Annotated in this window: 50 protein-coding genes and 2 pseudogenes (2 of these 52 running past the window's edge); 36 read left to right on the top strand and 16 right to left on the bottom strand. The window is 52.9% G+C overall.

Translation table 11 applies throughout. The annotated features are described in order from the left end of the window. The 6 genes from tssM to A6U95_RS16085 all read left to right on the top strand — a co-directional run. Positions 1 to 992 carry the 3' end of a type VI secretion system membrane subunit TssM gene (tssM, locus tag A6U95_RS16110; protein ID WP_065685185.1) on the top strand. The gene continues 2,542 nt to the left of window position 1, outside the view, so only the last 992 of its 3,534 coding nucleotides appear in the window; the start codon falls outside the window, past its left edge; its stop codon occupies positions 990 to 992. Between the two features lie 60 nt (positions 993 to 1,052). Continuing rightward, the gene (locus tag A6U95_RS16105; protein ID WP_065685184.1) at positions 1,053 to 2,441 is read left to right on the top strand and encodes a VasL domain-containing protein; all 1,389 of its coding nucleotides are present in this window, start codon (positions 1,053 to 1,055) and stop codon (positions 2,439 to 2,441) included. A 328-nt stretch (positions 2,442 to 2,769) separates the two neighbouring features. Then, positions 2,770 to 4,716: a type VI secretion system tip protein VgrG gene (locus A6U95_RS16100; protein WP_083196408.1), complete on the top strand. Its 1,947-nt coding sequence runs from the start codon at positions 2,770 to 2,772 to the stop codon at positions 4,714 to 4,716. 23 nt (positions 4,717 to 4,739) lie between these two features. Next, entirely contained in the window at positions 4,740 to 5,168 is a 429-nt protein-coding gene (locus tag A6U95_RS16095) for a DcrB-related protein (protein ID WP_065685183.1), read from the top strand. A 55-nt stretch (positions 5,169 to 5,223) separates the two neighbouring features. After that, positions 5,224 to 9,483: an RHS repeat-associated core domain-containing protein gene (locus tag A6U95_RS16090; RefSeq protein WP_065685182.1), complete on the top strand. Its 4,260-nt coding sequence runs from the start codon at positions 5,224 to 5,226 to the stop codon at positions 9,481 to 9,483. 28 nt (positions 9,484 to 9,511) lie between these two features. Next, positions 9,512 to 9,850 carry a hypothetical protein gene (locus A6U95_RS16085; RefSeq protein WP_065685181.1) on the top strand — a complete coding sequence of 113 codons (339 nt, stop codon included), beginning with the start codon at positions 9,512 to 9,514 and terminating at the stop codon, positions 9,848 to 9,850. Positions 9,851 to 9,906: 56 nt separating this feature from the next. On the opposite strand, the gene A6U95_RS16080 is transcribed toward A6U95_RS16085, so the two are convergent. Together A6U95_RS16080 and A6U95_RS16075 are read right to left on the bottom strand one after the other, a co-directional pair. Further along, positions 9,907 to 10,260: a SymE family type I addiction module toxin gene (locus A6U95_RS16080; RefSeq protein WP_065685180.1), complete on the bottom strand. Its 354-nt coding sequence runs from the start codon at positions 10,258 to 10,260 to the stop codon at positions 9,907 to 9,909. Continuing rightward, positions 10,257 to 10,481: a SymE family type I addiction module toxin gene (locus tag A6U95_RS16075; protein ID WP_065685179.1), complete on the bottom strand. Its 225-nt coding sequence runs from the start codon at positions 10,479 to 10,481 to the stop codon at positions 10,257 to 10,259. The genes A6U95_RS16080 and A6U95_RS16075 overlap by 4 nt, the downstream gene beginning before the upstream one ends. An 87-nt stretch (positions 10,482 to 10,568) precedes the next feature. Here A6U95_RS16075 and A6U95_RS29840 point away from each other — a divergent pair. After that, positions 10,569 to 10,772: pseudogene (locus A6U95_RS29840) on the top strand (HNH endonuclease); the annotation flags it as partial. 1 nt (position 10,773) lies between these two features. Beyond that, positions 10,774 to 11,259: an SMI1/KNR4 family protein gene (locus tag A6U95_RS16070; protein WP_065685178.1), complete on the top strand. Its 486-nt coding sequence runs from the start codon at positions 10,774 to 10,776 to the stop codon at positions 11,257 to 11,259. A 49-nt stretch (positions 11,260 to 11,308) separates the two neighbouring features. Here the strand turns inward: A6U95_RS16070 and A6U95_RS31235 are convergent, their stop codons facing one another. Beyond that, positions 11,309 to 11,452 carry a SymE family type I addiction module toxin gene (locus tag A6U95_RS31235; RefSeq protein ID WP_065685177.1) on the bottom strand — a complete coding sequence of 48 codons (144 nt, stop codon included), beginning with the start codon at positions 11,450 to 11,452 and terminating at the stop codon, positions 11,309 to 11,311. Between the two features lie 618 nt (positions 11,453 to 12,070). On the opposite strand from A6U95_RS31235, the gene A6U95_RS31505 reads away from it, so the two are divergent. The 7 genes from A6U95_RS31505 (at position 12,071) to A6U95_RS30695 (ending at position 15,860) form a co-directional block, all read left to right on the top strand. Further along, positions 12,071 to 12,523, top strand: coding sequence for a hypothetical protein (locus A6U95_RS31505; RefSeq protein ID WP_139102383.1), 453 nt, complete (start codon positions 12,071 to 12,073; stop codon positions 12,521 to 12,523). 2 nt (positions 12,524 to 12,525) lie between these two features. Beyond that, on the top strand, positions 12,526 to 12,738 hold the full coding sequence (locus A6U95_RS16060; RefSeq protein ID WP_065685176.1) for a hypothetical protein: 213 nt from the start codon (positions 12,526 to 12,528) through the stop codon (positions 12,736 to 12,738). Between the two features lie 38 nt (positions 12,739 to 12,776). Continuing rightward, positions 12,777 to 12,947: a hypothetical protein gene (locus tag A6U95_RS31040; RefSeq protein WP_158006216.1), complete on the top strand. Its 171-nt coding sequence runs from the start codon at positions 12,777 to 12,779 to the stop codon at positions 12,945 to 12,947. 353 nt (positions 12,948 to 13,300) lie between these two features. Continuing rightward, a complete protein-coding gene (locus A6U95_RS30355) occupies positions 13,301 to 14,047 on the top strand; it encodes an Appr-1-p processing protein (protein ID WP_083196386.1) in 747 nt (248 codons plus the stop codon). Positions 14,048 to 14,443: 396 nt separating this feature from the next. Further along, the gene (locus A6U95_RS31225; RefSeq protein WP_241810669.1) at positions 14,444 to 14,845 is read left to right on the top strand and encodes a hypothetical protein; all 402 of its coding nucleotides are present in this window, start codon (positions 14,444 to 14,446) and stop codon (positions 14,843 to 14,845) included. After that, complete coding sequence (locus A6U95_RS31500; protein ID WP_241810668.1) at positions 14,839 to 15,252, top strand: hypothetical protein; 414 nt, start codon at positions 14,839 to 14,841, stop codon at positions 15,250 to 15,252. Before A6U95_RS31225 ends, A6U95_RS31500 begins: the two co-directional genes overlap by 7 nt. 197 nt (positions 15,253 to 15,449) lie before the next feature. Continuing rightward, a complete protein-coding gene (locus A6U95_RS30695) occupies positions 15,450 to 15,860 on the top strand; it encodes a hypothetical protein (protein ID WP_139102382.1) in 411 nt (136 codons plus the stop codon). A 55-nt stretch (positions 15,861 to 15,915) separates the two neighbouring features. Here the strand turns inward: A6U95_RS30695 and A6U95_RS16035 are convergent, their stop codons facing one another. From A6U95_RS16035 to A6U95_RS16025, 3 genes are all read right to left on the bottom strand, one after another. Beyond that, positions 15,916 to 16,272: a SymE family type I addiction module toxin gene (locus A6U95_RS16035; protein ID WP_065685173.1), complete on the bottom strand. Its 357-nt coding sequence runs from the start codon at positions 16,270 to 16,272 to the stop codon at positions 15,916 to 15,918. After that, complete coding sequence (locus tag A6U95_RS16030) at positions 16,269 to 16,493, bottom strand: SymE family type I addiction module toxin (protein WP_065685172.1); 225 nt, start codon at positions 16,491 to 16,493, stop codon at positions 16,269 to 16,271. The genes A6U95_RS16035 and A6U95_RS16030 overlap by 4 nt, the downstream gene beginning before the upstream one ends. Positions 16,494 to 16,566: 73 nt before the next feature. Beyond that, the gene (locus A6U95_RS16025; protein ID WP_065685171.1) at positions 16,567 to 16,929 is read right to left on the bottom strand and encodes a helix-turn-helix transcriptional regulator; all 363 of its coding nucleotides are present in this window, start codon (positions 16,927 to 16,929) and stop codon (positions 16,567 to 16,569) included. 260 nt (positions 16,930 to 17,189) lie between these two features. On the opposite strand from A6U95_RS16025, the gene A6U95_RS16020 reads away from it, so the two are divergent. After that, positions 17,190 to 17,468, top strand: a complete 279-nt coding sequence (locus A6U95_RS16020) for a type II toxin-antitoxin system ParD family antitoxin (protein ID WP_065685170.1) — start codon at positions 17,190 to 17,192, stop codon at positions 17,466 to 17,468. 48 nt (positions 17,469 to 17,516) lie between these two features. Here A6U95_RS16020 and A6U95_RS16015 read toward each other — a convergent pair whose 3' ends face one another. Continuing rightward, positions 17,517 to 19,265: a sigma 54-interacting transcriptional regulator gene (locus tag A6U95_RS16015; protein ID WP_065685411.1), complete on the bottom strand. Its 1,749-nt coding sequence runs from the start codon at positions 19,263 to 19,265 to the stop codon at positions 17,517 to 17,519. Positions 19,266 to 19,486: 221 nt separating this feature from the next. Between A6U95_RS16015 and A6U95_RS30690 the strand changes: the two genes are divergently transcribed. From A6U95_RS30690 to arcC, 6 genes are all read left to right on the top strand, one after another. Next, positions 19,487 to 19,762, top strand: coding sequence for a hypothetical protein (locus A6U95_RS30690; RefSeq protein ID WP_139102381.1), 276 nt, complete (start codon positions 19,487 to 19,489; stop codon positions 19,760 to 19,762). After that, positions 19,749 to 20,936, top strand: coding sequence for a knotted carbamoyltransferase YgeW (ygeW, locus tag A6U95_RS16010; RefSeq protein WP_024529727.1), 1,188 nt, complete (start codon positions 19,749 to 19,751; stop codon positions 20,934 to 20,936). The genes A6U95_RS30690 and ygeW overlap by 14 nt, the downstream gene beginning before the upstream one ends. A 73-nt stretch (positions 20,937 to 21,009) precedes the next feature. After that, positions 21,010 to 22,203, top strand: a complete 1,194-nt coding sequence (gene dpaL, locus A6U95_RS16005; protein WP_065685169.1) for a diaminopropionate ammonia-lyase — start codon at positions 21,010 to 21,012, stop codon at positions 22,201 to 22,203. A gap of 69 nt (positions 22,204 to 22,272) precedes the next feature. Continuing rightward, positions 22,273 to 23,490, top strand: a complete 1,218-nt coding sequence (locus A6U95_RS16000) for a YgeY family selenium metabolism-linked hydrolase (protein WP_024529729.1) — start codon at positions 22,273 to 22,275, stop codon at positions 23,488 to 23,490. Positions 23,491 to 23,851: 361 nt separating this feature from the next. Then, complete coding sequence (gene hydA / locus A6U95_RS15995) at positions 23,852 to 25,252, top strand: dihydropyrimidinase (RefSeq protein ID WP_065685168.1); 1,401 nt, start codon at positions 23,852 to 23,854, stop codon at positions 25,250 to 25,252. A gap of 26 nt (positions 25,253 to 25,278) precedes the next feature. Next, a complete protein-coding gene (gene arcC, locus A6U95_RS15990) occupies positions 25,279 to 26,211 on the top strand; it encodes a carbamate kinase (protein WP_024531380.1) in 933 nt (310 codons plus the stop codon). Here arcC and yqeB read toward each other — a convergent pair. Continuing rightward, a pseudogene (yqeB, locus tag A6U95_RS15985) lies at positions 26,201 to 27,874 on the bottom strand (selenium-dependent molybdenum cofactor biosynthesis protein YqeB). The gene arcC and the pseudogene yqeB sit on opposite strands and share 11 nt — an antisense overlap. Before the next feature lie 28 nt (positions 27,875 to 27,902). Further along, positions 27,903 to 28,679 carry a selenium cofactor biosynthesis protein YqeC gene (gene yqeC / locus A6U95_RS15980; protein ID WP_065685166.1) on the bottom strand — a complete coding sequence of 259 codons (777 nt, stop codon included), beginning with the start codon at positions 28,677 to 28,679 and terminating at the stop codon, positions 27,903 to 27,905. A gap of 719 nt (positions 28,680 to 29,398) precedes the next feature. Here yqeC and ygfK point away from each other — a divergent pair. The 8 genes from ygfK (at position 29,399) to A6U95_RS15940 (ending at position 42,588) form a co-directional block, all read left to right on the top strand. Then, positions 29,399 to 32,506: a putative selenate reductase subunit YgfK gene (gene ygfK / locus A6U95_RS15975; protein ID WP_065685165.1), complete on the top strand. Its 3,108-nt coding sequence runs from the start codon at positions 29,399 to 29,401 to the stop codon at positions 32,504 to 32,506. Between the two features lie 2 nt (positions 32,507 to 32,508). After that, entirely contained in the window at positions 32,509 to 33,837 is a 1,329-nt protein-coding gene (gene ssnA / locus A6U95_RS15970; RefSeq protein WP_065685164.1) for a putative aminohydrolase SsnA, read from the top strand. A 54-nt stretch (positions 33,838 to 33,891) separates the two neighbouring features. Next, positions 33,892 to 34,665 carry a molybdopterin-dependent oxidoreductase FAD-binding subunit gene (gene ygfM, locus A6U95_RS15965; RefSeq protein WP_065685163.1) on the top strand — a complete coding sequence of 258 codons (774 nt, stop codon included), beginning with the start codon at positions 33,892 to 33,894 and terminating at the stop codon, positions 34,663 to 34,665. Further along, entirely contained in the window at positions 34,665 to 37,544 is a 2,880-nt protein-coding gene (locus tag A6U95_RS15960; RefSeq protein WP_065685410.1) for a molybdopterin-dependent oxidoreductase Mo/Fe-S-binding subunit, read from the top strand. The genes ygfM and A6U95_RS15960 overlap by 1 nt, the downstream gene beginning before the upstream one ends. 237 nt (positions 37,545 to 37,781) lie before the next feature. Further along, positions 37,782 to 39,197 carry a nucleobase:cation symporter-2 family protein gene (locus A6U95_RS15955; RefSeq protein ID WP_024528460.1) on the top strand — a complete coding sequence of 472 codons (1,416 nt, stop codon included), beginning with the start codon at positions 37,782 to 37,784 and terminating at the stop codon, positions 39,195 to 39,197. 62 nt (positions 39,198 to 39,259) lie between these two features. Further along, positions 39,260 to 40,576: a guanine deaminase gene (gene guaD / locus A6U95_RS15950; RefSeq protein ID WP_024528461.1), complete on the top strand. Its 1,317-nt coding sequence runs from the start codon at positions 39,260 to 39,262 to the stop codon at positions 40,574 to 40,576. A gap of 123 nt (positions 40,577 to 40,699) precedes the next feature. Then, positions 40,700 to 42,064 (top strand): NCS2 family permease, encoded by a 1,365-nt coding sequence (locus A6U95_RS15945; protein ID WP_024528462.1) that lies wholly within the window; start codon positions 40,700 to 40,702, stop codon positions 42,062 to 42,064. 254 nt (positions 42,065 to 42,318) lie between these two features. After that, positions 42,319 to 42,588, top strand: coding sequence for an Rpn family recombination-promoting nuclease/putative transposase (locus A6U95_RS15940; RefSeq protein WP_065685162.1), 270 nt, complete (start codon positions 42,319 to 42,321; stop codon positions 42,586 to 42,588). Between the two features lie 16 nt (positions 42,589 to 42,604). On the opposite strand, the gene xdhC is transcribed toward A6U95_RS15940, so the two are convergent. The 3 genes from xdhC to xdhA are packed head-to-tail and all read right to left on the bottom strand — an operon-like array spanning position 42,605 to position 46,254. After that, positions 42,605 to 43,081 (bottom strand): xanthine dehydrogenase iron sulfur-binding subunit XdhC, encoded by a 477-nt coding sequence (xdhC, locus tag A6U95_RS15935; protein ID WP_241810667.1) that lies wholly within the window; start codon positions 43,079 to 43,081, stop codon positions 42,605 to 42,607. Further along, entirely contained in the window at positions 43,075 to 43,956 is an 882-nt protein-coding gene (gene xdhB / locus A6U95_RS15930; protein ID WP_065685160.1) for a xanthine dehydrogenase FAD-binding subunit XdhB, read from the bottom strand. The genes xdhC and xdhB overlap by 7 nt, the downstream gene beginning before the upstream one ends. Before the next feature lie 12 nt (positions 43,957 to 43,968). Next, a complete protein-coding gene (gene xdhA, locus A6U95_RS15925) occupies positions 43,969 to 46,254 on the bottom strand; it encodes a xanthine dehydrogenase molybdenum-binding subunit XdhA (protein ID WP_065685159.1) in 2,286 nt (761 codons plus the stop codon). 757 nt (positions 46,255 to 47,011) lie between these two features. Here xdhA and A6U95_RS30685 point away from each other — a divergent pair. After that, entirely contained in the window at positions 47,012 to 47,227 is a 216-nt protein-coding gene (locus tag A6U95_RS30685) for a hypothetical protein (RefSeq protein WP_139102380.1), read from the top strand. Positions 47,228 to 47,604: 377 nt separating this feature from the next. Here A6U95_RS30685 and A6U95_RS15910 read toward each other — a convergent pair whose 3' ends face one another. Then, on the bottom strand, positions 47,605 to 49,623 hold the full coding sequence (locus A6U95_RS15910; protein WP_065685156.1) for a heparinase II/III family protein: 2,019 nt from the start codon (positions 49,621 to 49,623) through the stop codon (positions 47,605 to 47,607). A gap of 26 nt (positions 49,624 to 49,649) precedes the next feature. Further along, positions 49,650 to 50,870 carry an alginate lyase family protein gene (locus A6U95_RS15905; protein WP_065685409.1) on the bottom strand — a complete coding sequence of 407 codons (1,221 nt, stop codon included), beginning with the start codon at positions 50,868 to 50,870 and terminating at the stop codon, positions 49,650 to 49,652. A gap of 522 nt (positions 50,871 to 51,392) precedes the next feature. On the opposite strand from A6U95_RS15905, the gene A6U95_RS15900 reads away from it, so the two are divergent. The 5 genes from A6U95_RS15900 to A6U95_RS15880 are packed head-to-tail and all read left to right on the top strand — an operon-like array spanning position 51,393 to position 56,725. After that, positions 51,393 to 52,685 (top strand): sugar ABC transporter substrate-binding protein, encoded by a 1,293-nt coding sequence (locus A6U95_RS15900; protein ID WP_065685155.1) that lies wholly within the window; start codon positions 51,393 to 51,395, stop codon positions 52,683 to 52,685. Between the two features lie 49 nt (positions 52,686 to 52,734). Beyond that, positions 52,735 to 53,622 carry a sugar ABC transporter permease gene (locus A6U95_RS15895; protein WP_065685154.1) on the top strand — a complete coding sequence of 296 codons (888 nt, stop codon included), beginning with the start codon at positions 52,735 to 52,737 and terminating at the stop codon, positions 53,620 to 53,622. A 9-nt stretch (positions 53,623 to 53,631) separates the two neighbouring features. Continuing rightward, positions 53,632 to 54,471, top strand: coding sequence for a carbohydrate ABC transporter permease (locus A6U95_RS15890; RefSeq protein ID WP_065685153.1), 840 nt, complete (start codon positions 53,632 to 53,634; stop codon positions 54,469 to 54,471). A 10-nt stretch (positions 54,472 to 54,481) separates the two neighbouring features. After that, positions 54,482 to 55,576: a sn-glycerol-3-phosphate ABC transporter ATP-binding protein UgpC gene (ugpC, locus tag A6U95_RS15885; protein ID WP_065685152.1), complete on the top strand. Its 1,095-nt coding sequence runs from the start codon at positions 54,482 to 54,484 to the stop codon at positions 55,574 to 55,576. A 12-nt stretch (positions 55,577 to 55,588) separates the two neighbouring features. Beyond that, the gene (locus A6U95_RS15880; RefSeq protein ID WP_065685151.1) at positions 55,589 to 56,725 is read left to right on the top strand and encodes an alginate lyase family protein; all 1,137 of its coding nucleotides are present in this window, start codon (positions 55,589 to 55,591) and stop codon (positions 56,723 to 56,725) included. A 371-nt stretch (positions 56,726 to 57,096) separates the two neighbouring features. Here the strand turns inward: A6U95_RS15880 and A6U95_RS30680 are convergent, their stop codons facing one another. Together A6U95_RS30680 and A6U95_RS15870 are read right to left on the bottom strand one after the other, a co-directional pair. Continuing rightward, positions 57,097 to 57,306, bottom strand: a complete 210-nt coding sequence (locus A6U95_RS30680; RefSeq protein ID WP_139102379.1) for a hypothetical protein — start codon at positions 57,304 to 57,306, stop codon at positions 57,097 to 57,099. 185 nt (positions 57,307 to 57,491) lie between these two features. Beyond that, positions 57,492 to 57,671: the 3' end of a hypothetical protein gene (locus A6U95_RS15870; protein WP_139102378.1), read on the bottom strand. The gene runs 267 nt beyond the window's last position; the window shows 180 of its 447 coding nt (coding positions 268-447); its start codon lies beyond the right edge, outside the window; the stop codon is at positions 57,492 to 57,494.

The following is a 57,671-nucleotide window of genomic DNA, read 5'->3' as shown; positions in this document are numbered from 1 at the left end:
GCGTCAACCGCGAGTTCGCGCCAGAAACCGGCGTGCTGGTGGAGAACGGTGACAAAGGCAGCGTGCTGCAAAGCGTCTACCAAAAACTGACCGAACTGCACCGTTACCTGCTGGCGATCCAAAACTCACCAGCACCGGGTAAAGCGGCCATGAAGGCGGTACAGCTGCGCCTGGATCAAAACAGCAGCGACCCGATCTTCGAAGTTCAGCAGTTGGCGAAAAACCTGCCGGAACCGCTGAACCGCTGGGTAGGGGATTTGGCCGAGCAAGCCTGGCGCGTAGTGATGATGGAAGCCATCCAATCGTTGGAAGTCGAGTGGAACGAAACGGTGGTGAAGCAGTATCACACCTACCTGGCTGGCCGTTATCCGTTCGATCCTAAATCTCAGCAGGACGTGCCGCTGAGCGAGTTTGAACGCTTCTTCGGCCCGAAAGGCACCCTGGACAGCTTCTACCAGCAGAACCTGAAGCCGTTCGTGGATAACAACCTGAGCAGCGGCAGCGACGGGCAACTGTTAATCCGCCCAGACGTGCTGCAACAGCTGGCGCAGGCGCAGAAGATCCGCGAAACCTTCTTCTCGGCACAAAACGGCCTTGGCACCCAGTTCGCTATCGAACCGGTGGTGCTGAGCGGCAACAAACGCCGCAGCGTGCTGAATCTGGATGGGCAGTTGCTGGATTACGCCCATGGCCGTAGCAACATGGTGCATCTGGTTTGGCCTAACTCCATGCGGGCCGGGGTAGAAAGCAAGGTAACGCTGGTCCCGGATGAAAACGGCAAGTCCCCGCGCAGCATCACCTTCAGCGGCCCTTGGGCACAGCTGCGGCTGATCAACGCCGGTGAGTTGACCAACGTCGGCACCAACTCGTTCGATGTCCGCTTCAAGGTGGACGGCGGCGAGATGACCTACCGCATCCATGTGGATGAGTCCGACAACCCGTTCGCTGGCGGTCTGTTCAGCAAGTTCACCCTGCCAGACACGCTGTATTAATCGTTGTTATCCCGTCTCTCTGCCGCGCTTGGCAGAGAGACGCTTTAAGGATGAGTCCGCATGAGCGAAGCCTCAGAAAATATCATCATTCAAACCGGCGGCGATCCGCGCCATTGGCCGGAGTTCAGCGCCATTCGTGAAGAGATCAACAAGATCAACCACCCGGCGCGGCCAGAGGTTAACTGGCGGCTGATTGAGTCGCTGGCGTTGACGCTGTTCCGTACCAACGGGGTCGATCTGCAAACCACGGTGTACTACGCCCTGGCGCGTACCCAAAAGCACGGGCTGGCCGGGTTTACCGAAAGCTGCGAGCTGTTGGCGGGCATGGTCGTTAGCCAATGGGAGCGACTGTGGCCAGAGCAGCCCCAGGCCCGCTCGGAAATACTGGAGTGGTTCAACGCCCGCGTCGGTAGCCAACTGCGCCAGCACGAGTTCGGCATTGACGACCTGCGCCTGGTGTATCGCGCCGAGCGGGCACTGCAACTGCTGTGCGACAAACTGCAGCAGGTCGAGCTAAAGCGCGTACCGCGCATTGAAAACCTGCTGTACCTGATGCAGAACACCGCCAAACGGCTGGAAGCCGCCCATGAAGCGGCCAAACAGCCGCCAGCGCAACCGCTGAAGATGCCCTCGATGGTGTATCTCTCGGTGCCCGAAGCGGAGCCGATCCGCACCCTGTTCTCAGGGGAAAAACCGGCCGCGAATGAACCGCCTCCGGCCTACGAAGAACCCGTGCCGCCGCCAAAAGAACAACCGCTGCCCAATGTGGAAGTGCGTTTTGCCGCGGCACCGCCGGTCGCCCCTGTGGCCACCAAACGTACGTCGGCGGCCTGGGGATTTGGTTGCGGTGTGCTGTGCAGCCTGGTGGTCGCCGGTGCGGCTTACCTGATGCAGGTCAAGCCGATGCAGGAACGATTAGCGGGGTTGTCCGCCACCCCAGAAGGATCGGTGCAGCTGTGGCTGGCCCAACCCACTCTGGATGGCTACGGCCAGCAATTGAACACCCTGGAAAATCTTTCTCCGTTGGCCGGGTTGCGTACCGCCGATGCCTCGGTGGCGCTGGCCAACCAGCTGTGGCCAACCGATCCGGATCAGATCGCTCAGAGCCAGCGCTGGCAACGGTTGCTACAGGCGCGGCTCGGCAGCGAGCGGGCCGACAGCAGCTATTTCCAGGTGCAGCAGCGCTTGCAGGCCCTGTCGGACAAGCTGCTTGAACAGGAAAAAATACGCGGCAGCCTGACGCTTTCCTATCTGAAAACGCAGGTTTATCAGATGCAAAGTGAACTGAACCGTGAAACGCCGCTGGAAGAGATGCTGCGGCAGTTGGCGGTTTCGGTGGAACAACAACAACCGGCTTCACCGGTGCTGCTCAAGCAGATAGACGAGCGCTGGAATGCACTGCTCAGTCGCTATCACCAACTCACGCAGCAGGCAGCATCTGCCCGCTAACCTCCAGGAAGGAAAAGATATGTTTGCTGATGACAAGAAAAATGCCCCCAAGGGGGGCGTGCAGCCGAAGAACATTGTGGCCACGGAGACGCCGTCAGTCAGTGGCGATCAGGTGGTCGATATGGTGGGAGCCGCGGCTGGCGCTGTCGGCGGCAAGGCGGGTAAGGTGGTATCGCAGGCGGCGGATATTGCCAAAAAGGCAGGTTCGATAGCCTCATCCGTAGGCATCAATCCGAAGAACATTGTCAGCGGGGGGAGCGCAGCGGGCATCGCCTCATCCGCAGGTGTGAAGCCGATGAACATTGTCAGCAGTGGTAGTGCCGCGGGCATGGCCTCATCTGCGGGCGTGAAGCCGATGAACTTTGCCAGCGGCGGTAGCGCCACTGCGATGGCGTCCTCGGCTGCCAGTGCCCTGATGGGCGGCGCGGAACCGAGCGGGTTGCAGTTTACGCTCTCCACGGCGAACCTGCCTCCGCAGACCTTTGTGGTGGTGGATTTCAGCCTGACCGAGATGCTCTCCTCACCGTTCGTGCTGAACGTAGGCCTGGCCAGTGCCGATCCGGCCATCGACTTTGCCGCGGTGCTGGATGAGGATGCGACGCTGGAGATCAAGCGTGAAGGGGTGTTGCAACGCAGCATCACCGGCATGGTGGCGAGCTTTGAACAGGGCGATACCGGCCTGCACCAGACTCGTTACAGCATGGTGATCCGCCCGGCACTGTGGCGCACCACGCTGCGGCGCAACTCGCGTATCTTCCAGCAGCAGAGCATTGAAAGCATCATCACCACCTTGCTGAAAGAGAACGGCATCACCGATTTTGCCTTTGGCTTGCGTAACCCCCATCCGGCACGTGAGTTCTGCGTGCAGTACCAGGAATCGGATTTTGACTTCATCCAGCGGCTGGCCGCCGAAGAGGGGATGTTCTACTACTTCGAATACCCCGAAGGTAAAAACATCGTGGTGTATACCGATGACGTAGGCACCCTGCCGCAGGGCGCTGTGCTGCCGTATAACCCGGGCGTAGCCTCACAGGCACTGGAGCTGTGCGTCACCACCTTCACCCGCAGCGCGCAGGTGCGCACCGCCGTGGTGGAGCTGAAGGATTACACCTTTAAAAACCCGCAGTGGTCGGCGGCCTTTAATGAACAGGCCAGCGAACTGCAAAACCAACGGCCAGACTACGAACACTTCGACTTCCCCGGGCGTTTCAAAGACGAACAGCACGGCAAGGCCTTTACCCATTACCGCCTGGAAGCCCTGCGCAACGATGCCAACCTGGGAAATGGGCAGAGTAACGATTTTACCCTGCAACCGGGCCTACTGTTTACGTTGACCAGCCACCCGCGTAGCGATTTGAACCACCAGTGGCAATTGCTGAGCATTCAGCACAGCGGCAGCCAGCCCCAGGCGTTGGAGCAGGAGTCTGGTGGGCAAGGCACCACGCTGAGCAACCAGTTCGTCTTCCTGCCGCACACCCAAACCTGGCGACCGACGCCGATGCCAAAACCGAGCATGGACGGCCCACAGATCGCGATGGTGGTGGGCCCAGCCGGGGAAGAAATCTACTGTGATGAGTTCGGCCGTATCCGCCTGCAATTCCTGTGGGACCGCTACGGTAAAAGCAACGACAACAGCTCATGCTGGATCCGCGTGACCCAGCCGTGGGCCGGGCAGGGTTGGGGGATGCTGGCCATCCCACGTATCGGCCAGGAAGTGGTGGTGGATTTCCTGCATGGGGATCCGGACCAACCGATCGTCACTGGGCGTACCTATCACGCCAACAATATCCCGCCGGGATCGCTGCCTGCCAGCAAGACCCAGATGGCTTTCCGCTCCAAGACCCATAAGGGCGAGGGCTTCAACGAATTACGGTTCGAGGATGCCAAGGGGGGGGAGGGGCTGTTTATGCATGCCCAGAAGGATATGAGTACGACGGTTAAAGATAACCAGACGAACATGGTTGAAAAGGGAAACAGAATACTCACGGTGGCGTTAGGTAATGAAGTCAAGAATATCAGCAAGGGTAGCCTGGTTGAGGATGTCAAATTGCTTCGCAGCACCACTGCTAATTTCGTTCAAGTCAAAGCCGAAGGCGATTCTCCGGGCACACAGCTCTATACGGCAACGCAACAGATTGAACTTGAGGTTGGAGCAGGGAATATCATCATGACCACAGAGTCGATAACGTTGAGTTTTGGCGCGTCGAGCGTTATTCAGTTAAATAAAGACGGAATACTGATCAAAGGTACCGTTGTTGATATCAACCCTGAGTGATCACGTAAAAGAGGCTCTAAAAAATGTATCAGATAAATGAGGGCAGATTTACTGTTCCCGCAGGTTTCGAAGATAAAAGTACCACGGTTTTACAAGGCGTTGGTGGTGATAAACAGCTTAGTTTGACAGTCATCCGTGATGTATTGGAAGAGAATGAAGGCATTAATGAGTATGTCGTGCGCCAACTAGGTGAGCTAAAAAAACGGCTGCCTGGATATAAAATGCTGGATAAGAAAACGGCGTTTTTGGGGGACGCTAAGACCGCCATAGAAGGGATTCAGATTGAAAGTCGCTACAAATACAACAAGTCCGAGGTTTTCCAACGTCAGGCCGGATTTATTGTTAACGATAAAAAAGTACTGGTATTGACGCTGACGCGAAGTTTGCCTTTCGAAGAGCAGGCTGAGCTGTGTTGGCAAGATTTGCTGTCAGGTTTTGAGTTGCGGACGTAAAGCGCACTCATGCAGGCAAGACAGGGAAAATTTAAAAATACTAAGGACAGATATCATGCTTGAAGCGGCACGTTTACATGATGATATTAAACATACTAGCGCATTGGCGGGATTTCTTGCCGGTGCGTTGCTCGGCTGCCTGGTTATCGTTGCGGCGGCCGTTATGCTTTCTGGGTGCGGTTTGGTGGTAGGGCTGGTGCTGGGCCTTCTGGTTATGCCTGCCGCAAAACAGACCGCTTGGGGGTTGGCGGAGCTAGGTAAATCGATAGGCAGCATGTTTTCCAGTGTGGAAGGGAAACTGGTAGAGGCCTCAAAAAATGTCAGGGTCAACAGCCTGGGTGCCGTAAGGGTCGAGTTGAGTACGGCAGCATGCAGCAAGCACTCACCTCAACCCCAGGTAGCGGAAGGCTCTGGCAGTGTGTTTATCAACAGTAAAGCAGCTGCGCGGGTTGACGATAAGCTAACTTGCGGAGCAGCCATTGCCACTGGCTCAACGAATGTTGCTATTGGTGGAGGAACTGTCCGTTATTTAGCTGTTCAGGATGAGGTATCACAAGAGTGGTATGATCGCGTTGGCACTGCGTTCGACGTGGCGGAATTTGTCGGTGGGTTGGCGGGGGCAATAAAACAGGGGTTGACGGCAGGAGCACGTTGCGCGATGAAGTTTGCTGCGGGCTTTGTGGCCGGGGAAGCGCTCAACCACTATGTTGTCGCGCCTGCCATTGATAGTCTGGGGAAAAGCATTGGCGGCTATTTTGGATATCCTGTCGATGTTATTACCGGGCAAAAGTTGTTGTTCGAAGGTGAGGATAACGACTTTATGCTGCCTGCTCATCTACCTCTTTCAGGACAGCGGTATTACCGCAGCGATTTACAGACTGAGGGACTGTTGGGCAAAGGCTGGCTTTCTGAATGGGAGCAACACCTGACGTTCAGCCAGGAGCATGTCATTTATCATGATGCTATGGGAAGAGAAGTGCCCTTTCCTCGCGTAGATGAAGCTGAAAAAATTTATAACTATGATGAAAAGAAATTCATCACTGGTTTACCTGATGGGCGGATTTGCATCTGTGGTTCGGATGACTTCTATTTGATATTTAGCCGTCCAGATGAGGAAGGTAAGGCCCGTTTAGAGAGAATAGAAAACCGCCAGGGACAATGGACGCAACTGATTTATCAGCAGGACAGATTGGTTGCGATAAAAGACAGCAGCCATAATACTTTGCGTTTTGTATATATTCCTTCCAAGCAAGGGATACGTCTGGGTTCAGTCTGGTTTATTGCCGATAGTGAGCCTGAAGAAGCCCACCCGTTAGTCAGCTATGTTTATACGGATGAAGGACAACTGGCCAGGGTATTGGATGGGCAACATCAGTTGCAGCGTGAGTTTGCATATCACGAACAACGGATGACAGAACAGCGTTTGAGAAGTGGTTTAAGAATTACCTATCAGTGGGCACTGATAGGCGAGACCTTCCGTATTATCGAGACCGAGACCAGCTTAGGCGACAAAAGCCGATTTGTTTACAATGATGCTGAAAAAATTACTACGGTATATAAAGAAAAGAACATCCAGGCGCAGTGGCAATATAATGACGCACAACAGGTGTTGGCCTATACCGATTTTGATGGTCGAGTATACCAGATGGAGTACAACGAACAGGCCGAGTTAACGGCAATGAAACTACCTGTCGGTGCGACCATTGGCTGGAAATATGATGAATTAGGGCGTGTCACGGCAGAGATTGACCCAACTGGCCAGCAAACACAGCGTTATTATCATCGTAACAGTTTTAATCTTATCCGTTATGAACTTCCTGATGGTTCTCACTGGAGTACCGATTATAACGAGAAAGGGCTGGCAAGCGTTTATCGTGATCCCCTGGGCAATGAAACCCATTATGACTATAACACTGCGGCCGAACTGACAACGATAACGGATGCCACTGGCGGCGTGGTCAAGTTAAGTTGGAATAAGCGGGGGCAATTACTGGATTATCTGGATTGTTCGGGCAATCTGACGGCGTATAGCTACACGGTATTAGGGCAACTGGACTCGGTCACCGATAGCCTTGGCCAATGCACCCGCTATCGATATGACCAGCAGGGCAACTTGATACAGGCTCTCTTCCCGGATAATACGCAGGAAGAATGGCGTTGGGATAGCCGAGGATTACTGACCCGCCATACGGATGCTGCGGGACAAGTTACACGGTGGGGATACGATACGCAGGGTTTATTGCATACCCACACTGACCGGATCGGGCGTCAGCTCATTTATCAATATGACCGCCATGGGTTGTTGACCAAACTGAATAATGCCAATGGGGGGCAGTACCAGTTCCGCTATGATGCGATAGGCCGCCTGTTAACCGAATTGCGTATTGACGGAACGTCCAAGCATTATCGTTATAATGAGCAAGGGCAACTGGCTCGGGTTATCCACCGTGGCGATAGTCAGGACAAGGGTGTACATCCAAAGTCTGAAACCCTGCTTGCCTACAACCAGACGGGGATGCTGTCAGAAAAAACCACCGCTACAGCGATAACGGCCTATCAATATAATAAAGTGAATGCTTTGATCACGGCTGAGGTTATCCCTACCTCAGCAGGTGTCTTATGTGGCGTCACGCCCCATATCGCCCAATTTACCTATGATGCGGCCGGTCAACTGCTAACAGAGCAGGGGGATGCGTCGTTACTGGAGTACAGTTACGATCCGCTCGGTAATCTGGACGCGTTGAAAATGCCTTATGGCGGCAGCCTTCAATGGTTGCGCTATGGTTCGGGGCATGTCAGTGCCATCAAATTCAATCGCCAGATGGTTACCGAGTTTTCCCGTAATGCGGTCTATCAGGAAGTCACTCGTACCCAAGGGGCATTGACACAATATAGCCGATATGATGAGCGGGGACGGTTGAGCTGGCGCTGTGCGCAGGCCGCACATCATCCCGAAGTGGCAGAATCGGGGCAGGGCAAGTTATGGCGGCGCTATGGTTACGGCCCAACGAGTAATGTTTTGTGGGCAGAGGATGGCCTGCGTGGTCGGGAAAGTTGGCAGTATGATGCAGAAGGCAGGCTAAAAGGCCACCAGGCGACACGCTACGGGATGTTGGTTGATGATGTCTTTACGATGGATGCCGCGGATAATCTGTTGAATAGCCACAGTAGTGGTCAGTACAGGGATAACCGTCTAACGCAACGTGAGGAGTTTAGCTGCAAGTACGATGCCTGGGGCAATATGGTAGAAAAGCGGCAAGGTAATGAACACCATTACTTTGCCTACGATGGCGAACATCGGCTGATTACGGCTCGTGGTGTAGGGCATCAAGGGCGCTATAAGGCCCACTATAGTTATGATGGCTTGGGCCGTCGTATTAAAAAAGAAGTGGAAACGCGAGCCAGTGCGCAGCACGAGCCCGTAACAGTGATCACAGATTTTATCTGGCAGGGATTAAGGCTGTTACAAGAGCGGCATCAGGATGAATGCCAAACTTACCTGTATGATCCGCTCTCTCCTTACACGCCAATAGCGTTGGCGCGACACTACGCAGACTCGGCAGAGGCAGCAAGGGCTGCGACACTTTATTACTACCATACAGAGCTGAACGGTGCGCCGCTGGATGTGACAAATGAAGCGGGGCAAACCGTCTGGTCAGGAGAATATCAGTCCTGGGGGGCGGTAAAACGGCAAACGTTGGCGTTTCTTATGGGTGTGAAGGGCAATGGTAGGATAAGACAACCGTTGCGTTATGCGGGGCAATACCATGATGAAGAAACGGGTTTACACTACAATACGTTTAGGTATTATGATCCAGAGATAGGCCGGTTTACGACGCAGGACCCGATAGGGCTGGCGGGGGGGCTGAACCTGTATGTGTATGCACCGAATCCACTGACTTGGATCGACCCTCTGGGCTTGGCTAATAGGCCTAATAATGGGATGTATAAAATATTCTTTGATCATTCAGTTAATGCATCCAATAGATATTCAAGTGATGCTGTTCAATTCAAAAGAGCAAATGATGCTTTGATTAAACGTCTAAATACAGACGCAGCATTCCGACGAGATATGTTCAACCGTCATCCTGAGTTAAGTAATTGGATGAAAAATGGTAGTAAGAGTAGTAGCCCGGCAGGCTTCACATGGCACCATCATGAGGATCTTAATAGATTGGTTTTGGTCGATAGACTTGATCATAAATCTAATCATGCTTTATATCATCCGGCAGGAAATGGTGGGCGAGATATTTGGGGTGGGGGTGATCCAGGACGGAAAGGAAAACTAGATGGAACTACAGGGAAAGCTTGTTAATTATTAGCATACTTTAAATAGGTGACATATGTTGAATAAAGATAATCAATATAGTTTAGTAGATATCATTTCTGCTATGAAAAAAGCAGACTCACGAGACGATAACTTTTGTTTGTATGGTGAGGTTGATGAACAGTTAAAAACAGACGGAAATTATTATGTGGCAGATTATCCTGATGTGGATGATGATGATAAAGAGATATATCCGCAAATAGTAATTTCAAAGAAATTAAATTATTTATATTCAGGTCAACAGTTTGCAGATGTTGTTGATTCAGTTCTTGAGCAAAAGCCATCAGCGTCACTTGATGATTTTGTGGAAGCACTAAATTATTACTCTGCGAATGATGATTTTCTTGATTTATAGTTATAACAAAGCCGGAAAGATCCTCTCTGGATCTTTCCGGCTATTAGTATCTGTCGTTACGCTAACATATTACCTTGTTGAAGCTGGATCACCACCTTGCCAGGTATTATACTGATCGCCAACGGTTGCCCAGTCAGGCCGCACTGTGTTAGCCAGTTTCCCGCCAGATACAGCTCGCCGTTATCCCGTACCCAGTCCACGCCGATATGGGGGTGAGCATCCACCTCCAATAATAACCGCTCAATCTCTCCCTCATTAGAAACCAACGTTATTACCAACCCATCCCGATACGGCTCTATCTTAAATACAGCCCTCGCCACAAACCCCGCCTTGATAATATCCTCGCCATCGATAATCAGCTCAGGAATAAACCCACCTGTAGTTGCTTGTATAATATGAGTCCCGTTCATACGCTTCCCTCCGCCTGAATAATCAATCTTCCCTGTTCAATATTTACCGTGACCGGCTGTCCGGTTAAAAACCCCAGTTCTTCCAGCCAATACCCCTTGATAAGCAGTTGTGGCGCGGGCTTCTTGATACCTCGGTTGGGCGAATAGCCCACTGTGTAATGACGTGTTGTCTTGGGTGCTTTATTTACGGGGGGGCCTGACTTAGAATCACGCTTAGCCATAATCAACTCCTGCTTAGTTGCTTGTGGTGAGCGGCGTTGGTGTGTTGGTAGCACATCAGCGCCGCGCTACAGATCGCTTATCTCTCTCCTGTAACTGGTAAAACAACCATGCAATTGGTGACAACATCAGCTCACGAGGCTACATTCCCTCATGCGGGTTCAGTTTCCCAATTTGAAAAGCACTTTAATTTACCTTCTCAGTCTTATGGCAGTGCAGATGCTGTTGCTATATCGCATTCGAAAGGTTGGTTAAAGGGCCGAATTCCTAAGGCGCTAAGGTCGGGGTGTTAAAATGAAAAATCCTTGTCAGAATTGTGAGAAGAATATTGATTTTTCAGATATTAAGTCTGTAGAGAAAAATTTAGGTTATTCTTTCCCTGAAGCGTTTGCATCACATTATTTATCTTTTAATGGTGGGGTGCCTTCGAGGGCGTGGTGGGCTTGTGATGATGGTCATGAACCCTTAGAAATAGCCGCTTTTAAACCATTTAAATATCATAAAATGACCAATAATAATCCTAATTCATTGATCGATGGTTGTTATAATGAAATGATTAGAAAAAATGCAATCCCCTCAAACATAATACCGTTTGGAAATGACTGGGGAGGGAATTTTTTCTGCTTAAATAAAGATGATGATAGTGTTGTTTTTTATGCAACAGACTCATTTGACCCGGAAGTATCTATGAGCAAGAATCATGAGGTATTGCAAAAGAAATTAAGTTCTTCCTTTGAAGAATTTATCAATGGATTAGTCGAAGAAGACGATTTAGAGTAAGGTATGTAAGCGTATGGGGAGGATCCCTGTTGGATCCTCCTTGGATATATTACAAAAGCATGTTCATTTTTTGAAGCTGAATAACCACCTTGCCGGGCATCACGCTGATCGCCAGCGGTTGCTTGGTCAGGCCGCACTGCGTCAGCCAGTCTCCCGCCAGATACAGCTCGCCATTATCTCGTATCCAGTCCATGCAAATATGCGGGTGAGTAACCACCTCCAATAATAACCGCTTAATATCAACCTCATTAGAGGCTAACGTTATTATCAGTCCATCCTGGTACGGTTATATTTTAAATACCGCACCTGGCATAAACCCCTCTTTAATAATATCCCTACTATCGATAATTAGCTCAGGAATAAATCCGCCTGTGGTTGCCTGTATAATATGAGTTCCGTTCATACGCTTCCCTCTGCTTGAATAATCAATCTTCCCTGTTCCCGGTCTGGCAGTTGAGCCTCATAGCGCTGTTCCGTCGCTTGCGGGTTCTATGCCACCCGCACCCGCAGTCCGGCCCCGTCACCCCGGCGGTGAGGCAGCCGGAGTGCCGTGGCCGGAGCCAGAAGGGCCAGCGTTACGCAGTAACGAAACGGTTAATGACGGCGGTCACAAAAGCAGGTGCAGGCAAAACAATGGGTTAACGGAGACCTGGGCTGGCGCTATACTGCGTTCAGGCGAAAAAACGCACGTCGGGGCTGATTGGTTACGAGGGTGTTAAAAGTGTGAATGCAGCTCTTTAAAAAGCGAGGAATAACGCGGGTTGCCGCGTGTTAAAAAGTACGATGACGTTGGGATCGTTCCTATGACCCGATAGGGCTGGCGGGGGGGATGAACCTGTATGCGTATGCACCGAATCCGTTAAGGTGGATAGATCCGCTTGGATTAGATTACACAACATGGGAAATTCACTCACCAGGTTACAATGATGTTGTTCAAAAAGGACTACATTTTTACGCCCCTGGAGGAGTTGAATTAGCTGTAAGGCCTGACCACAAAGGCGGTATAACCTTTACTAATGCTATTCCAAACGAAGCTGGAAGTTCAAAAGTAGCCAGAGCTATTGCTTTAGCCAAAGAGCGTTTTGGAAGTGATGCTAGATTTAGAAATGACATTTTGAATAAAGCTAATGAAGGTGTTCATTCTGTTTTAGGTCATGCTAAAACGGAAACTGGTTCTTTACGTGATTTAGCCAATGGTAGATCAAGGGAACTTAGAGATATAGGTCGAAATGTCGAAAGACATAATGCTGCGGTAGGATTCTAATCATGAATGATAAATGGACTCCATCAATTAATTTAGACTTAATGGATGTTATTAATACCCAAAGTATCAAAGGGGTACAAGTTGGTTCACCTGAAGCCTTTATTTTTGAAATAATGGGTGAGGCAGAGTTACCAGCAACAAAGCTAAGTAAAAAGTTAAAAAAATCAACCATCTATATGGTAATGTCAATTTTTTATCTGAAAATGGGTATGTAATCGCTATAAATATAGACTTTCATGGTAACAGAGAAAAAATGATAACCTTGGGAGATATAGGTGGCTGGGGGGTAAATGATTGGTTTGAATTATCGGAATTAAAAGGATGGAGTTTAAATAATCTAGATGGTGTAATACGTATTTTAGGCGGCGGGATAATCATTGAGTTATCCAAGGAAGGCGAGTTAAGTATGGTTTCTCTTCGATAATACTTACATAGGTATTTGAAAATAAAAATATATCAATGAAAGCCGGAAGACTCTCAAGCAGTTTCTCCGGTTTTTCGCCTGTTGTTATTCCTACATGTTACTGTAGAAAAACCTGAATTACTTCTCCAACCTTAAAGGGCATCACGTTGATCACCAGCGGTTGTCCGATCAAGTTGCACTGCGTCAGCCAGTCTCCCGCCAGATACAGCTCATCGTTATCCCGTATCACCAACTACGTTGAAATAGATGTAGGGAGGGGATGTTACTGAACCTAGATCCGGAACTTTTAGAGTGGATAATACTGGTGATTTAGATGTTTCTAATAGAGTTGTAAGTAGTGGGAGTAGTTGTTAATGGAAGAGAAAACATATTATCGCGCAAATACGGATTTCACTTCAGGTGAGGGTGTCGTTTATACTGAGTTTATTGGAAATATAGCGGTGCGACAGGTTAGTATTATTAATGATATTTACTATTCATCTTCGTGCATACAAGATTGGGATGAGAGAGTTGGATATTTACTATATGATGGAAAAAAAGACGAATTAGATCTTTCAGAGTCTGAATGTATCACTAGTGAGATATTTGAATCAGCTTGGAGGACAAGTATTTCAGAGGGTGATTTGAGTTCTTTAATAAGTTACCACATTGGTGATGCATCCATACCTATCCATAACTCAACAATAATTATACATATCGTAAATAATTGTGGGAAATGGGGGGAGGGTTTTGTTATCTCTTTGTCGAAGCGTTTCCCTATAACGAAAGACAGTTATTTAAGTTGGTTTAAATCAGGCTTTAATATGGGGGATGTACAGTTTTTGTCTGTAGATGATGAAAACAGGATCTTTGTGGCAAATATGCTGGCTCAAAATGGAATCAAGAAATCCGTCAAGGATAGTAAAAAATACATATGCTATGATAGTTTAGAAAATTGCCTTTCTGAAGTTTCTGATTTTGCTTTGAAAGAGAGACTAGTTGTTCAACTCCCTATGATTGGTTCGGGGTTAGGTGGTGGGGATTGGGATACCATATTGTTCATTATTATAAAAAAATTATCTTATAATAAAATCCGGTGCCATATATTTAAGCTGTCATAAATGGTACGGCCGGGAAAGTTTATATGAGGCTTTACCGGTTTTTATCTGTTACTTTGCCCATATATTCTCTTATAGCCATTTATTGCGTGACAGATATCACGCTGAACTTCAGTAATTGCGTAAGGACTTTGCGTCAGTCAACCCGCCGCCAGATGTAGGTCGTCGATATTCCGTATCCCGCCATCGCCGATATGGTTGATGTTCTTGTACTTCTGTCAGGGCGTACTCTCATTACCAATTGATTTAAAATAATTTTGTGCAAATAGAAACTATCACGGTATGGCTGTAGCGCATGAACTATGATGCAAAATCCTTGACCCATTACAACCCAAATAGGTAGTTCGACCCAGAGGTAGGCCGGTTTACGCAGCAGGACCCGATAGGGCTGGCGGGGGAATGAACCTGTATGCGTATGCACCAAATCCTATTACTTGGATCGATCCGTTAAGGCTAACTGGTAGTGGGCTTGTCAATGGTATTCCTATAAACCCAGGAATAGTACGCCGTTTTATGTCAAAAACTGAATATAAAGACTTCCTCAAAAATGGGTTTAAATTTGATCCTACAGATACTCGAGGTGGAATTAGCGTAACTTCTGTGAAAGTTGATCCTAAGAATCCAGACTCTATAAAGAGAAGCACAGGGGCATTAGGTGCTGATTACTATGTTGATATTGATACTAAAAATAAAAATGTAGAATTAAAAGGGAAAACAAAAGGCGGCGTAATGGATTGGAAAATAAAAGATGATGTCAGCCCTAGCGATGTGAAAAACAAAGGCGAGGTGAGCAAATGTTAAGCGAAACGTTACATGAGTTTGACCGGATTTATAATAAGCTGTGGGCAGAGATTAGAGATGAATCAGAAAGTGAAAATTTGATTTCACAAGGTTTTGATTCTGAAGTTTCTGTTATTTTAACTGATTTAATTAAACGGAGAATATTTCAATTAAACGCATTTGAAATTATGCTTCATTTAGAGCCTAATCAAGCTTTAGATACCTTGAAAAGTTGGTATCTTTCTTTGGATCTTTCTCATCATATTAAAGATCAAGTGTCAGATCTTGAAATTATGTTATCTGACATAAAAGATATTTTAGGTGAGGAAAAGCTTAGAGAGGTACTAAGCTGCTCTGAGTTCTTACCAGAAAATAAAAAAAATCAAAGAGTCAAGGATGCGATTGCTTTTGCATTAGATGAGGATTAAATAAAAGCCGGAAATATCTCTTGGATCTTGCCGGCTTTTTCTCCATTACTATGCTTGCATATTGCTTTGTTGTACCTGAATGATTACCTGACCGGGCATTACGCTGATCGCCAGCGGTTGTCTGGTCAGACCGCATTGCGTCAGTCAGTCCCCGCCAGATACAGTTCACCATTATCCCGTATCCAGTCCATGCTGATATGGGGATACTACTATGCTTCAATCAGTATGTATCTTCATTACCAATATTTGGAAAGGAATACAGTATTTCATATGGAAATAACTCTACCTTAGAAGCGTTGTTTGATAACTATGATAAACCTTGGTCTGAAATCCAAGTAAATGATCAAATCTTGATAAATAATGACTGCTTTATTCTTTGTGGTGAAGGAGAAATGGGGAATGAAGGGTTTATTGTAAAAACAGATATCAATAATAATATAACTTGGATGTTTTACTCAACTACATCTAATCCTTTCATAAATATAAAGACGATGGGTGATATTGTCTATGTTCAATCCTCAGCTAATTTTTATGTTGCGGTGAATCCTATAGATGATAGTGTTTCTATCGTAAATGAAAACATCCAGAATAGATTGAAACAGAGTTAGTAATACTAAAAGATCGGGATGATCCAGAAAATATCTTCCCGGTCTTTTTTATCCGTTACCACGCAATAGTATTACCTTGTTGTACTTGAATGATTACCTGGCCGGGCATTACGCTGATCGCCAGTGGTTGCCCGGTCAGGCCGCACGGCGTCAGCCAGTCCCCCGCCAGATACAGCTCACCGTTATCCCGTATCCAATCCATGCCGATATGGGACTGAGCATCCACCGCCAATAATAACCGCTCAATCTCTACCTCATCAGAAACTAACGTTATTACTAGCCCATCCTGGCATGGCTCTATTTTAAATACTTCGCCCGCCAAAAACCCCGCCTTGATAATATCCTCACCATCGATAATCAGCTCAGGAATATATCCACCAGTGGTTGCCTGTATACAATGAGTTCTGTTCATACATTGCCCTCCGCCTGAATAATCAATCTTCCCTGTTCAACATTTACCGTGACCGACTGGCCGGTTAAAAACCCCAGTTCCTCCAGCCAATAACCCTTGATAATCAGCTGAGGAGCGGGCTTCTTGATGCCCTGGTTGGGCGTATAGCCCACGGTGTAGTGGCGTGTTGTTTTGGGTGCTTTATTTACAGTGGTGCCTGACTTAGAATCGTGCTTAGCCATAATCAACTCCTTCTTAGTTGCTTGTGGTGAGCGGCGGTAGTGGGGTGCGAACCCATTGCCGCCGCGCTATTTACTATTCTTCCTGTGCTTGACCAATCACCATGTCTAACATCTCTGAAACAAATTTCTGCTTTGTTTTGGGTAACTGACTAATCGCTTCAATCTGCTGTTCTAGCCGCGAAGTTGGGCCACGTTTGCTGAACCGCTGCACGGTGGGTAAACCTAAAAGCTCGTCTAACGATAGTTTCAATATCTGAGACAACGGAGGTAACAGGGCTGCGGATACCTTGAGCCGCCCACCTTCGTAGTGAGCCATCGTCTGCTGTGCAATTCCCAGTTGCTCGGCCAGTTGCTGTTGCGTGAGTTGCTTCTCTTTACGTGCCATAGCAATTCGCGCTCCAAGATCTTTGAAAAACAGTTCGTCCTTTGTATTCATGGCTTCTTGCTGTAGTTGATTCAATGTAGCCTTAAGGATAACCCCTGTTTTTTATCTACCTGAAAACAATACTCCAATTTAGAGTTAATTGGGTGGGTTTTATTCTTTTTTACAAAGCATAGTACCTACAGATATGGCTGGTTAATCCAAAGTAAACTCTATAGTGGAGTACTCTTTAATGGAGTTATTCTTACTCTATACCTATTGACATGTTTTGAGAGTTCGATGAGTTTTTACTCAGAAAACAATGGAGTTGACCGTTGAGAACGAAACAGCAGATCAGCATCACCTTGCCGAACGAGATGGCCGCACAGCTCAAAGCCAAGGTGGCAAGTGGCGAATATGCCTCGGAAAGCGAGGTTATCCGCGAGGGTCTTCGGGCGCTGCTAGCGCGCGATCAGGCCGCAGAAAAATGGCTTCAAGAACAGGTTGTTCCTTCATGGAATGCGCTGGAAAATGGAGAATCTGAAGGCGTCAGTGGTAAAGAGATCAGAGCCAGATTGATAGCAGAACACAAGCGGGCTACCGGAACGTTCTAGGGCTAGCCAGCTAAATGCGCCAGCCCGGCACATAATTAATCTCCCCCCTCAATGAGAAGACAGCTCATACTTCTTTATCTTGCGATACAGCGTCGCGATACCAATCCCCAGCTTCTCCGCCACCACTTTCTTGTTAGCATGTTGGCTCAGCGCCTCCTCAATCATCAGCTTCTCCATACTCTCCAACCCCGCCATATCGTGGTTTTCGCAACTCTCTGTGGCCTTATACGTAGATACGCTGGCGCGAGCCTCCAGATGCTGCCCTCGGGTCAGATTAGGCGGCAGCAGATAGGTATCGATGATTTCACCGCTCGGCACCACGTTAACCAGATACTCCATCAAATTACTCAGTTCGCGCACGTTGCCTGGCCAGCGGTGTCGGCGTAACAGCTCGAGTACCTCTGCCGAGATGCCGGGGTAGATAATGCCGATCCTCTTGGTGTGCAAACTGAGGAAATAGTGCACCAGCAGTTCGATATCGCCTTCGCGCTCACGCAGCGGTGGCAGGGTGATGGGGATAACGTTCAGGCGGTAGTAGAGGTCTTCACGGAACTTGCCTTCGGCAATGTACTGTTCCAGGTTCTGGTTGGTGGCGGAGATAATGCGGATATCGACCGGGATCGGCTTGCTGGAACCGATCGGCAACACCTCACGGGATTCCACCGTGCGCAACAGCTTGGCTTGCAACATTAGCGGCATATCACCGATCTCATCCAGGAATAGCGTCCCCTGATTGGCCGCCTGGATCAGCCCCACCTTGCCATTGGCCGAAGCGCCGGTAAATGCGCCCTTCAGGTAACCAAACAGTTCACTCTCCAGCAGTTGATCCGGAATGGCGGCGCAGTTAATGGCGATAAAGGGTTTATCGCTGCGGTTGCTCAGCCGGTGGATCGCCCGCGCCACCACTTCTTTGCCGGTGCCGCTTTCCCCAACCACCAATACGCTGGAGGGGCTTGGGGCAATACGGGTAATTAAACTCTTCAGCAGGCGCATCGGCTTGCTTTCCCCCGCCAATTGCTCAATGCGCGGGTCTTGCAGGACTAGAGTTTCGTTAAATGAGGAATGTGACTGATGGAAGGCCATTAAAAATAATTGGTGATCCTGAACCTGATGTAGCTGGCCAATCATAATCTCCTGGTTATCGTCGAAGGAGAGAATATGTTGCAGATGTCCGCTGGTGTAATTTTGCCGGAAGGTGAGGGCGCGAATAGTAAAGGTTTTACCGATAATATTTTCCTGCGGCATATTGAGCTGTTTCAATGCCATCATATTGGCAAATTTCACCTGGCTCTTTTCATTGAGTATTAACACCCCCTGATCCATATTTTCAATCAGGCTGAAAAGCACTTTATTTAAGCCACCGCTGCTGCCTTGTGTCTCCAATAAGTTAGAAACGAAAACGTTGGAGATATTGCGCACGTAACCCGAGAACTCTTGCAGGTTATCCCGCAACCTTTGCTGCTGCTCCAGAGTGAAGGCCACCAGGCTGATCACCCCGATGCAGGTATCCTGGAACAGGATAGGAATGCCGAGGAAGGCCTTTTCCTGGCACTCATCTTTGCTGGTGCAGCCTTCACACACCGGGTCATAACGGGAGTGGGTGACTATCTTTTCATTTTTAGTATCAAGTACATATTTCAACAACCAGGAATTGCTGCCGAGCTTGATGCCAAATTGTTTGCCATACGGGCCAGTGCCTGCCACGCGTACCAGGTTGGCATCGACAATCTCTACCTCCAGCAGCAACACGCTGGAGAGCATCTTGGTAAAGCGCAAAATTGTCGGTTGGATCTGCATAAGAGCCGACTGGGCAGTGGCCGGTGCTATCATCACGCGTCTCCCGTTATCGTCATTGAAAAAGAAACGATAATACACTACGGCCAGATATAATTTGATAGTCATCAAGCTAATCCCACAGAGAATAGAGATTCTGCTGTTAGCATCACATTTTATTATCAAAATGATACTGCACGCTAATTCCTATCATTTTGGGTCGCGAGAAAGGCTGATAATTATAAATGGCCGATTTACGCCGCAGGGAATTATCCCTCGCCGGCAATAGCCTGACTGAAAATTTCACTTTAACCGCTGCTAAAACCCCATTTTATGTGATCTCCATCATAATAATCCGCAGTTTTATGTTGCGTAGCTTAACTTTCCCCTTGTTGGCACGCTTATTGATTGTCCTGTGGTCAGACGCTGAAAAAAGCGTATTTGTTATTCCGAAGTTAGGCACTTGTTTTAACGGATCACTACCACACTCTCTATTTAGGGGCAAAGATGAGAACAGTTAACCAGTTAATTAAGGAAATAAGCGCGTTAAAGTCCAATTTACATCAAAAGGACTTTTTGCTGACGTGGGAACAGAGCCGTGACGAGCTGGAACTGGTGCTCAAGCTAGCGGAATCGCTGAAAACCATGCGCTCAGAAAACATTGCCACCAAGATTTTCAACAGTGGCTTAGGCATCTCCATTTTCCGTGATAACTCCACGCGTACCCGTTTTTCTTATGCCTCGGCGCTCAACCTGCTGGGGTTGGCGCAGCAGGATCTGGATGAAGGTAAATCGCAGATCGCCCATGGGGAGACGGTGCGTGAAACGGCCAATATGATCTCCTTCTGTGCCGATGCCATCGGTATCCGTGACGACATGTATCTGGGGGCAGGCAACGCCTACATGCGTGAGGTGGGTGCCGCGCTGGATGAAGGGTTCGAGAAGGGTGTGCTGCCACAGCGCCCGGCACTGGTCAACTTGCAGTGCGATATCGATCACCCAACCCAGGCGATGGCGGATCTGGCGTGGTTGCAGGAGCACTTCGGCAGCCTGGAAAACCTGAAAGGCAAGAAGATCGCCATGACCTGGGCCTATTCACCCAGCTATGGCAAACCGCTGTCGGTGCCGCAGGGCATCATTGGCCTGATGACCCGCTTTGGCATGAAGGTGACGCTGGCCCATCCAGAAGGTTACGACCTGATCCCGGACGTGATCGAAGTGGCGAAGAACAACGCCGCCGCGTCCGGTGGCAGCTTCCAGCAGGTGACCTCGATGGCCGAAGCCTTCCAGGGGGCGGACATCGTTTATCCGAAATCCTGGGCGCCGTACAAGGTCATGGAGCAGCGTACCGATCTGCTGCGTGCCGACGATCACGCGGGCCTCAAGGCGCTGGAGCAACAGTGCCTGGCGCAAAACGCCTACTACAAAAACTGGCATTGCACCGAAGAGATGATGAAGCTGACCAAAGGCGGCGAAGCGCTCTATATGCACTGCCTGCCAGCGGACATCACCGACGTCTCCTGCAGTGAAGGGGAAGTCTGTGCCAGCGTATTCGAGAAGTACCGTATTGCCACCTATAAGGAAGCCAGCTGGAAGCCTTATATCATCGCGGCGATGATCATGGCGCGCAAATTCTCCAACCCAGGCCTGGTGTTGGATCAATTACTGAAAGAAGCAGAAAAACGCATTAAATAAATTTACCTGGTCAGGGATACCGGGCGGTGTCCCTGCACGGTGAAGATTAATGCGACCAGAAGAGGTAGCGGTTATGTCGGTTTTTTCATTGAAAGTAGCGATAGAGGATAACCGTTATTTTAACGGCGAAACCTCCCCTCTGTTCTCTAAGGCGCAAGCGCAGAAAGCGCGCGAGTTTCATAAAAAGATTGCGGGTTATCAGCCAACGCCGTTATGCGCGTTGGACGATCTCGCTCAGTTGTTCGGCGTGCGGAAAATCCTGGTCAAAGACGAATCCAAACGCTTTGGCTTAAACGCCTTCAAGATGCTCGGCGGTGCGTACGCCATTGCCCAGTTGCTGTGTGAAAAGTACCAGATTGATATCAATGCGTTTTCTTTTGAAAAATTCAAAGCCATGGCGACCGAGAAGATGACCTTCGCCACCACCACCGACGGCAACCATGGCAGGGGCGTCGCCTGGGCGGCGCAACAGCTGGGCCAGCATGCGGTGGTGTATATGCCAAAAGGTTCGGCTCAGGAGAGGGTGGACCACATTCTTAATCTGGGTGCCGAGTGCATCGTCACCGATATGAACTACGACGATACCGTGCGCCTGACCATGAAAACGGCCCAGGAACGTGGCTGGCAGGTGGTGCAGGACACCGCCTGGGAAGGCTACACCAAGATCCCAACCTGGATCATGCAGGGTTACGCCACGCTGGCAGACGAAGCGGCCGAACAGATGCGGCAGATGCAGGTCGAGCGGCCAACCCATGTGCTGTTACAGGCCGGTGTCGGGGCGATGGCTGCGGGCGTGTTGGGCTATCTGGTCGACGTGTTTGGTGCGGATAAGCTGCATTCGGTGATTGTCGAGCCCGATCTGGCCGACTGCGTTTATCGCTCCGGGGTAAAAGGGGAGATCGTCAACGTGGGCGGCGATATGGCCACCATCATGGCCGGTCTGGCCTGTGGTGAGCCTAACCCCTTGGGCTGGCCGCTGCTACGTAACTGTGCCACACAATTTATTTCCTGCCAGGACAGCGTGGCGGCGTTAGGGATGCGGGTGTTGGGTAATCCGCTGGGTAACGACCCGCGCATTATCTCCGGCGAGTCCGGTGCCGTGGGGTTGGGCGTGCTGGCTGCGGTACATCACAGCCCGCAACGTGCGCAGCTGATGCAAAAACTCGGTCTGGATAGCCAGTCGGTAGTGCTGTTGATCAGCTCCGAAGGCGATACCGACGTGAAGCACTATCGCGAAGTGGTGTGGGAAGGGAAGCATCCGGTTTAACCACCACCGTCAGATTACTCAACCTCTCGCAGTAGCGAGGGGGAATAAAAAATTGGAGAAAAAAATACAATGGCAAAGCAAATTCCTTTCGAATTGGTGTTAGAGAAAGCCTACCAATACAAAGATGAGATGACGCGCTTCCTGCGGGACATGATAGCGATCCCGAGCGAAAGCTGTGACGAAAAGCTGGTGGTGCTGTGTATTAAGAAAGAGATGGAGAAGGTCGGGTTCGACAAGGTTGAGATTGACCCGATGGGCAACATCCTGGGCTATATCGGCCACGGCCCACACCTGATCGCGATGGACGCGCATATCGATACCGTCGGCATCGGCAACATCAAGAACTGGACCTTTGACCCTTACCAGGGCATGGAAAACGACGAGATCATCGGTGGCCGTGGCGCATCGGATCAGGAAGGCGGCATGGCTTCCATGGTTTACGCGGGCAAAATCATCAAGGATCTGGGGCTGGAAGATCAGTATACGTTGCTGGTGACCGGCACCGTGCAGGAAGAAGACTGCGACGGCCTGTGCTGGCAGTACATTATTGAGCAATCCAACATCCGCCCAGAGTTCGTGATCAGCACCGAACCAACCGACTGCCAGATCTACCGCGGCCAGCGTGGCCGTATGGAAATCCGCGTGGATGTGCAAGGCATCAGCTGCCACGGCTCGGCACCGGAGCGTGGCGACAACGCCATTTTCAAAATGGGCCCAATCCTCAACGAACTGCAACAACTGTCCGGCAACTTGGGCAACGATGATTTCCTGGGCAAAGGTACGCTGACCGTTTCTGAGATTTTCTTCACCTCACCTAGTCGCTGCGCGGTAGCCGACAGCTGTGCGGTATCCATCGACCGCCGCCTGACCTGGGGCGAAACCTGGGAAGGGGCGTTGGACGAGATCCGTGCTTTGCCAGCGGTGCAGGCGGCCAAGGCAGTCGTGTCGATGTATGACTATAGCCGTCCGTCTTACACCGGTCTGGTGTACCCAACCGAATGCTACTTCCCAACCTGGAAGGTCGAAGAAGATCACATCACGGTGAAAACCCTGAGCAAAGCCTATCAGGGCCTGTTCAAGAAGCAGCCGGTGGTGGACAAGTGGACCTTCTCAACCAACGGGGTCTCCATCATGGGGCGTCACGGTATTCCGGTGATCGGTTTTGGCCCGGGCAAAGAGCCTGAAGCCCACGCGCCGAACGAGAAGACCTGGAAAGACCACCTGGTGACCTGCGCGGCGATGTATGCCGCCGTGCCTTTGGCTTACCTGGAAGAGTTGGAGAAATAAGCGGCCCCTCACCCCAACCCTCTCCTACAGGGAGAGGGAGCTGTCCGGAGCGTGCGGCTGGCCCGTGCTGCTTCGGAAAGTGGGGTGTAAGAGGAAAAGTATTACACATAGAAATCAGCGAACTTGATCGGTCTCCACCGGGAGAGGGCGCTGGTGCAGAGTGGTGATCAAATGCGTAAGTTTAATCTGTTACAACGGTGATGAAGTAGGCGAGCCTCTGTATCTCCAGGAAGAACGCTAAAACATCTGCGCACTCGATCGGTTCCCTCTCCCTGTGGGAGGGGCATATCCAGCACCCAGCCAGCATCACACAGCAATATACCCGGCACCCTCCGCCGGATTTTTTTATGGAGTGCCAGCAATGAAGCAACTGATTAAGAACGGCATTCTGGTTGATAGCGACGGACAGTATTCTCAGGATTTGTTGATTGAAAACGGGGTGATCTGCCAGCGCGACACGGCGATCGAAGCCGATAGCCAGTGTGAAGTTATCGATGCATCCGGCTGTTATGTCATGCCCGGCGGTATTGATGTCCATACCCATTTCAATATTGATGTCGGCATCGCCCGCAGCTGTGACGATTTTTTTAGCGGCACCCGCGCGGCAGCCTGCGGCGGCACTACCACCATTATCGATCATATGGGATTTGGCCCGGCGGGCTGCAATCTCCATCACCAGCTCAACGTCTACCACCAGTATGCGGCCGGCAATGCGGCGATCGACTACGGCTTTCACGGCGTGATCCAGCATATTGACGACGGCATTCTCGAAGAGATGGCCAGCATGGTGCATGACGAAGGGATCAGCAGCTTTAAGCTGTATCTGACCTACCTCTACAAGATCAATGATGCCGACGTGCTGCGGGCCTTGGGGCAACTGCGGCAGGTTGGGGCATTGACTACGGTCCATCCAGAAAACGATGCCGCGATAGCTCTGCGCCGTGCTGAGCTGGTGGCCGCGGGTAAAACAGCGCCGATCCACCACGCATTGAGCCGTCCGTTGGAATGTGAGGCAGAAGCGATTGGCCGGATGATCAATCTGGCCTATCTGGCAGACAACGCGCCGCTGTACATCGTCCATTTATCCAATGGCCTGGGGCTGGATTATTTACGTCTGGCGCGTCAACAGCGTCAACCGGTGTGGGTAGAAACCTGCCCGCAATATCTGCTGCTCAACGAACAATGTTACCTGCGTGCAGATGGGGCGAAATACATCCTCAGCCCACCGCTGCGGGACCAGCGGGAATTGGATCGCCTGTGGATCGGCATTGCCGACGGTTCTATCGATACCGTCGCCACCGATCACTGCACATTCCCTTATCACCAACGGCAAGCTATGGCGGCAGGGGATTTTACCCGTTGCCCGAACGGCCTGCCAGGGGTCGAGAATCGCATGATGCTGTTGTTCTCTTACGGAGTGATGAGCGGGCGGATTTCCCCTTCACGCTTTGTGGCGCTCACCAGCAGCAATCCGGCGCGGTTGTTCGGCCTGTGGCCGCGTAAAGGCAATCTAAACCCCGGCGCAGATGCCGACGTGGTGATCTTTGATCCGCGCCAATCCACGGTTATCAGCCACGCTCGGCTTCATGACAATGCGGACTATTCCCCTTATGAAGGTTTTCAGTGCCAAGGCGCGCCGGTGCTGACGATGTGCCGGGGTGAAATCGTGGCTCGTAGTGGCGAATTTACCGGGCGGCAGGGATACGGGCAGTTCTTGCGTCGTCGACCTTTCAATGCCCAGATCGCGGCAAAAATGGGGTAACACCTCACTAAACAACAAGGATCAAAATGAACAAGAAAATAGTGCTGGCATTGGGCGGTAACGCATTGGGTGAAGGCCTGGCGGAACAGATGCAGGCGGTCAAAACCACCGCGCGGGCAATTGTCGATTTAATCGAGCACGGTCATCAGGTGGTGGTCACCCACGGCAATGGCCCTCAGGTGGGAATGATCAACCTGGCGTTTGAGGCGGCGGCAAAAAGTGAAGCCCATACGCCGATGCTGCCGATGTCGGTGTGCGTCGCATTGAGCCAGGGATATATAGGTTACGATCTGCAAAACGCCCTGCGTGAAGAGTTGCTCGATCGCAATATCGTCAAACCGGTAGCCACGCTGATCACCCAGGTGATCGTCAACGGCAGCGATCCGGCGTTTCTCAATCCAACCAAGCCGATTGGCTCGTTCTTTACCAAGGCCGAAGCCAGCCAACTGACCAAGAACGGTTACAACATGGTAGAAGATGCGGGCCGTGGCTATCGCCGGGTAGTGGCCTCGCCCAAGCCGATCGACATCGTTGAGAAAGAAACGGTACGCGCCATGATGGAGGCCGGGCAGGTGGTGATCACCGTGGGGGGCGGCGGTATTCCAGTGATCCGCGAGGGTAACCATCTGCGGGGTGCCAGCGCGGTGATCGATAAAGACTGGGCCAGTGCCAAACTGGCAGAGATGATCGATGCCGATATGCTGATCATCCTCACCGCGGTGGAAAAGGTGGCGATCAACTTTGGCAAACCGAATGAGCAATGGCTGGAGCAGTTGAGCATTGCCGATGCCCAGCGCTTTATCGAAGAAGGGCACTTTGCCAAAGGCTCAATGCTGCCGAAGGTTGAGGCGGCGGTGGCGTTTGCCGAATCCAAGCCAGGGCGTCAGGCGTTAATCACGGTATTGAGCAAGGCTCAGCAGGGCATTGAAGGCAAAACTGGCACGGTGATTAGCCATTAATCACAAACACCAGACTCACTTGTAGGGGCGCTGCATGCTGCGTACATTTGCGCCCCTTGTGAGTCAGCAGCCGTTATCTGCGGCCAAGTTTCATAATGGCTTCAAGCACCGCCCCGGCGATTGCCCGCGCCTTATCTGACACCGTGGTGTAATCCGCCAGCGTGCCGCGTGGATCGATATCACCGATTTTAGTGCCGGTCTTAACCTCCAGCCCATCATGCAGCAAACCGCGTACCATACCGGAAAGCGGCGCAATCACCGGTGCTTCGCCGCAGTGAGCCACCACATCCCCCTCCTGCACCAAATCCCCCAAAGCGACGCGACATTGCATGACGCCATCGGCTGGTGCACGGATCACCCGGCGGGTGGTGTGGCCAGCGATATTGCCGGGAATACCGGTATTGGGATGGGTGTAGCCTTGATAAATCACCCGGCCCAGCGCGTGGCCGCGATTGGTTTCGATCACCGCATCGCAATCCTGCCCGGCGTTGAAGCCAGGGCCGAGGGCCACGGTGAACGGTGCCATATTGCGGTGGGTGCCCAGGTTTTGCTTGGCCAGAATAGCGTCTACCAGAAAACGGGGTTTGAGGTGTTCCAGGCTGCGGGTCTCTGGGTCAACCAGCAGCGGGATCTCGCCACGGTTGATGATGTCGAAGGCTTCGTTGACGTCGTTGGCCAGGCAGGCGGTGACGCCCTCCACGCAGGTTTTGCCGTCAAACATCGCCTGAGCAAATGCCACCGTCCGGCGGATAGCGGTCGGTTGGGCAATGTCCAGCATGATGACCTGAAAACCGGCATGGTACAGCCGCAGCGCCACGCCGGTGGCGATATCGCCCGCACCACGGATCACCACCAGTTTGTCGCGCGTTAAGCGGATGTCATTCTTCATCAGCCCGCCAGCGGACTGGTTGCGCACCTGCAACAACTCCGCCAGTACGCTGATGGCGATTTCTTCCGGCGTTTCTGCACCGATGTTGTAGCCGATTGGGGCATGGAGTCTGGCGAGCTTGTCATCATCTACGCCGCGCTGGCGCAATTGTTGGGTAAAGGTTTGCACCTTGCGGCGGCTGGCTAGCAATCCCAGATAGCGCAGCGGCTGCTCGATCAGCACGTTGAGTGCCTCGCAATCCTGATTGTTGGTGGCGATGATCACAAAGTTGGCCGGTTCAATATTCATCTTGTCGATGGCCGCCGGAAAGGTCTCGCCATGCACCAGAGTGGTGCCCACCGGAAATAGCGTCGGGTCGAGGCTGGCCGGGTAGATATCGGCAACGTGAATATCAAAGCCGAGTGGCTTGGCGGCGTTGGCGATGGCGCGGTTGACGTGCCCGGCCCCAATCAATATCAGGCGCGGGCGCAGGCCATGCACGTCGATATACACCGACATGGCACCCCCACAGTCCGAGCCTACCGCATCCTGCCCGGTGCGTGCCATGCGGCCATGAAACACCCTGGCCTTGCGCTCCGAAATGGCGGCAATTGCCTGTTCGATCACCAGGCGTTCGATCATGCCGCCACCGATAGTGCCAATACAGTCACCATCGGCCATCACCAGCATCTGCCCTGAATGGCGCGGTGTAGAGCCACGGCTTTCGATAATCTGGGCGAGCGCAAAGGGCCGGTTTTCTTCTTCTAAACGTGCAGCTTCGGCGAAGATATTCATTATGACCTCGTCAATAACCTCAGAAATATTATCGTGTTAAGCGCCGTATCACGTGATGGATCGCCGGGGTCTCCTGCACTGCGCCAAACCAGATGGCGCTGAGCGCCAGTTCTGGCCGCAGCAGCGGTTGCCAGCGGGCAGCCGGTTGATTATCACAATGAGAAACCTGATTGATCAGCCAGACCCGTCGCGCCTGAGAGGGCGTACCTTTGAACATCCCTTCAGGGTGTGCGATCAGGGCGTCGAATACCTGGTGATCCAGTGTTTCACCGGCACCGATCCCCGTCAGCGCTGAGAAAATCGCCCAACGGTGAATTTGCTGTGGGTCTGCGGGACGATCGATCACCTGGCCTCCGGTTAGCGCGATAACACAATCACTGTGGGAGGGGATGCAAGGTTCATGCCTTGCCGGGGCTTTCAGGGGTAACCCTCGGGAGCCGTCCGCTTCGACCAGGATCACGTCGAAGGCTCCACGCTGTTTGATCTCATCGATTTGCTCGGCGGTTAACCCGATAACCTTGTTGTCCTGCGGTTGATAATGACTGAAGCTGGCGGTAATGGCCGGGGTGCTGCTGGCGGTGGGCGGCTGGCCTATCAACAGGTGGTGGTAGTTGGCAGCGGTGGGCAGGTACATCTTGGTGGTGGTAGTGAACAGCACACGCTTGCCCTGGTGATAAAAGGCCTGCGCCAGCCAGTGCAGGGTGCTGGTTTTCCCCCCGGCCCCAATCAGGGCGATGAGCAGCGGCTGGCCCCGATCGAGGCGGTTAAATTCCTCACTGAATAATTCTCTGAAGCTGGGTGTCATAAATAGCCTGTCTTATGAGTCAGAAAGCGGCCCCTCACCCTAACCCTCTCCCACAGGGAGAGGGGACTGCCCGTGCCACGTTGGTATTGCGGTGTCTTCCTTGGCGTGCCGAAGCTCTGAACCTGCATATAACACCGCATCAAATCCATTCCAAAGGGCGAGGGGACTGCCCGTGCCACGTTGGTATTGCAGTGTTTTTGGCGATCAATGCCGCTATTTACTCCAAACTAACCACAACACTGCATCAGCTCCCTCTCCTTGGGGAGAGGGTTGGGGTGAGGGAGAAATTACGGTGATTTAACCGATAACCAATAGGCGGTTTTCCTAGGATAGAGTGCCGATTTAATAGCAAACAACCTTGATGTAATCGATATTTAGCGAATATTCATACTTTATCGATTGCGGTCTCGTTTTTAACCGAAGTGTTTTCTGGCCGTATCAAAGTGATAGCTGGCGATGTTTTTTTGATAATTGATTCTATTAGCGTAGCCGTGATGATTAAGCGACTACCAGCACTGATTTTTATTCTCACTTGCGATTGTGAGCCCGTTCACAAATAAAATTAACAATTAGAACTGCCTCACGAATTTAACCGCTGCCCAACCTCGTGGGGAGATTTGGCCTGATTGTTGCTGCGTTATGCGTAACCGATGTGAAAAACCGCCCCCAGGTTTTTACTCACTCATCATTCAGGCATTTCGTCGCAAGGAGATAAAGCTATGGGAGATTTAATGCGTCCCGTTCCGTTCAAGGCGCTGTTAACCCGGATTTTCGATGAATATCATGAGAGCCGGTCTATTTTTGGTATTCCAGAAAAGCAGTTTTATCGTAAACATGACGATCGGCGGATTAACGTCTTTAACGAAAGTTGTGAAACTCCGCTTGGCCCAGCCGCAGGCCCACATACTCAGTTGGCGCAGAATATCATCGTCTCCTGGTTGACCGGCGGGCGCTTTATCGAATTGAAAACCGTGCAGATCCTCGATCGGCTGGAGCTGGAAAAACCCTGTATCGATGCCGAAGACGAATGCTTCAACACCGAATGGTCGACCGAGTTCACGCTGCTCAAAGCCTATGATGAATATTTAAAATCCTGGTTTGCCCTGCACCTGTTGGAACAGATGTTTGATCCACGGGCCAAGGGGGAAAGTAAATCCTTCATCTTCAACATGAGCGTGGGCTATAACCTCGACGGGATTAAACAGCCGCCGATGCAGGACTTTATCCATAATATGATGGACTCTGCACAGCACCCGAAATATGCCGAGTATCAACATATTCTTGCCGAATGGGTTAAGGACGAGGGCTTTATTAGCCAGTTCGCTTTATCCGACCAGCGCGGGGCATTGGCACAGCTGCCAGAGCATATTCCCGCGCAATTGGTCAGCGGTATTACCCTTTCGACCATGCACGGCTGCCCGCCAGATGAAATTGAAGCCATCTGTCGCTATATGCTGGCAGAAAAACGGCTCAATACCTTTGTAAAATTAAACCCGACGCTGCTGGGTTATCCGCGCGTGCGTTCCATTCTGGATAGCTGCGGCTTTGATTATGTCGGGCTGAAAGAAGAGTCTTTCGAGCACGATCTCAAACTGGAGCAGGCGATTGCGATGTTGCATCGCCTGACCGCCTTGGGGAAACAGCAGAATTTAGGCTTCGGGGTCAAACTGACCAATACCCTGGGGGCGATCAACCATAAGGGCGCCTTGCCGGGCGAAGAGATGTATATGTCCGGGCGCGCGCTGTTCCCGCTTTCCATCAACGTGGCGGCGGTTCTCTCCCGTGAATTCAACGGGGAACTGCCAATTTCCTATTCCGGCGGGGCAAGCAAGTTTAACGTTCGCGAGATTTTTGACACCGGCATCCGGCCAATCACCATGGCCACCGATTTGCTCAAGCCCGGCGGCTATTTACGCCTGACGGAGTGCATGCAAGAGCTGGACGCTTCCGATAGCTGGCAGATGACGCGCATTGATGTCGATAAGCTGCAAGCGCTGGCAGACAAGGCCGTCAGCATGGAGTACACCCAGAAACACTGGAAATCAACGGATCGCATCGACGCCGGTGGCCCGCTGCCGATGGTTGACTGCTATGTGGCTCCTTGCGTCACCGCCTGCGCCATCAAACAGGATATCCCGGAATATATCCGGCTGCTGGGCGAACAGCGCTATGCCGATGCGCTGGAGCTGATTTATCAGCGTAACGCTTTGCCAGCCATTACCGGGCATATCTGCGATCACCAGTGCCAGTACAACTGCACCCGTCTTGATTACGACAGCGCGCTGAACATCCGCGAACTGAAAAAAGTGGCGTTGGAGAAGGGCTGGGATGAGTATCAGCGCCGCTGGCATAAACCGGCAGGCTCTGGCAGCAAACGCCCGGTTGCCATTTTGGGGGCTGGCCCGGCGGGCTTGTCTGCTGGGTACTTCCTGGCGCGGGCCGGGTATCAGGTTACGCTGTTTGAGCGCGAGGCCAATGCGGGCGGGGTGGTGAAAAACATCATTCCACAGTTCCGCATCCCGGCGGAGCTTATCGAGCACGATATCGACTTCGTGGCCGCACACGGCGTGAAGATGGTTTATGGCTGCGATCCCGATCTGACCGTCGACAAGCTGCAACAGCAGGGCTTTGACTACGTGTTTATCGGCATCGGCACCGATAAAAACAGCGGCGTGAAGCTGGCGGGCAATAACCGCAACGTCCACAAATCCTTGCCGTTCCTGCGCGATTTCAACCTCGGTAAGCCCATGAACCTGGGCAAACACGTGGCCGTGGTCGGTGCTGGTAACACGGCAATGGACTGTGCCAGGGCCGCATTGAAAGTGCCTGGCGTGCAGGACGTCACCGTGCTGTACCGCCGCACGCTCAATGAAATGCCAGCCTACCGCGAAGAGTATCAGGAGGCGGTAGAGGACAACGTGCAGTTTATGTTCCTCACCAATCCGGAACACTTTGATGCCAACGGCACCTTGACGGCCAGAGTGATGGCGCTGGGAGAGCCGGACGAGAAGGGCCGCCGCCGCCCGGTCGCCACCGAACAGACCCTTACGCTGCAGATGGATACCTTGATCACCGCCATTGGCGAGCAGGCTGATGAGGAGGTGCTGCATAAGCTGGGCGTACCGCTGGATGACGCAGGCTATCCGCAGGTCAACACCGCCACTGGCGAAACCACCCGGCCTAATGTCTTCCTGATCGGCGACGTGCAGCGTGGCCCGTCATCCATTGTCGCTGCCATCGGTAGCGCCCGCAACGCCGCTGAAACGGTGCTGGCGCGGGAAAACGTCAAAACCCATCACGCCGATAAATACTGGTCGAACGTCGATCCGGCGGAAATCTATCGCCGTAAAGGCACTATTTCAGTAGCGCTGGTGGATAAAACCGAGCGCGAAGCCTTCGTGGCTCAAGAGGCCCAGCGCTGCCTGGAATGTAACTACGTGTGCAGCAAATGCGTCGACGTTTGCCCGAACCGCGCCAACGTATCCATTGCCATACCGGGCTTCCAGGATCGTTTCCAGACCCTGCACCTGGACGCTTACTGCAACGAATGCGGCAACTGTGCCCAGTTCTGTCCGTGGCAGGGTAAGCCATACAAAGACAAGGTGACGATCTACAGCCTGCCGCAGGACTTTGCCAACAGCACCAATCCAGGGTTCCTGGTGGATGGAGCGCAGGTCAGCGTACGGCAGAACGGCAAGCTTTACCAACTGCAGATCGATAGTGACGGCCAGCTTGAGCAAGTGCCGTCGGAGCTGGAGGAGATGTGCCGCATTATCAGCCATGTGCACACTCATCATCATTATCTCCTTGGCCAGGTGGAGGTGTAATCATGCTGATATTAACCAATGCAACCGGCGTACAGCTCGACCCCGCCAGCGTACAGCAAGGTATCGATATCGCCATTGAAGGGGCGTTGATCAAAGAGGTGGGCCAAGGGTTGGCGGCCAAATATCCCCAGGCCGAAGTGCGCAATATGCACGGCAAATGGGTGATGCCAGGGATTGTGTGTGCCCACAATCATTTCTACTCCGGGTTATCGCGCGGGATTATGGCCAACATTGCGCCAAGCCCGGACTTTATCTCCACGCTGAAGAACCTGTGGTGGCGGTTGGATCGGGCGCTGGATGAGGAATCACTGTATTACAGCGGCCTGATCTGCTCGCTGGAAGCCATCAAGAGCGGCTGTACGGCGGTGATCGATCACCACGCCTCGCCCAACTTTATCGCCGGTTCGCTGAAAACCCTGCGCGCAGGCTTTATCGAGACCGGTCTGCGCGGCATGACCTGTTTTGAAACCACCGATCGTAACGGCGGGGAGCGAGAGCTTCGGGCTGGCGTGGAGGAGAATATTGCCTTTGCCCAGTTGATCGACGTCGCCAAAAAAGCCGGTAAGGAGCCTTACCTGGTGGAGGCGCATATTGGCGCTCACGCACCGTTCACGGTTTCTGATGCCGGGTTGGAGATGCTGCAAGCGGCGGTTAAAAGTACCGGCCGTGGTCTGCATATCCACGCCGCCGAGGACAGCTACGACGTCTCCCACAGCCACGACAAATATGGCAAGGATCTGATCGAGCGCCTGGCGCAATACGACCTGATCGGGTCAAAAACGTTGGTCGCGCACGGTCTGTATCTGTCTGCGGCGGATATTGAGCTGATCAACCAGCAGGATGCCTTCCTGGTGCACAACGCCCGCTCCAATATGAACAACCACGTGGGCTATAACCATCAACTGGCGCAGTACCGCAACCTGGCACTCGGCACCGATGGTATCGGCTCAGACATGTTTGAAGAGATGAAGTTTGCCTTCTTCAAACACCGTGATGCGGGTGGGCCGCTGTGGCCAGATAGCTTCGCCCGCTTCCTGGCCAACGGTAACCAACTGCTGGCGCGCAACTTTGGTGCCCATTTCGGTTGCCTGGCCGCCGGTTACAAAGCGGATCTGACCATCTGCGACTACCCGTCACCCACGCCGCTGGCGGCGCAAAATATCGGCGGACATCTGGCCTTCGGCATGGGGGCTGGCAGCGTCAACAGCGTAATGGTGGAAGGCCGCATGGTCTATCAGGATCGCCAGTTCCCGTTCGATGTGGAACCGATCTACGCAGAGGCGCGCAAGGTAGCGGCCAAGCTGTGGCAGCGTATGGATGCCTTGAATTAAACCGGTCGCCGCCCTGCGAACACCGGGGGCGGCTGACATTGATGAGGGTGCAATATGATTGAGCAATTCTATCGGCCAGGATCGGTACAGCAGGCGCTAGAGCTAAAACGCCAGTTCCAGCAGGATGCCGTCTATTTCGCTGGTGGCAGCAAACTAAACGCCACACCCACTAAAACACGGCAAAAGATCGCCATCGCGCTGTCGCAACTGGGGCTGGATCAGGTGAGCTGGCAGCAGGGGGCATTGCATATCGGTGCCACCATTAGCTTACAACGTTTAATGGATACCCAGCTTATCCCGCAGGCTTTGCGTGAGGCGCTGGGGTTTGTCTATTCCCGCCATATTCGCAATCAGGCCACGCTGGGTGGTGAAGTCGTTTCGGCGGCGAAAGACTCGGTGCTGTTGCCGGTGCTGCTGGCATTGAGTGCCCAGGTGGTGGTGGGCAGCGGCAAGACGATGGCGCTGGAAGACTATCCGCTGTGCGGCGGTAGTGAATTACTGCTGGCGGTGGTGCTGCCGGATCCTTACCGTACCTGCGCTACCCGTAAAATTGCCCGTTCAGCCGCGGGGTTGCCGGTGGTGACTGCGGCGGTATCCCGCGATGCGCAGGCGAAAATTCGTATCGCCCTGAGCGGTGTGGCGGCACCTGGCCGCCTGCGTGATGCAGAGAACAGTGGCCTGAGTGGCCCGGCGCTGGAACAGGCAGTGGCGCAGATGATATCTCCGCCAGATGACATCTGTGGCAGCCGCGCCTATAAGCGCTATATCGCCGGTGTGGTGGTGGCAGACCTGTTGGCGGATTGCCAGGCATCAGGGGAGAAAGCATGATGAATATTCGCTTTACGCTTAACGACATCCCGCAGGAGATGCAATGCCAACCCGGCGAAAACGTCCAGCAACTGCTGTTCAAGTTGGGCATGCATTCGGTCCGCAATAGCGATGACGGCTTCGGGTTTGCCGGTTCGGACGCGATCCTGTTTAACGGCGTGGTGGTCAATGCCTCGTTGCTGATCGCCGCCCAGTTGGATGATGGCGCGGTGACCACGGCCGAAGCGCTGGGGAGTTGGAACCAGCTCAGCCTGGTGCAGCAGGCGATGGTTGACGTGGGGATAGTCCAGTCTGGTTATAACGACGCGGCGGCAGCGCTGATCCTGACGGACCTGTTGGCCCGCATCGAAGAGCCAACACGCGCGCAGATCGACGATGCGCTGTCGGGCTTGTTCAGTCGTGACGCCGGTTATCAGCAGTTCTATCAGGTCGTGGCTCTGGCGGTGATTCGCCGTAACGATCCCGAATTCCAGTCGCTCGCCGCTCCTGAGTTTCGCAGCGATCTGAACGTGGTCGGTAAGCTGTGCCCTAAGGTGGATGCGGCGAAAATGGTACAGGCCAAGCCTTGCTATGTGGAAGACCGCGTAGCCCGCAATGCCTGCATCATCAAGATGCTGCGTAGCCCGCATCCTCATGCCTTGATTACGCATCTGGACGTCAGCAAGGCCGAGGCGTTGCCAGGGGTGGTGCATGTGATCACCTATCGCAATTGCCCAGATATTTATTACACCCCCGGTGGGCAAAGCGCGCCAGAACCTTCGCCGCTGGATCGCCGGATGTTTGGCCAAAAACTGCGGCACGTAGGTGACCGGGTGGCGGCGGTCGTGGCCGAGAGCGAAGAAATTGCTTTGGCCGCGCTGGCGTTGATCGACGTCGAATACCAGGTGCTTAAACCGGTGATGTCAATTGATGAGGCGATGGCGGAAGGAGCACCGCTGGTACACGACGAGCCGATTGTCTACGTTCACGGTGCACCGGATGACTTGGCCGAGCAGAACCAGGGCAGCGCACAGCGTGGCACCGAACATGTGACGATCAACTTCCCGATTGGTGCCAAACCCCACAGTAATATTGCCGCCGCGGTACATGGGCGCATTGGCAACGTGGATCAAGGCTTTGCCGAGGCGGACGTGGTGCTGGAGCGCACCTACGAATCCAAACAGGTGCAGCAGTGCCCGGCGGAAATGCACGTCTGCTACACCTATATGGATGGCGATCGGCTGGTGATCCACGCGTCAACCCAGGTGCCTTGGCACCTGCGCCGCCAGGTTGCCAGGATCGTCGGGCTCAAGCAGCATAAGGTGCACGTGATCAAAGAGCGGGTCGGCGGCGGCTTTGGTTCCAAGCAGGACATCCTGTTGGAAGAGGTATGTGCCTGGGCTACCTGCGTGACCGGCCGTGCGGTTTATTTCCACTATACCCGCGAAGAAGAGTTCATCAGCAATACCTCGCGCCATGTGGCCAAGGTGCGGGTGAAGATTGGGGCGAAAAAAGACGGCCGCCTGACGGCGATCGACATGAACTTCCTGGCCAATACCGGCCCTTATGGCAACCATGCGCTGACGGTGCCCAGCAATGGCCCGGCGCTGTCGTTGCCGCTCTATCCCTGCGATAACGTCAATTTCCAGGTAACTACCTATTACAGCAACATCTGTCCGAATGGGGCTTATCAGGGGTATGGCGCGCCAAAAGGCAACTTCGCACTGACTATGGTCCTGGCGGAGATGGCGGAAAAACTGCAGATGGATCCGCTGGATATCATTGAGCGCAATCGGGTAGTTGAAGGGCAAGAGTTGAAAATCCTCGGGGCGATTGGCGAAGGCAAAATGCCGACTTCGGTGCCAAGTGCCGCCAGCTGTGCGCTGGAGCCGATTTTGCGTAAAGGGCGTGAGCTGATCCAGTGGAGCTCACCGAAAGTGGGTCAGGGAGACTGGCAGATTGGCCGTGGCGTGGCCATTATCATGCAAAAATCCGGTATTCCGGATATCGATCAGGCCAACTGCATGATCAAGCTGGAGTCGGACGGGACCTTTATCGTGCATTCCGGCGGGGCGGACATCGGTACCGGGCTGGATACGGTCGTGGGCAAACTGGCGGCGGAGGTGCTGTGCTGCCCATTCTCCGAGGTGCATGTGATCTCTGGCGACACCGATCATGCCCTGTTTGATAAAGGGGCCTACGCCTCTTCCGGCACCTGCTTCTCCGGCAATGCGGCGAAGAATGCGGCGGAAAATCTCAGGAAGAAAATCCTGTTCCACGGCGCGCAGATGCTGGGTGAGCCAGAAAGCGATGTCACGCTGGTGGTTCCAGGCGTGGTGCGCGGTAAACAGGGCGAAGTGACGTTCGCGCAGATTGCCCATAAGGCAGAGACGGGAACCGGCTTTGGCACCCTGGTGGCCACCGCCAGCTATATTTCTTCTGACTTTGCCTTCCCGTTTGGTGCCAACTTTGCCGAAGTGGCGGTCAACGTGCGCAGCGGGGAGATCCGGTTGGATAAGTTCTATGCCTTGCTCGATTGTGGCACCCCGGTTAACCCGGAACTGGCGCTGGGGCAAATCTACGGGGCTTCAATGCGCGCCATCGGCCACAGCATGACGGAAGAGATTATCTATGATAGCCAAGGCTCGCCGATCACCCGAGATCTGCAAAGCTATGGCGCGCCGAAGATTGGCGATATCCCGCTGGACTTCCAGGCGTTCCTGGTGCCCAGCGACGATCGGGTGGGGCCGTATGGAGCCAAGTCGATCTCCGAGATTGGCGTCAACGGCGCGGCTCCGGCCATCGCCATGGCGATCCACGATGCCTGTGGCGTTTGGCTGCGCGAATGGCATTTCACCCCAGAGAAGATCTTGAGGGGGTTAAATAAGCTGTCAGCGTAGACTCTGTAATAAGTCGTACCGGGATAGTGACCAATTACGGTCATTATCCCGCTATACCTGCCGAGTTAAACCGGCGGCGGGTATAAACGATTCAATATATTAGCCAAAGGCTAATCTGTTATTGCCGCCATATATGAGCTAATCGCTCAGGCTAGCCCGTGGATTTAACATGGCGAAAGTGCAGGGCGTGGAGCTTATTGAATCAGATGATCAAATTTACTGGAATGGAGTAAAGAGATGTCTGATATGCCTAGTTCAAATAACGACCTTATTTATCGGGTGGAAGATAAACCACCCTTTGACCAATGCATCGTGGGGGCGATTACCCATTTACTGGCTATTTTTGTGCCGATGGTGGCCCCGGCGTTAATTGTCGGCACCGCGCTGGGGTTGCCGCCGGACGTCACAGCCTATCTGGTTTCGATGGCGATGATTGCTTCAGGGATTGGCACCTGGTTGCAGGTGAATCGCTATGGCCGCGTAGGCTCCGGCTTATTGTCCATTCAATCGGTCAACTTTTCCTTTGTGACGGTGATGATCGCCTTGGGCAGCACCATGAAAGCCGATGGCATGCATGTGGAAGCGATCATGTCCACTCTGCTGGGCATCTCTTTTGTTGGGGCATTCCTGGTGGTGGGCTCCTCGTTTATTCTGCCCTATCTGAAACGGGTGATCACACCCACCGTGAGCGGCATTGTGGTGCTGATGATTGGCCTGAGCCTGATCAAGGTGGGCATTATCGATTTTGGTGGCGGTTATTCAGCGAAAAGCAGCGGCACCTTTGGCAACTACGAAAATATTGGTATCGGCCTATTGGTGCTGTTGGTGGTGATCGGGTTTAACTGTTGCCAGAACGCATTATTGCGCATGGGGGGCATCGCCATCGGCTTGATTGTCGGTTATGTGGTGGCTTTGTGCCTGGGCATGGTGGATTTCTCGGTAATGCAAAACCTGCCGGTAATGACCGTTCCCGTTCCCTTTAAATACGGATTCTCTTTCGATCTGCATGCCTTTCTGGTGGCTGGCATCATCTATCTGCTCAGCGTGTTGGAGGCGGTCGGCAGTATCACCGCTACCGCAATAGTGTCCGAGCAGCCCATCAAAGGGGATGAATATACAGCACGTCTGAGCGGTGGTGTGCTGGCCGATGGGCTGGTCTCGGTGATTGCCGCCATGCTGGGCTCGTTGCCACTGACGACATTTTCCCAGAATAACGGCGTGATCCAGATGACCGGTGTCGCCTCGCGTCATATCGGTAAATATATCGCCGTGATCCTGGTAGTGCTGGGGCTGTTCCCCGTCATTGGCCGCTTCTTTACCACTATCCCGGCGCCAGTGCTGGGCGGCGCGATGACGCTAATGTTCTCGATGATCGCCATCGCCGGGATACGCATCATTATCTCCGACGGCTTAAACCGCCGCGAAACCATTATCGTTGCTACTTCGCTGGGGCTGGGTCTTGGCGTCTCTTACGATCCGGAAGTGTTTCGTATTTTGCCCGAGTCGATTTATGTGCTGGTGGAAAACCCGATCTGCGCCGGTGGGCTCACTGCCATTTTCCTCAATTTACTGATACCGCAGAACAAGAGTGAGAAACCTGGGGTCAGTGAGGCTGAATTTGAGGTGGTTCCGGCGGAAAAAAACACCGATTGACCGGGCGCTGCACACGACGCCCTTCTAGCAATAGCCGTTTTATGGTGATAAGGAATTTGAGTATGGAGCGTGAGCAATCAATCAAGGCCGTGCGGGGCAGTTTTCTCGATATCACCCGCACCGTACAGCATCCGGAAGAAATCGAGGGCCATTTGCGCTTTATTAAAGACGGGCTACTGATCGTTCGTGATGGCCGGGTGGAGTGGTTTGGCGACTGGGAAGAGGGGCACCACCAGATCCCCGATAGCATCCGGGTGCGCGACTACAGCGGTAAAATGATCGTGCCAGGGTTTATCGACACCCATATTCATTATCCACAATGTGAAATGGTGGGAGCCTATGGCGAACAACTGCTGGACTGGCTGAACAAGCACACCTTCCCGGCGGAGAAACGCTATAACGATCTGGAATACGCCCGCGAGATGTCGGCGTTTTTCATCAAACAGCTGCTGCGCAATGGCACCACCACCGCGCTGGTGTTCGGCACCGTACATCCCGAATCGGTGGAGGCGCTGTTTGAGTCGGCGCGCCATATCAATATGCGGATGATCGCCGGCAAGGTGATGATGGATCGTAACGCGCCCGATTACCTGCTGGATACCGCAGAAAGCAGCTATAGCCAAACCAAGGCGCTGATTGAGCGCTGGCATAACAATGGCCGCCTGTTGTACGCCATCACCCCGCGTTTTGCGCCAACTTCCTCACCGGAGCAGTTGGAGATGGTGCAACGCCTGCGCCAGGAGTACCCGGATGTTTATCTGCATACCCACCTGTCGGAAAACAAGGATGAAGTGGCTTGGGTGAAAGCCCTGTATCCAGAGCGCACAAGTTATCTCGATGTTTACCATCACTACGGCATGACTGGCAGAAAAAGCGTATTTGCCCACTGCGTGCATCTGGAAGACGCCGAGTGGGATTGTCTGCACCAGACCCAATCATCTATCGCCTTTTGCCCGACCTCCAACCTGTATCTCGGCAGCGGCCTGTTTAATTTGCCCAACGCCTGGCGGAAAAAGGTGCGGGTGGGAATGGGCACCGACATCGGCGCGGGCACCACCTTCAACATGCTGCAAACGCTGAATGAGGCTTACAAAATCATGCAGCTGCAAGGTTACCGGCTCTCGGCGTATGAGGCGTTCTACTTGGCGACGCTGGGTGGGGCCGATGCTCTGGGGCTGGCGGACACCATTGGTAACTTCAACCTGGGGAAAGAGGCGGACTTTGTGGTGCTGGAGCCGACGGCCACACCGTTGCAACAGCTGCGCTACGACAACTCAAAAACCTTGATGGATAAGCTGTTTGTCATGATGACGCTAGGGGATGACCGGTCGATCTATCGCACCTATGTCGATGGCCGGCTGGTGTATGAACGTACTTAACCAACCGCACTGCAATTTGCCAGGATTGGCGTTACCCCAAGCGAGTGCCGTTGCGGCCAGACGATAATGCCGTAACGGCAAGCCAACGGGGTAGGTGAGTGTAAACCTTCAGAGGGCATTGATATGTCTAATAATTTATCGCAGGCGACGTCAGAAAAAGCGGCCAGCTCGCTAGACAGCTATTTTAAGATTAGCGAGCGGGGCAGCAGCGTACGGCAGGAAGTGTTGGCAGGGTTGACGACCTTTTTGGCGATGGTCTATTCGGTGATCGTGGTGCCAGGCATGTTGGGCAAGGCGGGTTTCCCTCCGGCTGCGGTGTTTGTCGCCACCTGCCTGGTTGCCGGTGTGGGGTCGCTGGTGATGGGCCTGTGGGCTAACTTACCGATGGCTATTGGCTGCGCCATCTCATTGACGGCGTTTACCGCTTTCAGCCTGGTGCTTGGCCAGCACATCAGCATACCCGTCGCCCTGGGGGCCATCTTCCTGATGGGGCTGATATTCACCGCCATTTCGGTGACCGGGGTACGTTCATGGATCCTGCGTAACCTGCCGATGGGCATAGCGCACGGTACCGGGATTGGTATCGGGCTGTTCCTGCTGCTGATCGCTGCCAACGGCGTCGGCATGGTGATCAAGAACCCGCTGGACGGTTTGCCGGTGGCGCTGGGGTCGTTTGTGTCTTTCCCGGTGATGATGTCATTGCTCGGCCTGGCGATGATCCTCGGGCTGGAGAAACTGCGCGTGCCGGGTGGGATTTTATTGGTGATCATTGGTATTTCCCTTATCGGCCTGATCTTTGATCCGAACGTAAGATATCAGGGGCTGTTTGCGCTGCCGAGCCTGTCCGGGCCAGATGGTAGCTCGCTGATTTTTAGCCTGGATATCAAAGGGGCATTGAACCCGGCGATCCTGCCCAGCGTATTGGCGTTAGTCATGACGGCGGTGTTTGATGCTACCGGCACCATCCGGGCGGTAGCCGGGCAGGCTAACCTGTTGGACGAGGATGGGCAGATTATCAACGGTGGCCGGGCATTAACTGCCGACTCCATGAGCAGCATGTTTTCTGCGCTGGTTGGGGCCTCACCGGCTGCGGTGTATATCGAGTCCGCTGCGGGAACGGCTGCTGGTGGTAAAACGGGCATGACGGCGGCGGTCGTGGGGGTACTGTTCTTGCTGATCCTGTTCTTGTCACCGCTGTCTTATCTGGTCCCTGGCTATGCGACGGCACCGGCGCTGATGTATGTGGGCCTGCTGATGCTGAGCAACGTGGCCAAGTTGGACTTTGACGACTTCGTCGATGCTATGTCCGGCCTGGTATGCGCGGTATTTATCGTGCTGACCTGTAACATTGTCACCGGCATTATGCTGGGCTTCAGCACGCTGGTGATTGGCCGCGTGTTCTCTAACGAGTGGCGCAAACTGAATATTGGCACGGTGATTATCGCGGTGGCGCTGGTGGCATTCTATGCCGGTGGCTGGGCGATTTGATGGAAAACTCAGGGTTAGTCGTTTACTGACCAATCAACACTCGATTCTTCATGTAGGGGCGCTGCATGCTGCGCCCATTCACAGTTCAATACATCAACTCATATGAACGACCTGAAGGATTACAGATCAGAACAAAGCTGATAGGTAATAATCTCGGCCTTATCTTTTTAGTTAAATCAATGGATTGAGTTGTTTTTATTTGAATGGCTTATCGCTCCCTCTGATGATCCTGAATCATATCGTAGATAAACTATATGCTGCAGGTGGGGAGTACGACCAAACCGGAGAGACTGATCCGTGAATTGGCCAGACGCGCGCCGCAGCATGAGGAGGAATTGATGACTATTGCCGAATATCTCGAGCAGAAAGGGCGAGAGGAAGGACTTCAGGAAGGACTAAAACAAGGTAAACGCGAAGCGTTTATGGAAATAGCCCGCTCCATGCTAGTTAACGGCTTCGAGAGCGCCATGGTCATACAACTGACCGGTCTTTCAGAAGAAGAGTTGGCGCAAATTCGTCACTAGCGTTTACCCGCGTTTCTCAACGCGGCATCTCTTCATCCAACTGCTGCGCCTTTTCCACCGCCTTGACGATCGAGGTATAGCCGGTGCAGCGGCATAAATTCCCGGCCAGGCCGCGGCGGATCTCCAGCTCGGTAAGGCGGTGGCCGCGAAAACGCTCCACCATCGAGGTGCTGGTCATCACCAACCCCGGCGTACAAAAACCACACTGTACCGCCCCCACATTCACATAAGCCTGCTGTACGGCAGACAGTTTTCCCTGTTTCACCTCGCCCTCGGTGGTGCGGATGGTTTTGCCATCGGCCCAGAGTGCCAGGTAAATACAGGTATCGGTAGCGACATCGTCGATCAATACGGTACAGGCACCACACTCGCCCACGCTGCACCCTTGTTTGACGCTGTTAAGCCCTTGCTGGCGCAGTAACTCCATCAGCGACAGGCGGGGATCGACCTCGAATTGATAGGGGCGGCCATTGATGGTGCAATTGATCAACATGATAACTCTCCTCCTGCGCATTGGGCCGCCTGGGCCAGCACGCGCTCTGCCAGCGTACGGATGATTTGAATACGGAACTCTTTGCTGGCGCGCCAGGATGAACGTGGCAGCACGTCACGTATGACCGCCTCACGCACGGCGGCGAGCGTTTGCGCATTGAATGGCTGACCCAGTGCTGCGGCCTCGGCATGGGGGGCGCGGATCGGCGTTGGGGCCGCTACGCCAAAGGCGATTTTCACCGCGCTAAAGTGGCCGTCTTCGATTTTGCAGGCCGCAGCGCAGCCGATGGTGGCAATATCCATCGCACCACGCATGGCGTATTTGTAATAGCTGGCACCAAAGTGCTGATAGTGCTGTGGCCTGAACAGCAACGCCACGGCGACCTCATTTTGCCCCAGCGCAACCTTGCCTGGGCCGGTGTGGAAACCTTGGATCGGCGTGCGGCGTAGCCCTGCGGGGGTAGCGATTTCCAGTTCGGCTTCCATCACCACACAGGGTGAGGCGGAATCGGCACTGGTGGCACCGTTACAGATATTCCCGCCCAGCGTGGCCATATTCCGCACCTGCGGTCCGGCGATCGTCGCGGCTGCCTCTGCCAGGATCGGGATAAGGCGTTGCACCAACGGTGAATCGATAATCTGGCTAAAGGTGGTGCCGCTGCCGATGCGCAGTGTGCCATCCGGCAGCAACTCGATACCGTTCAGCTCGTTCAGGCCGTGAATATCCACCAGATGGCGATATTTGCCGTTCATATGATGGAGCTGGATTAACACGTCGGTGCCGCCAGCAATCAGCCTGGCCTGAGGATTGGCGGCTAATTGCCGTACGGCATCGTCTATGCTGGTCGCCCGATAATAGTTTGCAATATCGTACATGGTTTTCTCCAGTTACTCGATCAGGCCCGCCTGCGAAAAATAGCGATACAGCGTTTTTGGTGTCAGCGGTAGTTCATCTATTTTCACGCCGGTTGCCATCCAGATGGCGTTACGGATCGCCGGGGCGGGAGAGATCAGCGGCGGTTCACCCAGCGCCTTGTGCCCATAGGCGGATTGTGGCTCATAGGTTTCGACAAACGCACAGTCCAACTCTGGCAGATCGAGAATGGTAGGGAACTTGTAATCCAGCAGATTGTTATTGCGCACGATGCCGCTTTGCTCGTCGATGATCATCTCTTCGAATAGCGTCCAGCCGATGCCCATCCCCATGCCGCCCTGCACCTGGCCCTCGGCCAACAGCGGGTTAAGGATCTGGCCGGAGTCGTGCAGATTCATGATCTTGTTGATGGTGACCTTACACAGCTCAATATCGACGGTGAGGTCAACAAAGGTGCAGCCAAAGGCGGGTGGATTGCTGCGGGTTTTGCAGGAAACCTCGGCCATAATCTGCCCGCCGACCTCCTGATCGTAATGGGCGCTCATGGAGACCTCTTGCACCGAGCACAACACTTTTTCCGGCATCTCCTTCAGCACCACCTCGCCGTTGATCACATCCAGCGCCCATTCGGGCTGGCTGCACATATAGGCTGCATGGGTCAGGATCTTGGCGCGCAGCTCCGTAGCGGCCTGACGGATGGCGGGGGCGGCGACATAGCTTTGCCGCGAGGCGAAGGCACCGGGGTCGTAGGCGGTAATATCGGTGTCTTGGGTGGAGATAACGTAGATGGAAGAAAAGGGCACGCCAATGGTTTGTGCCGCCATTTGTGCAAACACGGTATCCGATCCCTGGCCAATTTCCGTCGCGCCGACTTGCAGATGGACGGTGCCATCCTGGTTCAGTAACAACCGGGCGCTGGCAATCTCGACGCCAACTGGATAGGTATTAGACGCATAGCTAAGGCAGGCCACGCCAACGCCGCGGCGGATGGGGCCACTCTGATTCAGGCAGGCGGCTCGACGGGCATCCCAATCAAACAGTTCCCGGCCTTTTTGCAGGCACTCGATAATCCCGGCGCTCTTGATCTCTTTATGATTGAGTGGGTTGAGATCTCCTTGGCGGGCGACGTTTTTGAGCCGCAGTTCCAGCGGATCCATCCCCAGTTGGGCGGCGGCTTCGTCAATCATGCATTCCAGGGCAAAGGTTACCTGCGGTGCACCGTAGCCGCGCATGGCCCCGGCGTTCGGCAGGTTGGAGTAAAAGGTGGTGGCTTTGTAGCCGAAGGCGATACGCGGATACAAATAGGCGATTTTATTGGCCCCGGCTGAGGCAATGGAATGGCCGTGAGAAGCATATCCTCCGGTATTGGAGAGCACATCCAGGCTATAGGTTTGCAGGGTGCCGTCGCGGTTAATGCCCATCTTACCGCTGATGGTGAACGAGTGGCGGGTGCGTGATGCCAAAAAACACTCTTCGCGGCTCAGTTCAACCTTGACCGGTACGCCGCCGAGTTTCCAGGTCAGGAATGCGGCCATCGGCTCTTCCAGTACGTCCTGCTTATTGCCGAACCCACCGCCGATATAGGGCTTGATCACCCGGATGGACGACCATGGCCGATCTAGCGCCTGGCCCACCACGCGGCGTACCAAATGGGGAATTTGGGTGCTGGAGACAATCACGATACGATCCATCTCATCCATATAAGCGTAGGAGATCACCCCTTCCAGATGACAATGTTGCACTACCTGCGTGCTGTAGTTGCCTTCGATCACTACCTCTGACGCAGCCAGTGCCGCTTCGGGATCGCCGCCGCTGAGCTGGTGTTGTTTCAGCAGATTGCTTTTACCGCCGTGTAACAACGGCGCTTCGGCTGCCAGCGCGGTTTTTGCGGTGGTCATCACCGGCAGTTCCTGATATTCCACTTCGACCAGCATGGCGGCTTTCTCTGCCGTTAACGCGTCGCAGGCGACCACGATCGCCACGCCATCGCCGTGATGGCGTACATGCTGGGTCAGCAACTGTTTATCCGCTACGTCACGCTTATTGGCATCCAATGACCAGGCATGGCCCGCCGTCGGAAAACCGTGCTGCGGCACATCCTGATAAGTAAATATGGCCTCAACTCCCGGCAGTTGCAGGGCTTTGCTGGTGTCGATACTCATAACCAGACCATGGGCAATCGGGCTACGGACATATTTGGCATGACGCATACCGGGCATGGTCATATCGTCGGTATAGCGCGCCCGGCCGGTGACTTTGGCTTGCGCATCGACGCGTTCGGGCGAGGTTCCTACAGGCATCTTGCTCTCCTCGGTGAGAGAAAAAGTCGCGATAGCCAACAGCAGCAACTTACAGGCCATAATGGGTTGAAAAATCAGCCGGATGTGAGATTTGTGAGTTGAATCTGGTTTATGGCGTGGGCGTGATAGTTTTTGGTGGTCAACGAGGGGGGACTCACCAATGTCGGCATAGCAAAAAGGATGTGAGACGATAATTTATCATATTGATAAGGATAAGATTATCAGGTTGATACACACCTGACTCGGGCAGCGGCAGGGTCGAAGAGTGAGCAGAGCAACTGTCGGAGAAGAACGGTCCGTTGTCGAAAACATTATTTTTAAGGTTAAATGAATAAATAACAGGCCCACATAATATCCGTCGGGTGCTTTAATTTATTTTCAAGGTAAAACGCTTTCTCCAGAGTTGAGTAGTAAACCTGAAAGTTAAGTAAATCATAGGGATGTGTTGTGTATAAGTGAGTTTATATTTATACAGGTTACTTGATTGGCTAATAAACAATGTGTTGCATGTAAAATTGCGCTGGGTTAATAATGATTTTGAACGAGGTTGCTTTATATTAATTAACAAAGGAGCTGTTTATGAGAGTTATTGATAATTCGATGCTTGAGCAAATTTCTGGTGGTCGAGGGAATAATGGAGGTGATCGGTCGGATAACGGCGGTCGTAATAACAACAAGGGAAGAGGCCCTTCAACTAACTATGGCGGGCAGGCCAATGGCTTTGTAGGAAATTCATCTCCCGGTATGGATGCCAATTGTGTCGGAAGTCTTGCCTCTGGCGCTTTCGCGGGGGCGATTGGCGGTTCGCGAGGTGGCGTTGGCGGTGCAGCCGCAGGAGCTGCTCTCGGTGCTTTGGGCGGGATTAATGGTTGCGTCAATACGGGCAATGGCGGTGGTGGCGGAACAGGTAGCAATAGCAATTGTGGTGGGAATTCAGGTAACAGCTGTAGTTGGTAATGTGACTTATGGCTAAAAACCAATACCGGCATGTGACATACCGCATCACCTAAACAGAGGATTATACAATGATGATAAAATCAACTTTTTTATATAGCATATGGATTTTTGTTCTTATGCTTTTCATTATTAACCCTCTGTTTTATTGCGTTGGCATTTTAGCTGTTTCTGTTATCGAACTCCCTTCATGGCTTACTAAGGCAATCCTTATTTTCGTCATACCTTTAGGTTGCTACCGTTTGGTCGATCTGGTTTACAACGCGGTGCGTAAGATAGTGGCCAGAATGTCGAAAGAAAAATGATTGCCAACCTAGTTAAGGTAATAATAATGGCCCCATAACGGTTAATCAGTTTGGGGCCAATCTTGTCGTGGTTTTGATGGTTAAATCGCAGTCATACTGCACCTTGCGTTGTATGCCAGTACGGTAGCGAGTCGCTACCGTCGCTCACCTCCACCGTCAGCATTAATTCTCCGCGCCGCAGTTGAATACGCAGACCACCGTTATCCCGGCTGACATGCATATCGGTTATCGGTTGCCGGTCGTCAAAATCCCATACGCCAATAAACTCCGCCTGTGGCTGATGGCTGCGCAATGTCAGATAGCTTAAATCGGTCACCGCCGGGTTAGCCGGCGCATAGCCTTGCCACAGCATCGCATCGCCATGTAGCCACAGCGCTTGCCCTTGACGGGAAGTGGCAAAATGGCGCGGCTGGCTGTTGGTGAGCTTGGTGACCAAGGCACCGTGCATTACCGTCAGCGGCCCTTGTTGGCTGAAGAGGGCTTTTTCGCCCACAGCATCCAGCGCTTTGCCTTGCAGATGTAGCATCCAATCGAGCTGCTGGTGATGCGGATTGGCGATAGTGCTGATATCAATCAGCGCCCCCGACAGCCACAGCAAACGGCGGCGGAAACGAATATCGCGATAGGCCTGGCTATCCCATTCCACCCGTGTATGGCTATCTAACGGTGGTGGGTTTTGCTGCCAATCGACCTCTACATCCAGCCAGCAAAAAGACTCGCTCTGATGATAATGCAGTACCTGGGGGATCGACGGTGGCTGATTAGCCTGATTGACCGTCAGCGTATTATGGGTGGCGCTGTTCTTATAGTAGTCGTAGTGCATCCGCGCGCCATAACCTGTGGTGCCGAGGTCGGGCAAGATCTCTTTACCGTGGTCGAACAAAATCAGGCTAAGGCGATCGTAGTGATCGTGTTCGCCACCATAGGGCGTATGTTTCACCAACAAGGCTCTTTGTTGTGCTGGTTCGCGCCAGATAGTGAGGCCGCAACTTGGCGCGTGCAGATGCCGTTGGGGGATGACGTTTAGTGATTGTGCGGGCAACTTGGCCCCATAGAGCAGCGCATCAATATTGGCACGGGGCGTATCGCGGTAGATGGCCTGTAGCGCGGCGGCATACTCTTCTTGCCGATAGCAGGACCAGGCAAATTCGTAGACATCGCTATGATCGAGGCGCTCCTGGCCATAAATGCAGTCGTTAATGCGTGGGAAACTGCCGTCCGGCATCAACAGTTGCAGTGGGAAACTGAGCATTTTGCGATAGTAGGGCGTGGTAAGCAGGCTCCAGCGGCTACCCTGTGCCAGCTTTTCAAACGCCAGAAACCCTTGCAGCGCATAGAAGTGATAATGGATTGAACCTTCAAACCATAGCCCTTCGTCGAACAGCCCATGCTCCAGTTGATAGCGCAGTCCATAAGGTTGATTGACGGCAAACTCCAGCAGCGCCTCGTCTTGCAGAATAAATCCCAGCACGCCGATGGCGCTACCAATCTTCACCTCATGGTTATGCAACTGCGGCGTGCGGTGCGCCATCAGAAACTCCGCACCGCAGCGCAGCAATCTTTCTTCTATAAAGTTACGTTGTTCCTGACTTAACGCTTCGCAGATAAAGTCATAGCCCAGGGTAAAGTCGAGCAGGCAGTTGGCCTCGCATAGGGTTTGAGCGTTCATCTTGCCTGGCCCGTTGTAGGGGATGCCGCCGTGCTCCTGATAGTCTGGATAAAATTGCGCGTAACGCAGCAAAATATCGCGCACCTTAGCCAGATAGCGTTGTTCACCGGTCAACTGCCACAGCAGTGCCAGTTGGCGGCAGGCTTTGGCATTCAGACCGTTCATCTCGCGCCACCACGCACCATCATAAGGTTCACCGCTAAAGCGCCGCCCGTCTAACGGGCAGCAATGGACCTTGGGTGAGTCGTGCCGCCAGGCTAGCCGTACGCCGTGATCCGGGCAAAAGTAATACAGATTCCAGGTAGCGACGGCGGTAGTTGGCACCTGTAATGGTGTATCGAGCACCACGGCGTTTTCCGCCAGCAGATGTTCAATGACCAAAGGTTGCCTGGCCGCACGATCTCGCAACGCAATAAGTTGTTGCGTGGTGAACTGCTTCATTTGCTGTAAATCCTTCTTCCCGGAGCTTAAGGTTTTAATGGGGTAATCAGCGTGGTGATATCGTCGGGGTAGCTGGCCATCAGCCACTGTGCCTTTTCACGAAATATTGGGTCTTCCGGCCAGGCGCGGGCGGCGCTGACGATATTGACCAAGGCTTTTTTGTTATCCATTTTGTCGATATCTTTCCACGGCCAAGGCGTGTCGCTGTTCACAAACCCGGCAATGTAGCCGTAGCCTTTGCGCAGGCTGTGATCGTCCAGACTGAAGTTCCACACATCAACACCGGCGACTTCCCCCAGACGGCCAAGCTTGTTGTAGGCTTCAAGGTTGAAGTTGCTGTAATGCCATGGGCGGGTGCGTTCCAGCTCGGCCATCTGGCGGCCTTGATTATCAAACTGGTTGGCAATACGCCGCAGTTGGGTGATTTGCAGCCTTTGTTTGGCTTCAGCGATCTGGCCACTGAACAGGGCAAAAGAGGCGGCCTGTAGGTCAAAGTAGGTGCCGTGGTTGTTATGCCAGTTGTCCTCTTCAAAGCCATTCTGGCTGGTCGTCATCCAACGGTAGAAATCGCCGTACCACTGTTTGAGCTGCTGATATTCTTGCTCGCTGATGACGTTGGCAGGGCGCAGCAGTTCGATGGCGTCAATCACCTCTACCAGCGCGCAGCTGTCAATCAGGCCAATGCCGCGGCCATCGTTAATCCCCGGAATAGCCTGCGCATATTGCAGGTTCGGATTCATGCGGGTTTGCGGGTTGATAAACCAGTTCACCAGCTGTTCGCGAACTTTCTGCGCATAGGCCGGGTTTTGGCTGAAATACCACGCCAACGCCAGAGAAGAGACATCGTTGCTCATGGCGACCAGGCGTTTTTTATCGGTGGCATCGCTGTTGGCATCGGGGTTGGTTTCGCCATCTTTACGGATATAAGGCAGTCCGTCTTTTTTAGTTGGGTCTGGCCACCAATAAGGCGGGAAGCTGTAATAGTCGTGCTTGTCACCGCTGGCGGCGGTCAGGCTTTTGTCCATGACGGAGTAGAGCGGCTGTTTGAGGGCGCGGTCGGCAGAGGAGATCAACTTGTTGTAGGCGCCGACAAACGCCGGGGTTTTTGCCGCCAGTTGTTGTTGGCTGTACTGCAAGTCATCCAGCTTGACGATCAGCGGGTGCCCCTCGGCGGCAGACGACCCGCCCGCATGGAATAATGCAGCAATGGTTAATGCCAGCAAGGGTAAACGGGGTAATAAAGCCATTTTAATCGGCAGCATGATTTTCTCCGTCCATCTGAGGATAGTGTTATTAATTGTAGGTGTTTAATATTTTCCAGCTAAATGGCTGGTTGAGACGATTAGGTTTTTAAAATGATTTTATAAATTGAAATAATGTTTCAAGCTGGTGATGATGCAGTGTAAGAGAAGAAGGATATTTTTTTGTGATACGTATCAAATTTAACCCCCTCAGCGTAAATTGAGGTTAAAAACCCGCTGATGATCACGAAAAACCGCCTTTCTCAAAGTTTTTTTATTTTTTACACAATACTTAGTGTTTTTTAACTTAATGTTTTTAAATGATTATTTCAGATTGTCACTTTTTAAGTCACTTTTAGCTGTGATCTACAGCAAAGTTTTCAATTTTGAAATACGATTTCTATTTTATGGCGTTGTATTTAAAAAGGGCATTCGATTTAATGACTGGGCACTCATTTAAAATATCCATACCCTGGTTCACTCCGTTTTCGTGATTATCAAACCTCTTAAAAAAAGGATGTGAATAAAATGTCCGTTAGCAAAATTAAATCCTTATTGTTGTTATCTGCGCTTGGCTTGGGCGTCACACAGGCTTATGCAGCAGAAACGCTTAATATTTGGATCCGTGCCAGTAACGATTCAAAAAACATTTATACCAAAGAGGCCGAAACCTTCGAGAAGCAAACCGGCATCAAAATTGAATATTTCAACGCCACTACCGATTTCGAACAACGTCTGGCCCGTGCCGCTGCGGGGAATGCCTTACCGGATCTGATCTTCAACGATGCGGTTGCCATCGGGCAGTTTATCCAGCTCGGTATCGTCGAGGAGATTGAACCGAAGAGCATTGCCGGACATGACAACCTCTACCCCATCGCCTGGGAAAGCACCCGCTATACCGATGGTAAATACTACGGCGTGCCCACTTCCGCGCAGACCTTCGCCCTGTTTGTACGTAAAGACTGGCGCGAAAAACTGGGGTTGCCGCAACCGAAAACCTGGCAGGACGTGGCCACGCTGGCCAAAGCCTTCACCACCCAAGATCCCGATGGCAACGGCAAAAATGACACTTACGGTTTTCTGCTGCCAGCGTCCACCACCCGTGGTTATGCCAGCTGGTTTATGAGCGCGTTTCTGTGGCAGGCCGGTGGCGACTTTATCCGCGAGTCGGGGCCGGGCAAATTTAAAGCCTCGCTCGATGAGCCTGCGGCGGCAGAAACCCTGCAGTTTATGCGCAACATGCTGTGCGAAAAGGTCGTGCAGCCGGGTGCCATCAACGCCACTACCGCCGATGTGATCCCTTCGTTCCGTTCCGGCCAGACCGGCATGTTCTTTAGCGGGCCTTACCATATCGCGCTGTTTGATAAAGATCCGGGCAAGGATAGCTTCGAAGTGATTGCCCTGCAGGGGCCGCAGAGCGGGGCCACGCTTGCAGAAGGAACCACGGTGTTCCTGATGAAGAGCAGCCAGAAGAAAGAGGCCGCCCGCAAGTTCATCGAATTTATGATCTCAAAAGAAGGGCAAGAGATCGGTATGGGCAAAGGCAGCAAAAATATGCCGGTGGTACGTTTGCCGGTGAATCAGCAGGTCGATATCCAATCGGTTTATGACGATGCGCGCTGGGCCACCTTCGCCAAACTCTATACCGAACAGGGCCGTTACGTGCCGCAGGTGCCGAACTGGACGCCAATCCGCCAGATCACCGCCGAGGGTTTTAACCGCATCCTGGCGGATTGCAACAGCGATATCGCTGCGGAGCTGAAAGCCAGCAACGATAAGGTCAACGCCGAACTGGCCAAACAGCAAGTGCTGGCCGAGTGATCCTCCTGGGCACCGTGGTTGCGCGGTGTCTTGTTAATCTTATAGAGCGATGATAACGATGTTAACTTCCCGCCAGAAACGGAACCTGGTGCCGTGGATCTTCCTGGCCCCGGCCTTGGTCATTTTTACCTGGTTTAAATTTATCCCAATGCTGCAAGGCCTGGTGATGAGTTTCTACAAGGTGAATTTCAATCAACAAAACGAGTGGGTCGGCTTTGCCAACTTTTCCCGCGCCTTTGCGGATGCCGAACTGCATGCGGCGGTGTTCAATACTTTCCTCTATGTCATCGTAACGATGGTGGTGGCGGCGGTGCTGGCTTTTTTCCTGGCCATGCTGCTTGAGGGGCCGGCACGCCATTTGCGTTTTATCCGTACCGCCATTTTCCTGCCAGCGGTCACCAGTGCGGCGATCGTCGCCGAAATGTGGCGCATCCTGTTCAACCCGACGCCCAACGGCGTGATGAACCAGGTATTGAGCTGGTTTGGCGTGGCCGATCAGGGCTTCCTGGCGAGTTCCGATCAGGCGCTATGGGTGATCATGCTGCTGCATATCTGGAAGGCGATCCCTTACAACATGGTGATCTTCATTGCCGGGTTGGCAGGCATCAGCCGCGATCTGTATGACGCCTCCAATGTCGACGGTGCCAATTGGTGGAACCGCCTGCGTTACGTGACCTTGCCCGGCATGATCCCGGCGCTTTCCGTGGTGCTGATGCTCTCCTTTATCCGTGGTTTCCGCGTGTTTGCCGAAGTGTACGCCACCACCGGCGGCGGGCCTTCCAACTCCACCGAAATGATCATGACGCACATCTACAAACTCGGTTTCGAACAGTTTGATTACGGCTATGCCTCGGCGGTGTCGTTCCTGTTGTTCGCGTTCACCGTGCTGTTGACCATCTGTCATCTCACGCTGAAAAAACGCATCGCACGTTATTAAGGAGCCCTCATGTCAGGTAAACGTTGGGATACCTTTGGCCGCTGGATGATTTACGCCCTGCTGCTGGTGGTATTTGTCGGCCCATTCTGGGGCATTGTGGCCACCGCGTTCAGCGGCGCACCGGTCAAACCGGGGGAACTGCTGGCGTGGCCGAATCAGTTCTCGTTGGAAAACTTTATCTTCGCCTGGAATGACATTGGCGTCTGGCAATACCTGTTGAACTCGATGGTGGTGGTGTTCTTTGGCACCATTCTGCAAGTGTCGGTCAGTGCGTTGGCAGCTTATGCGCTGGCGCGCAAGAAGTTCGTTGGTGTGTCGCTGGTCAGCCTGGTGATCCTTTCCACCATGATGCTACCGGAAGAGGTGATCGCCATTCCGCTGTATATGATCATCAACTGGAAGTTACCGGTGATCGACGCTTCGCTCTACAACACCTATCTCGGCATGATCATGCCGGTAGTGGGTTGGGCGTTCTCCATCTTTGTGCTCAGCGAGTTTATGGCCGCCATCCCCAAAGAGCTGGAAGAGGCGGCGCGCATCGACGGGGCCAACGAATGGCAGATTTTCTTCCACGTGATTTTACCGCTGGTGAAACCGGCGCTGGGTACGGTGGTGACCTTCGGCTTCATCATGATCTGGGACCAGTACCTGTTGCCGCTGATCGTCATCAATCGCGACAGCCTGAACACCATCCCGGTGATCCTCGGCACGCTGCGCACCGATGAGAGCATCACCCCGAACATCTTTATTGCCATCACTTTACTGGCGATGCTGCCTAGCATCATCGTTTATCTCGGCCTGCAAAAACATTTCAACCGCGGGATTATGTCCGGCGCGGTCAAAGGATAAGGAGCGACCTATGGGTTCCGTGGTACTGAATAATGTCTGTAAATCTTATGGCGATGTGCACGTCATCAAAGACGTCTCTCTGACGATCCCAGAAGGTGAGTTTTGCGTGTTGGTCGGCCCCAGCGGCTGCGGCAAATCGACGCTGCTGCGGATGATTGCCGGGCTGGAGGAGATCACCGGCGGCACGGTGGCGATAAATGAAAAAGACGTCACCGATGTCGAGCCCAAACTGCGGGATATCGCGATGGTGTTCCAGAGCTATGCGCTCTATCCGCAGATGTCGGTGCGGGAAAACATGGGCTTTGCGTTGAAAATGGCCAAGCTGCCGAAAGCGGAGATTAACCGCAAGGTGGAAGATGCGGCGGATCTGCTGGGGCTAGGCGTGTTGCTGGATCGTCTGCCGAAAGATCTCTCCGGTGGGCAACGTCAGCGGGTGGCGATGGGGCGAGCCATTGTGCGTAACCCGCAGGTGTTCCTGTTCGACGAGCCGCTCTCTAACCTGGATGCCAAACTGCGTACCCAGGTGCGTGGCGAGATCCGTGAGTTGCACCGCCGCTTGAAAACTACCTCGGTTTACGTCACCCACGATCAGATCGAAGCGATGACCATGGGGCAGATGATTGTGGTGCTGCGCGATGGGCGCATTGAGCAGGTCGGCACGCCGCTGGAACTGTACGATCGTCCTGCCAACCTGTTCGTGGCCGGTTTTATCGGCTCGCCAGAAATCAACCAGTTAAAGGGCGAAATTGTGATAGCGGGTGATGAAACCCTGCTGCGTTTGGCGGATGATTCGCAGCTGCGCCTGCCTGCGGGGTTGCAGGTACAGGCGGGGCAAAAGGTGGTGTATGCCATTCGCCCAGAGCAGGTCAACGTGGTGGGTGAAAGTGAACAACACGGGGCATTGCAGGCGACCATTACCGCCATCGAAAACACCGGATCGGATATGCAGTTGTTCTGTAACACCGGCGGCGGTGCCTTCACGTCGGTATTCAAGCAGCGCCTTGATGTGCAGGAAGGGGAGACGGTCTGGTTGCAGCCGAAGCTCGCCGGGATCCATATTTTTGACGCCGCAAGCGGGCTGCGCGTGCCTTACCGTGCCAGTTAACAGGAGGAAAGGATGAAGCTGTATACCCTGGATGTCGCCTGTCTGGAGAGTGCTCAACGTCGGCTGCAACAGCCTTTTTCACCGCTACAGGCTGCACTGAGCCAACTGGTGAGCGATGCCGACAAACTGCGTAGGCAGCCGCTGGAAACGGTAACCAATAAAAAGCTGCGGCCAGTCAGTGGCGATCCCCATGATTATTACAGCCTGGGCACCTATTGGTGGCCGAACCCACGGCGGCCCAACGGGTTGCCCTATATTCGGCGTGATGGGCATACCAATCCGCAGTGTCAGAACAACGATACTGATACTACGCGGATCATCCGTATGTGTGAGCGCTGTCTGACCCTGGGATTGGCCTGGTACTTCACCGGCCAACGCAACTATGCATTGGCTGCGGCCGAACAGATCCGCTGCTGGTTTCTCAACGGCGAAACCCTGATGAACCCGCACCTGAACTACGGCCAGGCGATACCGGGGATTGTTTCAGGACGTGGCACTGGCTTGATTGACACGCGCCTGATGTGGATGGTGATCGACACCATTGGGCTGATAAGCCCTGCGGGCGTATTGGATACCGACGATATTATCGGGTTACATCAGTGGTTCCGGGACTTTAACCACTGGATGTACCACAGCGAGGTCGGGCATTCCGAGTACGTGTGGCACAACAATCATGGCACCTGGTATGACGCGCAACGCACGGTAAACGCGCTATTTTATGGTGACAAGGGGCTGGTGGCACGGATAATCCAGCAGGGCATCACCCAGCGGATGGCGGCGCAGATCGACCAGGACGGCAAGCAGACCATGGAGCTGGAGCGGCCGGTGCCGTTCCACTATTCGTTGTTTAATCTGGAAGCCCATCTGTTGCTTAACCGCTATGCCGAGCATGTGGAGTTTGATCGCTGGAACGAGGTGCGTGACGGCAGAAGCGTCAAGCTGGGGATTGACTATCTGGTGCCGTTTATCGCCGATCCGGAACTTTGGCCGTATAGCGATTTGCAGGGGATAGTGTGGGATAGCGCGCTGCGGTTGCTGCTGCAATCGATCCGTGGCTATCCGCAGGATGCTCCGCGCTATAAAGCCGTGCTGGCGGGTTTAGCGGAAGAGACGCTCAGTTTACGTGAAAGGCTGATGTGGTGTTGTTAGATGCTCGTTGGGAAATGGCATTTCTGTGGTTCTGGGGTCGGAAAGGGATTATCTGTTCCCAGAAACGCAGCTCAAAAAACCATGGTGCTATGTGGAATAGTTTAAGCTGCATCTACGGCATCCAAAGCCTCTCGAACCAACCAAGAGCGTGTTTTCCCTCTCAGCACCAGAGCTGAATCCATAAGTGTTGAGAGAAATGGCTGTGATGAATGGAACTACAGGTGGGGGGGCATACAGAACGCCGACACGCCGTGAACCCATCCCTGGGGGCTCGTATCGCGCGTCCATGCGCTCAACGGTCGGCTAACCTGCATGACCCCCACCTGCCTCGGGCGCAGGGGGGGCTGTTTTAAAAACCGCGATTCAGATATTCAGGGGATTTCTCCAGAGACATCGATGACAATGACATATATGTGATTTTTTTTATCCGTGGGTACTGCTGCATTCAGCATCTCTTCCATCGACTTTGCACTCATCGGTTGGAAGTTAGCATTTGGAGCTTTAGGAATGGTATGGGGTGCACGTTTTTCACCGAACCAAAAAAACGGCATAAATACCGTAACCAGCAGAGTAAGGATCACGCGTATACAATCGTTCAAGCTGAGAGAGCGCTGCTGTCCAAACGTCTTTGTGATAGTCTCGCTTCAATTCGATGGGTATTTTAAAATCAGCATATTGAATGACCATATCAGCCCGTTTGCCAGCTACCATATGTCCCTCAGGTTCACAAGTAATACCTAAAGGTTGAAGTTTAACTCGAAGGTAATCAAGTAAGTTTTTGAACAATCTTATCAACAACGTCCTTATTGTCAGAACCACTCCGTTTTTCATCAAGAGCATCGATGAAAAGTGTCACTTCTCTATCTACTGGAGGGGTATTAAGAAAGTTTCTCGTCGTAATGAATTGGTTGCCAACTGCCTTAGCATACTCTTTAAATAAGTGTGT

It is taken from the genome of Serratia sp. 14-2641 (assembly GCF_001692375.1).
In the GTDB taxonomy this organism is placed as follows: domain Bacteria; phylum Pseudomonadota; class Gammaproteobacteria; order Enterobacterales; family Enterobacteriaceae; genus Chania; species Chania fonticola_C.
Note: the sequence above shows the minus strand (reverse complement) of the source record. Positions and strands in the feature narration are given on the sequence as shown.

Coding starts and splice junctions, on each gene's coding strand:
- A6U95_RS16105 (WP_065685184.1), top strand. CDS start 1,053: ATGAGCGAAGCCTCAGAAAATATCATCATTCAAACCGGCGGCGATCCG.
- A6U95_RS16100 (WP_083196408.1), top strand. CDS start 2,770: ATGGCCTCATCTGCGGGCGTGAAGCCGATGAACTTTGCCAGCGGCGGT.
- A6U95_RS16095 (WP_065685183.1), top strand. CDS start 4,740: ATGTATCAGATAAATGAGGGCAGATTTACTGTTCCCGCAGGTTTCGAA.
- A6U95_RS16090 (WP_065685182.1), top strand. CDS start 5,224: ATGCTTGAAGCGGCACGTTTACATGATGATATTAAACATACTAGCGCA.
- A6U95_RS16085 (WP_065685181.1), top strand. CDS start 9,512: ATGTTGAATAAAGATAATCAATATAGTTTAGTAGATATCATTTCTGCT.
- A6U95_RS16080 (WP_065685180.1), bottom strand. CDS start 10,260: ATGAACGGGACTCATATTATACAAGCAACTACAGGTGGGTTTATTCCT.
- A6U95_RS16075 (WP_065685179.1), bottom strand. CDS start 10,481: ATGGCTAAGCGTGATTCTAAGTCAGGCCCCCCCGTAAATAAAGCACCC.
- A6U95_RS16070 (WP_065685178.1), top strand. CDS start 10,774: ATGAAAAATCCTTGTCAGAATTGTGAGAAGAATATTGATTTTTCAGAT.
- A6U95_RS31235 (WP_065685177.1), bottom strand. CDS start 11,452: ATGGACTGGATACGAGATAATGGCGAGCTGTATCTGGCGGGAGACTGG.
- A6U95_RS16060 (WP_065685176.1), top strand. CDS start 12,526: ATGAATGATAAATGGACTCCATCAATTAATTTAGACTTAATGGATGTT.
- A6U95_RS31040 (WP_158006216.1), top strand. CDS start 12,777: ATGATAACCTTGGGAGATATAGGTGGCTGGGGGGTAAATGATTGGTTT.
- A6U95_RS30355 (WP_083196386.1), top strand. CDS start 13,301: ATGGAAGAGAAAACATATTATCGCGCAAATACGGATTTCACTTCAGGT.
- A6U95_RS31225 (WP_241810669.1), top strand. CDS start 14,444: ATGAACCTGTATGCGTATGCACCAAATCCTATTACTTGGATCGATCCG.
- A6U95_RS31500 (WP_241810668.1), top strand. CDS start 14,839: ATGTTAAGCGAAACGTTACATGAGTTTGACCGGATTTATAATAAGCTG.
- A6U95_RS30695 (WP_139102382.1), top strand. CDS start 15,450: ATGGGGATACTACTATGCTTCAATCAGTATGTATCTTCATTACCAATA.
- A6U95_RS16035 (WP_065685173.1), bottom strand. CDS start 16,272: ATGAACAGAACTCATTGTATACAGGCAACCACTGGTGGATATATTCCT.
- A6U95_RS16030 (WP_065685172.1), bottom strand. CDS start 16,493: ATGGCTAAGCACGATTCTAAGTCAGGCACCACTGTAAATAAAGCACCC.
- A6U95_RS16025 (WP_065685171.1), bottom strand. CDS start 16,929: ATGAATACAAAGGACGAACTGTTTTTCAAAGATCTTGGAGCGCGAATT.
- A6U95_RS16015 (WP_065685411.1), bottom strand. CDS start 19,265: ATGCAGATCCAACCGACAATTTTGCGCTTTACCAAGATGCTCTCCAGC.
- A6U95_RS30690 (WP_139102381.1), top strand. CDS start 19,487: ATGGCCGATTTACGCCGCAGGGAATTATCCCTCGCCGGCAATAGCCTG.
- ygeW (WP_024529727.1), top strand. CDS start 19,749: ATGAGAACAGTTAACCAGTTAATTAAGGAAATAAGCGCGTTAAAGTCC.
- dpaL (WP_065685169.1), top strand. CDS start 21,010: ATGTCGGTTTTTTCATTGAAAGTAGCGATAGAGGATAACCGTTATTTT.
- A6U95_RS16000 (WP_024529729.1), top strand. CDS start 22,273: ATGGCAAAGCAAATTCCTTTCGAATTGGTGTTAGAGAAAGCCTACCAA.
- hydA (WP_065685168.1), top strand. CDS start 23,852: ATGAAGCAACTGATTAAGAACGGCATTCTGGTTGATAGCGACGGACAG.
- arcC (WP_024531380.1), top strand. CDS start 25,279: ATGAACAAGAAAATAGTGCTGGCATTGGGCGGTAACGCATTGGGTGAA.
- yqeC (WP_065685166.1), bottom strand. CDS start 28,679: ATGACACCCAGCTTCAGAGAATTATTCAGTGAGGAATTTAACCGCCTC.
- ygfK (WP_065685165.1), top strand. CDS start 29,399: ATGGGAGATTTAATGCGTCCCGTTCCGTTCAAGGCGCTGTTAACCCGG.
- ssnA (WP_065685164.1), top strand. CDS start 32,509: ATGCTGATATTAACCAATGCAACCGGCGTACAGCTCGACCCCGCCAGC.
- ygfM (WP_065685163.1), top strand. CDS start 33,892: ATGATTGAGCAATTCTATCGGCCAGGATCGGTACAGCAGGCGCTAGAG.
- A6U95_RS15960 (WP_065685410.1), top strand. CDS start 34,665: ATGAATATTCGCTTTACGCTTAACGACATCCCGCAGGAGATGCAATGC.
- A6U95_RS15955 (WP_024528460.1), top strand. CDS start 37,782: ATGTCTGATATGCCTAGTTCAAATAACGACCTTATTTATCGGGTGGAA.
- guaD (WP_024528461.1), top strand. CDS start 39,260: ATGGAGCGTGAGCAATCAATCAAGGCCGTGCGGGGCAGTTTTCTCGAT.
- A6U95_RS15945 (WP_024528462.1), top strand. CDS start 40,700: ATGTCTAATAATTTATCGCAGGCGACGTCAGAAAAAGCGGCCAGCTCG.
- A6U95_RS15940 (WP_065685162.1), top strand. CDS start 42,319: ATGCTGCAGGTGGGGAGTACGACCAAACCGGAGAGACTGATCCGTGAA.
- xdhC (WP_241810667.1), bottom strand. CDS start 43,081: ATGTTGATCAATTGCACCATCAATGGCCGCCCCTATCAATTCGAGGTC.
- xdhB (WP_065685160.1), bottom strand. CDS start 43,956: ATGTACGATATTGCAAACTATTATCGGGCGACCAGCATAGACGATGCC.
- xdhA (WP_065685159.1), bottom strand. CDS start 46,254: ATGCCTGTAGGAACCTCGCCCGAACGCGTCGATGCGCAAGCCAAAGTC.
- A6U95_RS15910 (WP_065685156.1), bottom strand. CDS start 49,623: ATGAAGCAGTTCACCACGCAACAACTTATTGCGTTGCGAGATCGTGCG.
- A6U95_RS15905 (WP_065685409.1), bottom strand. CDS start 50,870: ATGGCTTTATTACCCCGTTTACCCTTGCTGGCATTAACCATTGCTGCA.
- A6U95_RS15900 (WP_065685155.1), top strand. CDS start 51,393: ATGTCCGTTAGCAAAATTAAATCCTTATTGTTGTTATCTGCGCTTGGC.
- A6U95_RS15895 (WP_065685154.1), top strand. CDS start 52,735: ATGATAACGATGTTAACTTCCCGCCAGAAACGGAACCTGGTGCCGTGG.
- A6U95_RS15890 (WP_065685153.1), top strand. CDS start 53,632: ATGTCAGGTAAACGTTGGGATACCTTTGGCCGCTGGATGATTTACGCC.
- ugpC (WP_065685152.1), top strand. CDS start 54,482: ATGGGTTCCGTGGTACTGAATAATGTCTGTAAATCTTATGGCGATGTG.
- A6U95_RS15880 (WP_065685151.1), top strand. CDS start 55,589: ATGAAGCTGTATACCCTGGATGTCGCCTGTCTGGAGAGTGCTCAACGT.